Consider the following 47,394-nt stretch of genomic DNA (forward strand, 5'->3'; position numbering starts at 1 on the left):
CGTATGTTACCATTTTTTGAATATTATTTTTATACTGGAAATGATTTCAAATCCATCGCGATTTCTGTATTAGAAAATAACTTTCTTGCTTCTTTCAGCAATTCCTTATATGTATCTCCTTGATAACGAGAACTAATATGAGTCAATATTAATCGCTTTACATTTGCATTTAATGCAATACGCGCAGCTTGTTCTGTTGTTGAATGGAAATAGTCATGTGCTTGCTGTTCATCTTCTGCCGCAAAAGTCGCTTCATGAACAAGTACGTCAGCATCTTGCGCAAGCTCTCTACTCGCTTCGCAATATCGTGTATCGCCTAAAATTGTAATAACCCTTCCTTTTTGAGGCGGGCCGATAAAATCTTTTCCATTTAACACTGTGCCATTCTCTAATTCAACTACTTCACCATCTTTTAAACGTTTAAAAACTGGACCAGGTTTCACACCCATTCCCAGCAACTTATCCACTAAAAGAGCTCCCTGTATATCTTTCTCTACAATTCGATATCCGAAACATTCGATTCCGTGTGATAACCTTTTTGTTTCTACACAGAACTCATTATCCTCAAACACAATACCTTCTTCCGTAATCTCAACGATTTCAAGTGGATATTTAACATGTGTCGTACTTACTAATAATGCTACTTCAATAAATTGTTTAATTCCTTTTGGGCCGTACACTGTTAACGGCGTCGTTCCTCCTTGAAAAGAACGGCTCCCTAATAAACCAGGCAAACCAAAAATATGATCTCCATGTAAATGAGTAATAAATATTTTTTCAATGCGTCTTGGGCGTACAGATGTATGTAAAATTTGATGCTGAGTCGCTTCACCACAGTCAAATAGCCACGTTTGCCCTCGTTCTTCTAACAATTGTAAGGCGATTGCTGAAACGTTCCTTCCTTTTGAAGGAACACCTGCACCAGTTCCTAAAAATACAAATTCCACTTTCCTTCCTCCAGCTCTTTATATAATCTATCTTTCATCTTACGGAATGTTATTTCAAATGGCAAATTGAATTTACATAGACAATCATCTAGACAACTATATAACACGAATATTCAAATAAAAAACTTAACAATCGTTCGTGTTTTGTAGTAATATAACTATATCACATATAAAGGGAGCGTTTTATTATGAAAGAAGTATTTCGTTTACAAACTGATTTTTCATCTTCATTTGATCGCTGGGTAAGTTCTTTCGTTTCTGATCACCCAGCACAACTAGAGTGGACGACTTTAAAAGAATTAATTCATGAATATACAACATCACATACAAATGAGACGTTACCAACATATATTTCTTCAGCTTTAACATATTACGCACAACGCGTTTCAACAACAAATAGCTCAGAGATTGTTATTTTTGAAAATCCTACAATCTCATAATCTATAATAAAAAGCACTGTAATCAGTGCTTTTTATTTATATCCATACTCGTTTGCTCTCCTTGTTTTTCAACTTGGTACGGGGCTGAAAAAGGATTTGACCGCTTCTACACATGGCTAGATCCTCTCTTCCATCTAAAAAAGAAGGGTTTAAATCTCTAAAACTTTCTACATAAACTTATTTTTTAATTTTTGCTGAAACGACTTTTCTTGCTTACGTAATAGTTGACTACCTCGCTGTAAAAGAGCTGTTCCGTATTTATCATTAATTTGATTAATAACAGCAAGTAACGGCTCTTCTTTCGCATCTTCTTCAAACGAAAACAAATCTAACTGTTTCACCGATTCTGTCTTCCACTCTAATTCAGTAGCTGTAACACCTAACAGACGAACAGAATCACCATCCCAGTGTTGCTTCCATAAACGGGATGCCGCTTGAAAAATAACCCGTTCTTCCCATATTGCATTTTTCAATTGTTTACTCCGTGTTACTGTGCGGCGATCATGGTATTTAATCATAATTTGAATGTTATAACTAACGAGAGTTCGTTTTTGTAGCCTTTTGCTTACTGATTTCGATAATCTTTCTAACATATCAAGTAATTCTTTTTCTTCGTCCATATCCTTTGAGAAAGTCATCGAATTTCCAACGCTTTTATGTTGTCCCATTTGATTCGGGTCAACTTCCCTGTCATCCATACCTTTTGCACGTTTTTGTAAATCAACACCATGCTTTCCAATTTTAGCGCGAATGATATGCTCGTCTCCTTTTGCTAACTGTTCAATTGTATGTATATGAATGTCTTTTAATTTTTCAGCTGTTTTCTCTCCGATTCCATGCATCTCTGCAACTGATCGTGGCCAAATGATTTCTGGGATATCACGTTTTCGAAGTACTGTAATACCAAGAGGTTTTTTCATATCTGAAGCAGTCTTTGCTAGGAAAAGATTTGGAGCGATTCCAATGCTACATGGAAGCTGTAGCTCTGTTAGTAACGCTTGTTGAATCATCTTCGCTATTTCAGGAGGCGAACCGAGCGCATAGCAATCTGTAATATCTAAATACCCTTCATCTATAGAAACTGGTTGTATTTTTTCTGTAAAACGGGAAAGAATTTGAAACATTTGAAATGAAGCTTCTCGATATAATGTAAAATTAGGATGCCTCACAACTAATTGCGGACATAATCTCTTTGCTTCCCATAGAGGCATCGTCGTACGTATTCCATTTTCTCTCGCCTCATAACTACATGTTATGATAATCCCTTTTCTCTCTTTTTCATTCCCCGCAATCGCTAATGGCTTTCCTTGTAATGATGGGTCATGAGCAATTTCAACAGATGCGAAAAAACAATTCATATCTACATGTAAAATAACACGTCCATTTTTCGGATACATTTCTCGCATACTACTCACCCCTCAAAGAACATTTGTTCCTTCATTATATCAAATTTCTTTAAAAGTTATACTAATTATTGGCTTTTCTCTATCTATTTTTTGCTATACTGTACGTAACAAATGGATATTATTGTAAAGGAGATGAATCGTTATGAAACAACATAATAAACTCAATTATGTATTTATTATTATTATAGTAATCCTTGCGATTAATTATTTGTTACTTCCCCTTTTTAACATTAACATTTACGCTTTAGGAATCTTCTCTCATTTCATACGTTTTACAACAACTTATGTACTTCCATGGGTCTTCTTATATTGGCTTATCCGCCTTGTGAAAGCACTTGAATCAAAATAAAAAAAGACGTGTAAACCATAATTGGTTCACACGTCTTTTTTACTTTATTACTTACTTCGCTACTTCTTCGATAATAGCTACAACTAATTCTGCTGTTTTCGCTAATTCTTCAACAGGAATTTTTTCATTTGTTGTATGAATTTCTTCATAACCAACTGCTAAGTTAACTGTTGGGATACCATGTCCTGCGATTACGTTCGCATCACTTCCGCCACCACTTTGGTGAAGAGAAGGCGTACGACCGATGTTTTCAGCTGCACGTTTCGCAACTTCTACAACGTGATCGCCAGCAGCAAACTTAAATCCTGGATACATAACGTTTACTTCAACGTCTGCATGACCACCCATTTCTTTTGCAGTTGTTTCAAATGCTTCTTTCATTTTTGCAACTTGCACTTCCATTTTCTCATTTATTAAAGAGCGAGCTTCTGCAAAGATTTGAACATGATCGCAAACGATATTTGTTTGTGTACCACCTTCAAAACGTCCAATATTTGCAGTTGTTTCAGAATCGATACGACCAAGTGGCATCTTTGCGATTGCTTTTGCTGCGATAGTAATTGCAGATATACCTTTTTCTGGTGCTACGCCAGCGTGAGCTGTTTTCCCACGAATAATCGCATTCACTTTCGCTTGTGTTGGCGCTGCAACTACAATTTCACCAACTTTTCCATCACTATCTAATGCATAACCATATTTTGCTGTAATACGCTCACGGTCTAACGCTTTTGCACCAATAAGACCAGATTCTTCTCCAACTGTAATAATAAATTCAATTTTACCATGAGGAATGTTTTTCTCTTTTAAGACACGAATCGCTTCAAACATAGATGCTAATCCAGCTTTGTCATCGGCTCCTAAAATTGTAGTACCATCTGATACGATATATCCATCTTTAATAGAAGGCTTAATTCCATTACCAGGAACTACTGTATCCATATGAGAAGTGAAATAAATTGTATCAACACCGTCTTTTGTTGCTGGTAAAGTACAAATTAAGTTACCTGCACCATGACCAGTCACACCCATCGTGTCATCCTCAAATACTTCTACACCTAAAGCAGTAAATTTCTCTGTTAACACTTTGCAAATTTCTGCTTCAAATTTTGTTTCAGAATCTACTTGTACTAACTCCATAAATTCATTTACTAAACGTTCTTGATTAATCATAAGACTGCGCCTCCTGCACTACCATTATGTATGTAACAACATTAATTATAACAGAATTTCGCAAAAGTTTCGAAATACAAGACAAAAAACAGATGGTTAACACATCTAGATACCCATCTGCCTTCTATTACTCGTTTAACAATACCCAGCGCATATGATCTTCCCAGATGCCATTTACCATTAGCATTTTTCGAGATACACCTTCATATTGAAATCCTATCTTCGTCACTACTTGTATAGATGCTAAATTTCGTGGCATAACTGGTGCTTCTATACGATGTAAATGAAATTCTTCAAATGTAACTTGAATTGCTTTTCTAAGCGCTTCTGTTGTGTAACCTTTATTCAATTCTTCCTTATCTAATTTATAGCCAAGTACACAAGATTGATAAATTCCGCGAACAATTAGATTAAATGAAATACATCCAATAATTTTTGTATCATCACCCTTTTTAAAAATCCAAAGCCTGATTATCTTACCTTCCGCGAACTCTTTTCTATCCTTTTGTAACTTTTTCTTTTGATAATCTAACGTGAAAAAACCCTCCGGTCTATACTCTTCCCACGCTTTTAAAAATTCACGATTTTTGTCGTAATATTGAAGAACTTTTTCCGCATACGACTCATCAATTTCTCTTAAATGTAAACGATCTGTTTCGTATATTTTCATCATCGTATCTCCATTCTTCATGCTTGCATAACAAAAAACTAGTACTCTACCTTTTAATATATTCTCTACACACGCACAAATTTCCTGTTCTACTTTACACACACTTCTCGAAATTTGTCATTTCTCTCCCCTTGTCCACAAATCCATTTCTAGTTACAATAAATTTGTACTGATTTGCAAGGAGGTTTAACGATGCATAAAAAAGCTCAAAAAATTATGGTTTATATAATGCTAATTTCTATGCTTGTAACAACATTACTTACTGGCGCAAGTATGTTTTGGTAAAAAGGACGATTCACTCGTCCTTTTTTTACTGCTTACACATACAAAATAGACCATCTCGAAATCGAGATAGTCTATCTTGTATTAAACATTTATTATTTTATATATATTACAATTGCTACAATGCTAAAGGAAAAGGCCATTACAAGTGCTATTACAAAACTTGTATATTGTTTCTGCTGAAATGCCCCAATAACAAAAGTAAGATTGAGTAATGCCATAAATACAATCGCTACAACGTAAGAGCATATATTAAAAGTTGCCAATATGAATGTAATAACAAATAGAAAACCAACACAAAACTGCATGTAAGAAATTTTTGGATTTAAATACATATGAGCAACCCCTTTACTCAATTATCTTTATATATTCTCATTAACGCATGGTTATGTACACATGTCAAGACAACTTATAGAAAAGAAAAAAGCCAACCGTTTCGTTGACTTTTCCAAATGCTATGGCCCCTTTTTCCTTTGCCAATTGCTGAAATGATTTTTTCGATTTCACAATCGATACTTTCGTTCCAAGTGGAATACGATCAAACAAATATTCCACATCATGTTTCTTCATTCTTATACACCCTTGCGAAATATATTTTCCAATTGAACTAGGCTGGTTTGTCCCGTGTATCCCATACTTACTTCCATCCGTTCCTCTTGCATTAAATCCCATCCACCTCGATCCAAGTGGATTTTTTGGAGAGCCCCCAGGAATATCCTTCGCAATATAATATGGATCCTTCGCCTTCAATACAATGTCAAAGGTTCCTTCTGGGGTTAATTCATTTGTTTTCCCTGTCGCTACTGGAAAAACCTTTTGGATCTTTCCATCATCAATGTAAGCTAGTTTATTCGTTGCTTTATTTACAATTATAAAAGGATCTCCAGCACGTGGGTTATCACCAAGAGGCCAGATTGGTGATAAAGAAAGACATAATAATAAAGAAAGAAGATACGGCATACATAATTCCTACCTTCTAAATAAGTTCTTTTATATTATCCTTTCCCTTAAAACGACTTTTAATGAGTAAATATTGCTCCATTTCATACACAAGTTGAACAAGTTTCGCACGTATCTCAAATTCTTCTCGCGAGACTGGTAAAGGCATTTCTCTAAATACTTCTCGCATTTCTTGAAGTTGTCTTAACGAAATGACCCCTGTACTTTCAGGACGAATAGAATTCCCTATATTTTCAATTACGTCTGCAATCATATCCGCTTGTTCATACGTCCAAGATAGTGATGCAGCTAATGGTATCATTCGCTCCAAAATTTCAAATTGTTGCATACGCATATCAAAATACCGATAATAATAGTCATCTTCACGCATAAATTCATTCTCAAGTTTTTTAAATGATAAATCTTTTGCTTCTTTCAGCATCATTTCTGTTTCAATTAATTCGGCCCCACTCCAATTACTATCTCGATTTCGTAAATAAACGACCATTTCAAACAAAATCGTTCTGAAATGGTCTTCTATTTTCCCTTGATACTCTTTCAGTTTATTCTCACTGCTTGGCATGTACATGTTTACTAATAAAGCGACACTAATTCCAATCGTTAATATAGCAATTTCATTACCAACTATAGACCATGTAATTTGCTTTAATGAATACAGATGCATAACGATAACCGAACTCGTGACAATGCCTTCTTGAATTTTGCACATAACTGCAGTCGGAATAAAGGTAAGCAGTAATACGCTAATCGCAAGTGGTGTATAACCAATCGTTTCAAAAATACAAAACGCAAATACCATCGATAATACACAAGCTAAAAAACGGTGCAACGATACTTGAACGGATTTTCGTTTCGTATTTTGCACGCATAAAATGACTAAAATACCAGCTGAACTATAAAATTCTAATCCTAATAACTGAGCAATAAAAACTGCCGCTCCCGTTCCAAGCGCTGTTTTCACCGTTCTATATCCAATTTTAAACATATCATTACTCCTATATGTATAAATGTATTTAAAAATAGTATAAAAAAAGGATGACGCAATGTCATCCTTTTCTACCTATTATTCACGTACCCTTCACATATTACAATATCTTTTGCAAAAATTCTTTTGCACGGTCACTTTTTGGTGCTGTAAAAAACTCTTCCGGATTACTATCTTCTACGAGCTTTCCACCATCTAAAAAGAGAACACGGTCTGCTACTTCTTTTGCAAATCCCATTTCATGTGTAACGATTGCCATCGTCATTCCTGTCGTAACTAATGATTTCATAACTTCTAACACTTCTTTCACCATTTCTGGATCTAACGCAGAGGTCGGTTCATCAAACAACATAACTTCCGGTTCCATCGCTAACGCTCTTGCAATTGCTACACGCTGCTTTTGTCCACCTGAAAGGCGATTTGGATATGCATCTTTCTTATCTAATAACCCCACTTTTTCTAGAAGTTTCTCAGCTTTTTTTTCAGCCTCTTGCTTCGTTACTCCTTTTACATTGATAGGAGCATACGTAATATTTTCTAATACAGTCATATGAGGGAATAAGTGAAAATGTTGAAATACCATTCCGACATTTTCACGAACGTGCATAATATTTGTCTTCGGATTCGTTACTTCTTCCGTTCCAATCCAAATGTGACCAGCTGTCGCTGCTTCTAGTACATTCATACAGCGTAAAAATGTTGACTTTCCAGATCCAGACGGTCCGATAATTGCAACAACTTCTCCTTTTTCAATCGTTGTTGTAATTCCTTTTAATACTTCATTTTTTCCAAATGATTTATGAAGGTTGTCAATTTTAATCACTTTTCTTCATTCTCCCTTCAATTGCCTTCCCGATTAATGTAAGAATAATTACTAATATATAATAAATAAGTCCAACAAACAGTAATGGCTCAAGATATTTAAATGTTTCACCGCCTACAATATAAGCACGGCGCATTAAATCAGTCGCTCCTATTACAGTTACTACAGCCGACTCTTTCGTAAGTGTCGCAAACTCATTCACAAGCGCTGGTAATATATTTTTTAAAGCTTGAGGAAAAATAATATTTCTCATCATTTTACTGTACGGAATACCTAAAGCCATTGCTGCTTCTGTTTGCCCTTTATCGACTGCTTGAATGCCCGCACGAATCACTTCTGACATATATGCACCTGAGTTTAAGCTAAATGCAAGTACAGCTGCTAAAAAGGCTGGTATCTCATATCCAATCATTTGCGGAACACCGAAATAAATAATCATTAATTGCAATACAAGCGGTGTGCCACGAAATATTGACGTATAAATATCTGCTGCAATATTTAATACTCGTATTCTAGCAATTTTGCAAAGCGCTAATAGCGTTCCTAAAATAAATCCTACCACAGCTGATGCAGCTACAATTTTCAATGTAACTTCTAATCCCTTTAATATATATGGTATTGAAGGCGTAATTGCCGAAAAATCTAGATTCATCCTTTTCATTCCCCTCACAGAAAAGTGAAAGGCAGCTTATTTTCCGCTGCCAAACCATTTCTTCACTAATTTATCCATTTCTCCATTTTCTTGCATTTTCTTAATTACTTTATTAAATTCTTCTGTTTTATCACTGTTTTTCGGAAGAGCAATTGCTGCACCTACTTCTTCTGGTGCTTCTTGAATTTCAATTCCTTGTAGTTCTTTCATTTTTTCTAAATAATTTTTTGCAACTGTGTCTTCTATAATTGCAGCGTCAAAACGACCAGCTTTAATTTCTTGTACGATTTCTGGTATACGGTCACGTCCCTCAGTTTTGAAATCGACTTGTTTTTTAAATTCTTCTGCTTTTTCTTCTTGGATTGATCCTGTTTGTACTCCTACTTTTTTACCTTTTAAATCTTCTAATGATTTAATATTAGAGCCCTTTTTTGAAACAATCATATTTTTAGCAACAAAATAAATATCTGTGAAATCAGCATTATTTTTACGCTCTGCAGTTGGCGTCATACCTGCCATAACGAAATCAACTTTTCCTGAGCTAAGAGATGCTAATAATCCTCCAAAATCCATATCTTTCACTTTCACTTCATACCCAAGTTCTTTTCCGATATATTTTGCAATATCAACATCAAAGCCGATAATTTCATCACTTTTTGAAGCTTCCACGTATTCATACGGTTTATAGTCTGCTGAAGTCCCCATAACGAGTACTTTTTTATTCTCACTCTTCGTCTTTTCTTCCCCATTACTACAAGCACTGAACATACTTACAATTAAAATAAGTGCAAATGATATTGATAATAACTTCTTCATCTTTCTTCCCCCTAATGATGTATATTTAAAAGTTAAATAGAATATTTATTCGATGTTTGTATTGTATCAACACTTTCATTTTTATGCAACATTTAAAATAAAAATAAACACAAAAACATTATTAAGTTCGTTTCCGTTGCATAAAATCATGTATAAAATAACACATCTATGCATGTCCAATCATTATAAAAAATAAATAAAAAAGCGGTACGTCCACTTGTTCCTGAACGTACCGCTTTTTCTCTTCCTTATAGTTCTTCGCAATTATCTTCGAAGTAAGATTGTAGTTTTGCAATTACTTGCATTGGTTCATGACCTTCAATTTCATGACGTTCTACCATCGTTACAATTTTTCCATCTTTCAATAAAGCAAATGATGGAGATGAAGGTGGATATCCTTCAAAATATTCACGAGCTCTTGCTGTTGCTTCTTTATCTTGACCCGCAAATACCGTTACAAGGTGGTTAGGGCGTTTATCATAATGTACGGAATGTGCAGCAGCAGGGCGAGCAATACCGCCTGCACAGCCACATACAGAGTTTACCATTACAAGTGTTGTACCATTTCTTTTAAATGCTTCTTCGACTGCTTCTGGTGTCGTCAATTCTGTATATCCCGCAGAAACGATCTCTTCACGCGCTTGACGGACAACATCATTCATAAAAAAGTTAAAGTTAATCAATCTTTTCCCTCCTCTAATTCTACCTATTTGTATCTTACCAGTTAATGTTTAGAGAATACAAGTAAGTTTACTTGTATTTGAGCGTAGAAAAGGTGTTAGAGCTCTTGCTCTAACACCTTTTCTTAATGACCTCGATGTTTTTGCTTTGCCTTTTGTACTTTTATTAAACGTCTTCTTTGCTTTTCAGCTTCTCGTTTCTCTTTAGATTGCACTCGCTTTTCTTGTTTATGCAACTCGTAAGATAAACTAATTGCCTCTTGCGCTTTTGTATAACGTTTTTCATTTACTTCTTTGGCCGATTGCCGTATGATACGCTTACTATTTTTCGGGCGCTGTTTTTCTTTAATCTCCACACCAAATCTTGCAAAGTGCTGGAAATACGCTAACATTGGACCATTTACAAATATAAGTACTTCTTCATCTGATGGTTCCGTCCCAAAAATATACTTTGCTCCAAACAACTTCCCTTTTTCTTTGCGAGTAATAATTCCCACAAAAAATTGACCATCATGATATACTGTCAACTCCATTGACAGCCCCTCCTTAAAAAAATTAGAAATACTGGACATCCCGGAGGGGAAGGTTACTGACATAAAATCATGCGTCTGGACTACCAACCAGATCTGTGTTTTTGTATTTCTTCCACTACTATTATATCTTTTTTTCCATAATTTTCATATATTCCACAATCATTTTTTTATGCGATCCTACAATATAATCAGGTAGCTCTGTTACCGGGAAGAATTTAAGCTGAACCGCTTCTTCTTTATTCATAACAAACTTCCCTTCGTATTCATCGGTATAATAGGCTGTCGTTACGGATTGAAACTCATCACCGTTTGTTAATTTTGTAAAGTAGTTCGCTCCAGAAAATACATTGATTAATCGGAGGTTCTTTACTTCTATTCCTGTCTCTTCATATACTTCACGGTAAGCTGTTTCTTCTGGTGATTCACCAAGCTCCATTAGCCCGCCAGGCAACCCCCATTTTCCGTACGGCTCTGTTCGCTGTTGTAATAAAACATAACCATTTTCATTTATAACGAGTACAACAGCACCAACTAAAATTAAAGGGCGATGACCAACTACTTTTCGTAACTCCTCTACATATCCCATGGAAACACCTCCCATTTTTCCGTTGTTCACACTATTGTATCATATGTATGAAACGACAAAATGCGTATATTTTTCATTTTTTTAACAAAACATTTATTTTATGCGCTTCATCAACTGTAGCTAACATAATGGATTCGATTTCTGCACTCTTCTCTAAACACTCTTTCGCCCACTCTTCTGTTTTTCCTAATAAAGCGAGAACATCTTGCTGAATTCTTCCATCTTTCACTAATATAAAAGCAACTGGATATTTTTTCCCCGCCACTTTAAGATCAAGCCGAGAAACTGCTTCATATTCTGGATACTGAAATATAGAAACAACACCACTCGCTTCCCACAATGCTAATTTAATCGTTTTAATATCGCTCACATTTTGTACGCGAAGTTCCGAAAATAAATACTCCACCGTAATTCTCGCTTTTTTTAAGTTACTAAAATCAATGGAACCATTATGTATAAGAATAATAGGTGCAGGCTCTAAAAAACGTCTCCACCTATCCCATTTCAACATTAAAACAGAGCTTATTATATGAAGTACAACGAGTATGAACGTTGTAATCATCGAACCGAGTAATCCAACCTTTTCATCTGATAATGCGTTAGAAATATTCCCCCCTAATAATAACACTAGTACAACGTCTAAAAATCTTAGTTGCGCAATAGACCTTTGCCCCATCGCTTTCGCAACAAGAATTAAAAATATATAAGCTATAATCGCTCGGATAACCCATTCGCCATTAGAAAGATGCCGTGCTCCTTCAAAAATATGCATAACTTTGCACTCCTTAAACGTCGCAAACTACAATTCTGTCTTAGTTTGCAACGTTTAAGGGCATATATGTAAAAAAGCTGATTCGTTTAAAAACGAGTCAGCTTTTTTTTACTTAACTGAAAACATATATTTTTTATACGTTTTCCGTACCGATAATATGAGCCCCATCATAATCATATTCGAGAATAAGGAACTTCCCCCATATGATAAGAAAGGTAACGCGATACCTTTTACAGGCATTAATCCAACGATCATACCAATATTTTGGAATATTTGAACCGTTAGTATTCCTATTGATCCAGCACATAATAATGTACCAAATAAATTATCAGCAGAATAACCGATAATAATTGTTCGATAAAGTAGTAACAGGAACAAGAACACAACTAGTGCTGCTACTATAAATCCGCCTTCTTCAGCAATTGTAGCGAAAATAAAGTCCGTGTGTTTCTCCGGAATATAGACGCTCCCTTCACCGTACCCTTTACCTTCCATACCTCCACTACCTACAGCTAAAATCGATTGCTGCGTTTGATAGCCTTCATTTGCATTTTCAAATGGATCTAGCCAACCTATAATACGTGATTGTTGGTGAGGTTTTAACAGAGTAACTAATTTATTAAAGAAGAAATCTGGATATTTTACAAATATAAATATTAATGTAGACAATATGGTCACCGGAATGACTGTACATATCGCAATTAATTTCTTTTGAATTCCTGACATAAATAAAATACATGCGATAGCTGCTGCATATAAGAACACCATTCCTGTGTCTGGTTGGCTATATACAACGGCCATAGGTGGAAGAGATACTAACATAATTTTCCCGACTAATTTCAAATCAGTTTGGAATGTCCGGGCCATATACTGAGCATTATGTTTCACCGCTAAACTGGCTATTATGAGAAGCAATGAAATTTTGAAAAACTCCGATGGCTGAATTTGTCCAGCTACTGGAAAAACAAACCATCTTTTTGCACCTAATTTTTCAGGTGTAAAACTGGAAACCGGTAGTATTTTCAAAAGAATAAGTGAACCAAACCCAGCGATATAAAGTGGCCAAGACAATTTTTGCCATTGATCTAAGTCGATGCTTGCAACAAGAAGTAACAATACAACCCCAATTATGTAGTTAACTCCCTGCTTCATAGCAAAGTTTGCATCTCCATACTGTCCGGTTTGCTGACTGCTATATATAGCAGCTATACTCGTAACACATAGTGCACACAAAATTAAAATTAATTTTACATCTAAACTTTTTAGAAACTCGGTACTTCTTTTCATGACATCCTCCTGAAACATTGTTACAGCAAAATAAAAAACCAGGAGTCAACATTCTTCATGTTTTGACGACTGATTACACATTATCTATAAAACACTTATATAGAATAACTCTCTTTTTCATACAATACAATATATTATACTACAGTTTCATCAGTAAGATTTGCCAAAAAATTATTCTTTTTTTATTTTATATCTATATACCATATATCAGCAATGTATTTTCGCAAATTCCTAATACATGATCATTCATTGTAAGATTACTGGGAAAGGTTTGTACATATAGTAGGATACAAATGAAGAAATGAAATGATAAAAAGCTCGCAAACGCGAGCTTTTTATTAATATACAGATGTATTGTTCTCTGACGTATTTTCTAAAATTTCTTTTACACGTCCTAAGAATTTACCACAAATTAAACCATCAAGTACACGGTGATCAAGTGATAAACATAAGTTAACCATGTCACGAGCACCGAACATACCATTATCCATAATTACTGGGCGTTTTACAATTGATTCAACTTGTAAAATAGCCGCTTGTGGGTAATTAATAATACCCATAGATTGAACAGAACCGAATGATCCTGTGTTATTAATTGTAAATGTTCCGCCTTGCATTTCATCAGCTTTTAATGATTTCGTGCGTACTTTTCCTGCAAGTTCTGTAATTTCGCGAGCGATACCTTTAATTGTTTTCTCGTCCGCGTGCTTAATTACTGGTACAAATAGTTCTTCCTCTGTTGCAACAGCGATAGAAAGGTTAATGTCTTTCTTCTGAACGATTTTATCGCCAGCCCACATTGAGTTAATTTGAGGATATTCTTTTAGCGCTTGTGCTACTGCTTTTACGAAGAAAGCAAAGAACGTTAAGTTAAAGCCTTCACGCTTTTTGAAATCGCCTTTAATTGAGTTACGGTATGATACAAGGTTTGTCACATCTACTTCAATCATCATCCAAGCATGAGGTGCCTCGTGTTTACTGCGTAACATATTTGCTGCAATTGCTTTACGCACACCTGTTACCGGAATCTCGATATCTCCAGGCATTGTCGGCACAGAAACTGGTTTTGCAGCTTCTACTTTTTGCGCTACCGGTGCTACTGCCACTGATTTTGGTGCTTCTGGGCGCTCTGCTACTGCAACAACTGCCTCTTTCTTCGCACCTGCTTGCGGAATATTTCCAGATTCCACTAGCTTTAAAATATCTTTACGAGTAATACGGCCATTTGCCCCCGTACCTTCTACTAAATCTAAATCAACGTTATGCTCACCCGCAAGTTTTAACACAGCTGGTGAAAAACGTGGTTTTCCATCAGTTGGTTGTTTTGCTTTCGGTGCTTTTTCAGGCGTAGTTACTTCTGCCTTTGGTTCTTCTTTCGTTTTTTCCTCTACAGTTGTTGCTGCTACTTCATCTGCGCCTTCTACTTGAATGACACAAACAACTTCACCTACAGCTAACGTTTCACCTTCGCCAGCTATTAACTCTTTCACAATACCAGTGAAAGAAGATGGTACTTCGGCATTTACTTTATCAGTCATTACTTCTGCAAGTGGATCATACTTGTTTACGTGATCGCCAACATTAACGAGCCATTTACTAATTGTACCCTCTGTAACGCTCTCCCCGAGCTGAGGCATTGTGATATTTTCTACAGCCATGTATAGTCCCCCCGATTAAAATTCCGCAAGTTCACGCATTGCTTTTTCAACTTTATCTGGATTTACCATAAAGAATTTTTCCATTGTTGGTGCATATGGCATTGCCGGAACGTCTGGGCCTGCAAGACGTGCGATTGGCGCATCTAAATCAAACAGACAATTTTCAGCAATAATTGCTGCCACTTCACTTATGATACTTCCTTCTTTATTGTCTTCTGTTACAAGAAGAACTTTACCTGTTTTAGAAGCTGCTTCAATAATCGCTTCTTTATCTAACGGATACACAGTACGTAAATCAAGAATGTGTGCAGAAATGCCATCTTGTGCTAATTTCTCAGCTGCTTGAAGAGCAAAGTGAACACATAATCCGTAAGTAATAACAGTAATATCATCACCTTCACGTTTTACATCTGCTTTTCCGATTGGTAATACGTAATCATCTTCTGGCACTTCACCTTTAATTAAGCGATATGCACGTTTATGTTCTAAGAATAATACTGGATCTTCATCACGAATTGCTGCTTTTAATAAGCCTTTTGCATCATATGGTGTAGAAGGGATAACAATTTTTAAACCTGGTTGGTTTGCAAACATCGCTTCTACAGATTGTGAATGATACAATGCACCGTGAACACCCCCGCCAAATGGCGCACGAATTGTAACTGGACAAGTCCAATCGTTGTTAGAACGATAACGAATTTTTGCTGCCTCAGAAACAATTTGGTTTACTGCTGGCATGATGAAATCAGCAAACTGCATTTCAGCGATTGGGCGCATACCATACATTGCCGCACCAATTGCTACCCCAGCAATTGCAGATTCTGCAAGCGGTGCATCAAGTGCACGATCTTCACCAAATTGATCATATAAACCGTGTGTCGCTTTAAACACGCCACCTTTTTTACCAACATCTTCTCCTAAAACGAATACTTTCTCATCGCGTTCCATTTCTTCGCGCATTGCTAATGTAATAGCATCAATATAAGACATTACAGCCATGAAACGTTCCCCCCTATTCTGCGTATACGTGCTTCAATGCATCTTCAGGTGCTGCATACGGAGCATTTTCTGCATATTCTGTTGCTTCATTTACGATATGCATAATTTCATCTAACATTTGTTTTTCAAATTCCTCAGTTAACACGCCAACTTCTTTTAAATAAGCTGCAAATGTTATAATTGAATCTTTTTTCTTCGCTTCTTCTACTTCTTCTTTATCACGGTAAACACGATCATCGTCGTCACTAGAATGTGCTGTTAAACGATATGATACTGTTTCAATTAAAGTTGGGCCTTCACCACGACGACCGCGGTCTGCTGCTTCTTTAACAGCTTTATATACTGCAAGCGGATCGTTTCCGTCTATTGTATACCCAGGCATACCGTAACCAATTGCACGATCTGATACGTTTTTACATGCTAATTGTTTTTCAACCGGAATAGAGATTGCATATTTATTATTTTCACACATGAAAATAACAGGTAGTTTGTGTACACCAGCAAAGTTTGCACCTTCATGGAAATCACCTTGGTTTGAAGAGCCTTCTCCGAATGTAACGAACGTTACTAAATCTTTCTTCTCCATTTTTCCAGCTAGTGCAATACCAACTGCATGTGGTACTTGTGTTGTTACTGGAGATGAACCTGTCACAATACGATTTTTCTTTTGACCGAAGTGACCAGGCATTTGACGACCACCAGAGTTTGGATCTCCAGCTTTCGCGAAAGCAGATAACATAAGTTCTTTTGCTGTCATACCAAACGCTAATACAACACCCATATCACGGTAGTATGGTAATGCATAATCTTTCTCTCTATCAAGAGCGAACGCTGCTCCAACTTGCGCAGCCTCTTGTCCTTGACAAGAAATTACGAATGGAATTTTACCTGCACGGTTTAATAACCACATACGTTCGTCGATTTTACGTGCAAGTAACATCGTACGGAACATTTCTAATACTTGCTCATCACTTAAACCAAACTCTTCATGGCGCTTTTCTTTTACTTCTGCCATTTTTCATAACCTCCTAAATCCACATTTTTATGCGTGTAACGCTCTTCCATCTACAGCTAATGCAGCTTCACCAATCGCCTCAGATAATGATGGATGCGGATGAATTGTATGTGCTACTTCCCAAGGTGTTGCATCAAGTACTCTTGCAAGACCCGCTTCAGAAATCATATCTGTTACGTGTGGTCCGATCATATGAACACCAAGAATGTCATTTGTTTCTTCATCAACTACAAGTTTTACAAAACCGTCTGATTCTCCGTATACAAGTGCCTTTCCGATTGCACGGAATGAGAATTTACCTACTTTTAACTTATAGCCTTTTTCTTTCGCTTCTCGTTCTGTTAAACCAACAGAAGCAACTTCTGGACTGCTATATACGCATTTCGATACCATAGAATAATCAATTGGTGTAACTTCTTTACCAGCAATATGTTCTACAGCAACAATTCCTTCATGCGAAGCAACGTGAGCAAGTTGTAGGCCACCGATTACATCTCCAATTGCGTAAATATGAGATTCCTTCGTTTGATAAAACTCATTTGTTTGAATGTATCCTTTTTCCACAACAATATCTGTATTCTCTAAGCCCATATTTTGCGTATTCGCTTGTCTTCCTACAGATACAAGCATTTTTTCTGCTTTAAATGCTTTATTCTCACCGTTATGTTCAGCTTGAATTGTTACTCCATTATCTTTTACCAATGTTTCTGGTAATACTTTTGCACCAGTTACCACTTTAATACCTTTTTTCTTGAATAGACGCTGCATTTCTTTTGAAACGTCATTATCCTCTAGTGGTAATATGTTTTTCGCATACTCTAATACTGTAACTTCTACACCGAAGTCAGCAAGCATAGATGCCCACTCAATACCAATTACACCGCCACCAACAATAATGATCGAACTAGGAAGCGTTTCCATTTTTAGGGCATGATCCGAAGACATTACATACTCTCCGTCTAACTCTAATCCTGGTAATGAATTTGGACGAGAACCTGTTGCAACAAGTACATTTTTTGGAATTAACATTTCATTCTCTTCTCCACTTGCAAGTTCAACTGAAATTGTACCTGGCATTGGAGAGAAAATAGATGGGCCAAGAATACGGCCAATACCTTCAAACACATCAATTTTACCTTGTTTCATTAAATGCTGAACGCCTTTATGAAGCTGCGTTACAATCTTCTCTTTACGCTCTTGTACTTTAGCAAAGTTTAGTTCTACATTACTTGCAATAACTCCGAACTCTTCTCCTTTTTTAGCAGTTGCGTATACTTCCGCACTACGTAAAAGAGCTTTACTAGGAATACATCCTTTGTGTAAACAAGTACCACCAAGATTTTCTTTTTCAACAAGTGCAGTTTTTAACCCTAGTTGTGATGCACGAATAGCAGCAACATATCCACCAGTACCGCCGCCAACGATGACTAAATCATATTCTCTTGCCATTATCTCAACCCCTAGCTACTGTTTGTTTTTCTCGTACAACATATTCTTTTGGAGCTTCTTCTTCACGTAATACACGAAGTGCTCCTTCTGCTAACGCTTGTAATTCATCTTCTCCTGGATGTACGATAACATCTGCAATCCAGTGAACACGTTCTTTTATTTCATCGACAAGAATTTTACTGTACGCAAGTCCACCAGTTAATACGATTGCATCGATTTTCCCGTGAAGTACAGCACTAGCTCCGCCAATCTCTTTTGCAACTTGATATGCCATTGCTTTATAAATAAGAGTTGCTTCAGGATCACCTTTTTCAACCATTTGTTCTACTTTAATTGCATCGTTTGTACCGATAAGACTTACAAGTCCACCTTGTCCGACAAGTTTTTTGACCATTTCGTCTCGGTAATACTCACCAGAGAAACACATTTCAACTAATTGCCCTACTGGTACTGTACCAGCACGCTCTGGACTAAATGGTCCTTCTCCGTTTAAGCCATTATTAACATCGATAACTTTTCCTTTTTTATGAGCACCAACTGTAATACCGCCGCCCATATGTGTAACTAATAAATTTAAATCCTCATATTTGTGATTTAATTCATCTGCTACTTTACGAGCAACCGCTTTTTGGTTTAATGCATGGAAAATACTTTTACGTTCCATACCAGCAATACCGCTAATACGAGCAATCGGTTCCATTTCATCTACAACGACAGGATCCACAATGAATGCAGGAATATTTAATCCAGAAGCGATTTCATAAGCTAGAATGCCTCCGAGATTTGAAGCGTGATGACCGCTAAACCCATTTTTTAAATCTTCTAACATCGCATTGTTTACTGTATACGTACCGCCTTCGATTGGACGAAGTAATCCACCACGCCCACAAACAGCGTTTAATTTTGAAATGTTAATACCATGAGAATGTAGAACTTCTAAAATCGTTTCTTTTCGAAACTCATATTGGTCGATAATTCGCTTATATTTCCCAATCTGTTCTACGTCATGACGAATAGTTTCTTCTAGAACGGGTCTTTCATTATCAAAAACACCAATTTTTGTGGATGTACTACCTGGGTTAATAACAAGAATTCGATTTACAGACAATGTTGCTACCTCCACTAATAAATTCAAAAGGAAGTGGGAACCTCATAAGAGGTAACCACACCTTTTGTAAAAGTTATATATGAATGATTAGCGACGGCTAATAATATCGTGACCGTTGCGTAAGTATGTGCTACGAGTGTTTTTCAAGCTTGCAATGCGCTCTTCAGCTAGACGATCCGCTGCTACATAAGTTGCTATGCCATCGCGTTTTGAAATTTCGATTACTTTTGCAATTGTGTCATAAATTGACTCAACACGTTTTAGTGCACGTTCTCTATTGTATCCATATAATTCGTCTGCTACGTTAATTACGCCACCTGCATTAATTACATAGTCTGGTGCGTATACAATACCCATTTCATGAATGATGTCGCCGTGACGATCTTCTTTTAATTGGTTATTTGCAGAACCCGCAATTACTTTTGCTTTAAGTTGTGGAATAGTTTCATCATTAACTGTTGCGCCTAATGCACATGGTGCGTAAATATCACATTCAACACCGTAAATTTCATTTGGCTCAACTGCTGTTGCACCGAATTCTTCTACTGCACGTTGTACAGCTTCTTTATTAATATCTGTAACGATTAATTTCGCTCCTTCAGCGTGTAAATGTTTGCATAGGTGATATGCTACGTTACCAACGCCTTGAATAGAAATTACTTTTCCTTCTAGATTATCTGTACCAAATGCTTCTTTTGCAGCTGCTTTCATACCACGGTAAACACCGTATGCAGTTACTGGAGATGGGTTACCAGAAGAACCGAATGATGGTGAAATCCCTGTTACAAAATCAGTTTCTTCATGGATAATATCCATATCATCTACTGTTGTACCAACATCTTCAGCTGTAATGTAACGTCCGTTTAGTCCTTGAATGTAGCGTCCTAATGCACGGAACATCGCTTCGCTTTTATCTTTACGTGGATCACCGATAATTACTGTTTTTGCACCACCTAAGTTTAAACCAGCTGCTGCATTTTTGTATGTCATCCCTTTTGCAAGACGCAATGCATCTTCAATCGCCGCTTCTTCAGAATCATATGTCCACATTCTTGTTCCACCAAGAGCTGGTCCAAGTGTTGTATCATGGATTGCGATGATTGCTTTTAAACCAGATTCTTTATCTTGACAAAATACCACTTGCTCATAATTATATTTTTCTAAGTATTCGAAGATTTCTAATGTCATTGTCGTTTCCCCCTAATTGTTTTACCCTATTTGGTTTATTTTGAAGCAGTCGCAACTGCCAATGCTAATGAATATACTTTTGTTTCTGCTGAATCAGCACGTGATGTTAAAACAATCGGTGCTTTAGCGCCAGCAATCATCGCTCCTACCTTTGCATTTGCAAAATAGACGAGTGATTTATATAGCACATTTCCAGCTTCAATCGTTGGGACGAGTAAAATGTCTGCCTTACCTGCTACATCACTTACTATGCCTTTATGTTCTGCTGCAATTTGTGATACTGCATTATCTAAAGCAAGTGGTCCATCAACGACACAATTTTTAATTTGTCCGCGGCGATTCATTTGAGTTAACATCGCTGCATCAATTGTCGCTTGCATCGCAGGATTAACAACCTCTACCGCTGCAATTGGCGCTACCTTTGGCAAATCAATTCCTATTGCCTGGGCAACTTCTACAGTATTTTGTATAATAGCAGCTTTTTGTGTTACATCAGGTGCAATGTTCATCGCTGCGTCTGTAACAAAAATAAGACGATCGTAATTTGGAACTTCAAACGCTGCAACATGTGAAAGTACGCTGCCCTTACGAAGTCCCCACTCTTTATTTAATACAGCTTTCAAAATATTTGCTGTTGGGATGTTCCCCTTCATTAGTACATCTGCTTCGCCATTTCTTACAGATTTAACAGAAAGTTCTGCAGCCTCAGCACTTGACGCTGCTGCAATCACTTCAATATGTTCTGAAGTTTGTAACCCATGCTCTTGTAGCATCCCTATTATTTTCTCTTGATTTCCATATAGACGAAATTGAGCTAGCTGTAACTTGATTGCTTTCGCTACAGCTTCAATTACTTCATGATCTTCAGCTACTGCTACAGCCACAGTTTTTTTAGGTTGTCCTGCTGCTTGATCAATTAAGTGTTCTAACTTCATATTTTGTAATCAACCCTTTCCGTCGTCCCTCGTCTATTCATTAAGCAAATACCGTGCCAACTTTTAAAAGTGGTCTTACCAATAATGAAAACGCATTCAAAATGCAGTAAAATCAATACTTTGGAAAACAACGAAATATTCTGTCTCGTTTTGTCGCTTTTTGTATACCATGCAATAAATTGCACGGTACGCAATTTATTGCATGCTATTTTTTGCACAGTCGTACTTTTCTAGCTTGTAATATAAGTTTCGAACTGAAATTCCTAACGCTTTTGCAGTCTTCGTTTTGTTCCCCTCAAATTTCTCTAAATATTCACGGATAATATTCCCCTCAAATTCTGTCACTAGGTGTTCAAGGGCCTTCTCTTCTAATTCAGGTAATAAATTATTTTGTTTCGGCTCTACTTGTTCTTCTTTATGTAAAGGCGGTAAATGATGTACATCAATATATATCTCGTTATAATTCATAAAGATAATAGCTCGTCCTAAAATATTTTCAAGTTCCCTAACATTTCCTGGCCAATCATATGATTGTAAATACGAAACGGCTGAATCGGTGAGTCCTTCTACATTACGACCATAATCTTGATTAATTTTTTGAATTAACCTTTCTGCAATCGCTGGTATGTCTCCTTTACGCTGACGAAGGGAAGGAATTTGAATCGGAATTTTATTTAAACGATAATATAAGTCCTCTCTGAACTTCCCTTCTAAAATAGCTTTTTCTAAATTCACATGCGTCGCAGCGATCACTCGAACATTAATAGGTATCGCTTTTGTTCCCCCTACTTTCACAATTTCTTTTTCTTGTAGTACACGAAGGAGCTTCGCTTGCGTATTTGCAGATAACTCTCCGATTTCATCTAAAAAAACACTTCCATTATTCGCTTCTTCAAAGAATCCTCGTTTCCCGCCTCTTTTCGCTCCAGAAAACGCGCCTTCCTCATAACCGAATAATTCACTTTCTAATAAGCTCTCAGAAATAGCAGCACAGTTTACTCGTACAAACTTATTGTATTTTCGATTACTACCGTTATGAATAGCGTGTGCAAATAACTCTTTCCCCGTACCAGATTCCCCTCTAAGCAATACTGTTGCCGGTGTATTCGCTCCAAGTTTTGCTTGTTCAATAGCTGCCGTCGTTTCATCTGAATCACCAACAATATCATCAAATGAATATTTTGCTTCTAACGTTCGAATAATTTGTCTTGCCCTATTCAATTCATTTGTTAACTTTTGAATTTCTGATACATCGCGAATTACCCCGACGCTCCCTTTCAATATTCCATCAACAATAACCGGTGCTACGTTTACAATTACATCTCGCTTTTTTTGCCCAATCTTCATATGTATCCCTCGTACTGCTCGGCGCGTCCGAAGTACTTTCATATGCATACTTTCACCTTCTACAATATCAGTTGTAGCCGGCTTCCCAATAATTTCTTCTTCAGTCAAACCCGTTAACTTCGTATAAGCAGGGTTTATAACTAGCCCTCTTCCTTTCTCATCAACAACCGAAATCGCTTCCTCAGATGAGTTAATAATCGCCTCAAGTAGCGTTTGAATTTCTTTTAAGTCTGTAACTTCTTCTGCTAAATCTACAACTTCTGTAATGTCTTTAAAAATCGCAAATGCTCCTTGAACCTCTCCATCTTCTTTTAATATTGGAATACGCGTTGTAATGATCTTATTTTCATTCTCTAGCGTCAGTTCATGATTCACTTCTATTTGTTTCGTACGTATAATCCGAAGCAGCTTACTCGTTGGAATAACTTCTAAAATATATTTCCCTATTGCTTCCTCTTTTTTATATCCAGTAATACGCTCTGCGCTTTTATTAAACAAACGCACTTGTCCCTCTTGGTCTATAACAATCATACCGTCGTGCGTAGAATTTAAAATTAAATTCCCTTGTTGCGTCTGTTCTTCTAGCTTCCCAATTAAGCTTTCCTTCTCATGCGCTAGTCTCGTAACAATTTTTGCAATATCCCCCGGTATAAGAAGGGTGTCTTTATGCTTGCTGCCCAATAAAACTTTATGTAAATCATAATCACCTGTCATATCAAACATCACATCAATATGCATAGAAAGAAACGGAGTTACACTATCACCAATCGGAGTCCCATATTCCTTTGCGATTTGTAATCCTTTCGCAATTGGATTAATATCAATAACTCCTATAATTTGAAATATATTCGAATTTTGTAACAGACTCAGCAGTGTACTCCCACCTTCACCCGCTCCAACAATTAGCACCTTTTGTTTCATACATTACACTTCCTCTCGAAGTATCTCTGCAAAATTTTTCACATCCTTATCTTACTCGTTCAGCAATCTCTTGACAAACCCCCTTTTCATATAACATCATTAAAATAAACAAAATAATCTGAAAAGGGGCGTTATGTATGCAGCGTTACCTCGCTCTATCATTAGCACTCATCCCGATTTCATTAGCCGTGCTTGGTATTAAACTAATGCGAGATACTGTATTTGGGATTTTATTCTCCCCAATCCCTATATTATGGTTACAATTTTTAATCGGCGCTCTTTGCTTTGCACTCGGGTTTTATATTTTCGGCGGCTTCGTCTTACACAGAGATCGTAAGAGAAATAAAGTACAAGCCCGCTTCAGGAGATAGAACAGCGTTTTCACATACCGATAAAAAAATGAGACCATCATATTAGGTCTCATTTTTTATCGGTAATAAAGTTCTTGCTGTTTCAGGATAATCAGTAATAATCGCTGATATGTTCATATCAAAATATTTACGCATAAGCGTTTCTTCATTTATCGTGTAAGGACGAACCTCTACACCACTTTCCATCGTTAATTCAGCGATGGCATCTTGAAGATAACGATAATTCGGATGCACTGCAGTAGCCCCCATCTTTTTTGCATATGCCCACGGGCTATGCAAACCTTCACGATACAAAATAGCTGTTTGAATATCAGGAGCCATCATATGGCACCGTCTCATACTATAGTGGTTAAACGAAGAAAATATAACCCGATCCTCCAGACTAAACTTACGTACAAGTGTTATAACCTCTTCTTCTAAACCTCTGTATGGAATTTTATCATTTTTAAGTTCAATATTAAGTAGCAATTGCGTTTTTCCAAGCCACTCCAGTACCTCTTCTAAAAGAGGAATTTTACAAAAACCTACTTTTTCACTAAATTTATAACTTGCATCTAACTTACATAAATCCTCGTATAAATAATTTCGAACAGCACCTTTTCCATTCGTGGTCCGGTTCACAGTTTCATCATGAATAACGACAACTTTTCCATCTTTCGTTAATTGAACATCGAGTTCAATTCCGTCTGCCCCGAAAGCCTCTGCTGCTTCAAATGAAATCATTGTATTTTCCGGATACGTTCCCGCCGCACCACGATGCGCAAATATAAGAGTCATCCTCACTCCCCCAATCTTATGCTATACTATACGAAAAAGGAGGTACTTCTATGAGACCATTACAAATTTCTCCAGACACTGCAGTCCGCCTATCAAAAGCGTTAGGTGTTCCACTTGAACAACTTATGCATATGCCACAGCATATTTTAATCCAAAAGTTAGTTGAATTAGAAAAACAAAATAAAGACGAAGAATAATATAGTCCTGTTTTGCAGGGCTTTTTATTATCATCTATTATATCACGGATAACTTACCCACTAAAATTATGAATGCATGGAACAACAAAATAAAAAGCCTCTATAAAGAAGCTTTTTCTACAAATTGCAAATTTTAATTTCCTCCAACATATTGAAGGTCTCCAGATTTGTGTAATTCACCTGTTACTCCATCTCCAAAATTATTTAAAGAAAAAGTTTGCTCTTCTAGCGGATCCATAACTCCTGTAGCTTTTCCGATATTACCACCTTGCAGTTTCCAAAAGTAGTTATGATCGTCCACAACTTTACTAAAGTCTTTGTTTATCCATCTTTCAGCAATCGCTAAAAGTTCTTCTTTCGTTTCAAAATTACTCTCATTTAAGATACTTCTTACTTTTTCAGCATTCTCTTTAGACATCGGGATTGCTCCCCATTTTTGCTCAGCTATTACTTTTTGGTGAGTCATACTATGCATCGCTTTAACTAAGTCTTCTTCAGTAGAATCTTTTGTAATTTGAAGTTTCGCACTTGCGCCACCAATCTCACCAAACTGCGCTTCTTTTTCTTTTGGAACTGTTTTATATTCGCTTGTATCTATTTCAGCACTAGCTTGTTTGTCCGCCGGATTATCTGCAAGTTCTAACATTCCATAAGTTATACCAGCAGTAAGCCCAACTAAGCCTATTGCACATCCAATCCAAATTAAAATTTTCTTTTTCATATAAACCTCCCAATATTCCCCAGTAAATTCCCTAACAAATATCATATCAAGAAATATCCCTTTATAGATAATTTTACTAAATATATGTTTTATTTTCCATATAAATAAATGAATCACCTTTAAATGTGTCATAATCATATTTCTTATGAAATACTACTTCAATATTATCCTTATAACAAAATAAAAGATCAACGAGTGTTTTAAACTCATTGATCTTTTATAAAAAAATTTATTTTGAATATACTAATCTCAGCTAGCCTTATGTTCAAGTCTTAGCTTATCCGCAACCATTGCGATGAACTCGGAATTCGTAGGTTTTGCTTTTGACATCGATACAGTATAACCAAATAAGGACGAAATAGAATCAATATTCCCACGGCTCCAAGCTACTTCAATTGCGTGACGGATTGCGCGCTCGACACGACTTGCTGTTGTATTATATTTCTTTGCGATATCCGGATATAATACTTTCGTAATAGATCCTAGTAATTCGATATCATTGTACACCATAGAGATTGCTTCTCGTAAGTACATATATCCTTTAATATGAGCGGGTACACCAATTTCATGAATGATACTTGTAATACTCGCATCTAAGTTTTTCGGTTTGCCATCAATCGTTGTTGCTGATCGGAAAGATGGTAATGGACGTTTAATGGTAGCATTTTCCTTACCACTAACTTGACGAATATGACTTGTTAAATTCTCCATATCAAATGGTTTTAATATGAAATATGATGCCCCTAAATCAACCGCTTTTTTCGTCACATCTTCTTGTCCGAATGCTGTCAACATAATAACGTTAGGTTGTCTTAACCTTTCAATATGTCGCATTTTCTCTAGCACAGCTAGACCATCTAAATGTGGCATAATAATGTCTAAAACGAGTATATCAGGCTGCTTTTCTTTCAATAAGTTTAAACATTCTTGACCATTGTAAGCAATTCCAATAACTTCCATATCATCCTGAGCAGCAACATAGCTCTCTAGCATCGATACCAATTCTTTATTATCATCCACAAGACATACTTTAATTTTCTCCACAGTTTTTCCTCCCTTACCGAATCGATTCTTCCGACATGTGTAAGCTTCTAGGCTACATGAATTGTTCGACAATTGTGTGAAAATTCCCTTTAAAGTTTCTTACTTTCCGATAAAATCACAAAAAAATATGTTTATCGTTCATTTTTTTCCTTTCGCAACACATTCCATCATAGAATTACAGCGAAACGTTCAACCCTTTGCTTATATTTTACAACAAAAAACAGCTCTTGCGGAGCTTTTACAAAATTTCAACGAATTTTTCAAAAGAAAAGCGAGCTAATATGTATTAGCTCGCTTTTTTCTCTTGATCATAAATATTAATTCCAGCCTCATGTAACATCCATTCAATATGAACACCGTATCCTGACGTTGGATCATTTACAAATACATGTGTAACCGCACCAATTACTTTCCCATTTTGTACAATCGGACTTCCACTCATTCCTTGTACAATGCCACCCGTTTTTGCTAGTAAACGTTTATCTGTCACTTTTATAACCATACCTTTTGTAGCCGGGAACTTTTGTGGTACTGTACTAACAACTTCAATATCAAACGCTTCCACCTTATCTTGATCAATAACTGTTAATATTTTCGCTGGCCCTTCTTTTACTTGATTTGATAATGCGATAGGCATTGCTTTATCCATTATGCCGTTTGTCATATTTGTATTTAATTTCCCAAAAATACCATACGGGCTATTTATTGTAATATTACCAATCACTTCACGATCCGGTGAAAATCTTGCTAATTTTTCTCCAGGGTTCCCGTGACTTCCTCTTTCAATAGACGTTACTGTCGAACGCATAATTTGTCCATCTTCTACTTGAATTGGCTTTTTTGTATCATTATCGGAAATTACATGACCAAGCGCTCCGTATTTCATAGAATCTGGATGTACAAACGTCATCGTTCCGATACCAGCTGCTGAATCACGAATATACAATCCAATTCGGTAAGAAGATTCACCATTGTCTTTTTGTGGTGTTAGCTTAGCACGAATATATTTTCCATCTCTTAATAAAACAAGATTAAGCGGTTCACCTGTTTCTCCACTATTATGAATAAATGGTGCTACATCACTCATTCTTTCAATTGTTTTACCATTGATTTCAGTAATCATATCTCCAATCTGTACACCAGCTGTTTCACCAGGAGATACTTTACCCTTTTCAGTTTGAATTAAATGATGGCCTACAACAAGTACACCTTTTGTGTTCAATTTTACACCAATCGATTGTCCACCTGGAATAACTTTAAAATCTTTTAATACTTTCACATTTACTTTTTTCACTGGAAAACCAGCAAGTTGAAACACCATATCAGCTTCACCATTTTGGTGAGAATTTACCATAAGTTCTTGTTCATTTGAACTTACAGTAAATACATTACGATTTGTAGATGAAGCCTTAAAAACTGGTAATGATGCTATTTCTGATTGTTGTCCTTCAAAAACAACAAGTTGCTTCGGCGATGAAATAAACGTTCGAAGCGGTTTAAAACATCCAATAAAAACTAGAGAAACAAGGAGACAAAGACCTATTATTTTTCGAAATCTTTCTAATTTCAATTTGTTCACTCTCCTCGCTCCTACCCACATTCAGCCTCTTGGCTTCACTTTTTAATCTCTCCTTGCAGTGCTTTATTTATAACCGGAAGAATTAAGAAATCGTCATTTGAGAAAAAAAAGCTATCCATTACTGGATAGCCTCTGCTGTCTGTTTGAAATGATGCGCTTGCGTAAGTAACTCTTTCGCATGCTCTGTCGTTAAATCTGTAATTTCAACACCAGAAATCATTCGAGCAATTTCTGTTACTTTTTCATCCGTACTTAACACAGTAACCGATGTAATCGTCCGATCATTCGCCACTTGTTTTCTAATAAATAAATGCGAGTCCGCCATTGAAGCTACTTGAGGTAAGTGCGTAATACAAAGTACTTGCGAGTTTACTGATACACGATAAATTTTTTCCGCAATAGCCTGCGCAACCCGACCACTCACACCCGTATCCACTTCATCAAAAATAACAGATGCAACACCTTGATGCTTAGAAAAAATGCTTTTTAAAGCTAAAATAATACGAGATAACTCTCCGCCAGAAGCAACCTTTGAAAGTGGCTTTAACGGTTCACCCGGATTCGTTGAAATATAAAATTCCACATGATCGTAGCCATCCGCCGTAAGTTTTACCGGTGTTCCTTCCACGAGAGGTTCTTCTACATTTCCTACCCTCTTCATAATTCTCACTTCAAATTTCGTTTTTTCCATATATAGTTCTTTTAATTCTTGATGAATAGCGCTTGTAAGATGATCTGCAAGCTCATGACGCATATTACTTAACAACGTTGCTTCTTTTACAATAACACCTTCTAAATTCGTTAACTGCTTTCTCGTCGTTTCAATATGTACGTCTTTATTTTCAATCGTAAAAATTTCTTGTTCAATTTTATCAGCATACGCTAAAATCTCTTCTACAGTATTTCCATACTTTCTCTTTAACATACGGATTTCATTCAAACGTGTTTCAATTTCATCTAGACGTTTCGGATCATATTCCATCATATCTAACTTTTCTCTAAGCTGATATGCAACTTCTTCTAATAAGTAATAACTATTTGCAATGGAATCATGATTTTCTTGATACGCTTCATCTAAGTGCGTAATACTCTCCATTTGTCCCATTGCATTTCTTACGTGATCTAACCCCTGTCCGTCTCCACTTAACGAACGATATGCATCTCCTAATGCTTTATAAATCTTTTCAAAATTGGAGATTTTTAATCGTTCCTCAGTCAATTCATATTCTTCATCCATTTTTAAATCCGCATTGCGAATTTCTTCATGTTGGAATTGAATTAAATCTAGACGATGGGCCATTTGTTGTTCATTTTCACTTAAAGATTTCAGCTGTTTTTTTAACTTCTCATAGTCTGTATATACATTTTGATATATGTCCAATTGTTTAACAATGCGATTTCCATCAAAATGATCAAGCATAAACATATGACGCTCTTCATTCATTAAATCTTGTGTTTCATGCTGTCCATGAATATCAACTAGCGTTTTTCCAATCTCTTTTAATATGCTGAGTGTAACAAGTTTTCCATTTACACGACAGACACTTTTTCCGTTCGCAGCGATGTCACGCTTCAAAATAATCATGCCATCTTCTATTTCTATATCTAACTCTTCTGCTTTTGCGATACATGGATGCTTGTCATCTTCTACATAGAATAATCCTTCTATCTCAGCCTTTTCTGTTCCATATCGAACAAATTCTGCTGAACCACGGCCACCAACAAGCAAACTAATTGCATCAATAATAATGGATTTTCCAGCTCCTGTTTCACCACTTAAAACGGTTAAACCTTTTTGAAAAGAAATATTTAATGCCTCAATAATAGCAAAGTTTCTGATCGATAATTCCGATAACAATGCCCCATTCACCTCGTTATAAACTAATCCCCAATTAAGGGCTTTTCTCAGTATTCTTCATTCAAATAGTTATACTATATGTTTGTATGTATAAATTACTCTTCTAACCCGCTCCATTGTACCAAACATTCGTTTTACGGGTCAATCCACCTATTTTCTAACTTCATTCAAAAAAAATAATGTATTGTATTTGAAAATCCGTATTTTACGCCAATAAAAATATCTTGTTTACTTTCCACTTTACAGAGGAAAGTAAACAAGATTTTTCTGTTACAGCATATTTAAGAAACGATCAGAGACAACACCTGTATCTTCAGGTGTACGGCAAATAATTAAGCAAGTATCATCACCACAAATGGTTCCGACTATCTCATCCCACTCTAAATGATCAATAAGTGCCCCAAGTGAATGAGCGTTACCAGGCAATGTTTTTAACACAAGCATATGTCCTGCCGTGTCTAATTTTACAAATGAATCCACTAGATTTCGTTTTAATTTTTGCAACGGATTAAATCGTTGATCTGCTGGCAAGCTATATTTATAGCGACCATCATGTAATGGCACCTTCACTAAGTGCAGTTCTTTAATATCGCGCGATACTGTTGCTTGCGTTACATTAAACCCCACATTACGTAAAATATCAACTAGTTCATCTTGTGTTTCAATTTCTTTGTTCGCAATAATTTCCCTGATTTTAATATGGCGCTGACCTTTATTCATACATTTGCACCTCACACTATCTCTTACCATAGTTTAAACATTGGTATACTTCATTTATTTATGTTAACGTATAATCCGTTACTTGTACACAATTGTTTTTACAATAATTATACGATTACAACAAAAAGAGGAACAACATATGTTATTCCCCTTTCCCTTTTTGTTTTAGAACATTATGCGCTTCTGTAACAACTTGTTCAATAGAAACCGGAGAATGATTTTCGCCATTCTCACGCTCACCGTGCCACTTTAGATGAATTAAAAATTCAATATTTCCATCCCCACCTGTAATTGGTGAGAATGTTAAACCTTCGACATTATAGCCTTCCTTAAGAGCAAAATCGACAATCATTTCCACGACAGCTTCATGTACTTTTCTATCACGAACAATGCCTTTTTTCCCGACTTGTTCTCGTCCAGCTTCAAACTGAGGTTTAATCAATGCAGCTACATCACCATTTGGCGTAAGCATTGTTTTTAAAACCGGCAATATAAGCCTTAATGATATAAATGACACGTCAATACTTGCAAACTGCGGTAAACCACGTTCTAAATCTGTCGGTGTCACGTAACGGAAGTTCGTTCGTTCCATCACAACAACACGCTCATCTTGACGCAATTTCCACGCAAGTTGATTATATCCTACATCTAATGCATAAGATAACTTCGCCCCATTTTGAAGCGCACAGTCTGTAAAACCACCAGTTGATGAACCAATATCTATCATAACTTTATCTTGTAAATCAAGTTGAAATGCTTCTAATGCCTTTTCAAGCTTATAACCACCACGGCTTACATACGGCATAACTTGCCCTTTCACCGTAATCTCCGTATCTTGCGAGATTTTCTCCCCTGGCTTATCGAGTCTCATTTCATTCGCATATACAAGACCTGCCATAACAGCACGTTTAGCCTTCTCACGCGTTTCTATAAGTCCTCGCTCTACTAATAGTACATCTACTCTTTCTTTTTTTACGCTCATTTGTTACGCCCTTTTTTGTTTTGATGGAATCATTGTATGAATACGGTCTACAACAGCATCTGTCGTTAAACCAATTTCTTCTAACAGTTTTGTTACACTACCATGCTCTATGAAGCGATCAGGAATACCCATTCGTTCAATTAAAGCACTATGGTATCCGTTCTCAGAAGCAAATTCAACTACTCCCGTTCCAAAGCCACCGATTAAACAAGCCTCTTCAATCGTTAAAATCGGTATATTTTTCCCTAAAAGCTCATGTAAATATGCCTCATCCATCGGCTTAATAAAGCGAGCATTCACTACTTTCACTGATATTCCAGCTTTTTCAAGACGCTCTGCTGCTTCCATTGCCATCGGGATTGTCGTACCAAACGTTAAAATTGCTGCTTGTGTGCCTTCTTTTAACGTTTCCCATGTACCGATTGGAATCGCCTTTAATTCTTCATCCATTTGAACGCCAAGTCCATTGCCGCGTGCATAACGTAAAGCAATCGGTCCATCTTCGTATTGCATCGCTGTATATACTAAATGTTGTCCTTCATTTTCATCTTTCGGCATCATAAGTACCATATTCGGCAAATGACGTAAAAACGAGATGTCAAATACACCTTGATGCGTTTCACCGTCTGCTCCAACTAATCCAGAACGATCTATTCCAATGAAAACATTTAAATTTTGGCGACAAATATCATGAACAACTTGGTCATATGCTCTTTGTAAAAACGTTGAATAAATTGCTAAGAATGGCTTCATTCCTTGCGTTGCCATACCAGCCGCCATTGTTGTAGCATGCTGCTCTGCAATACCTACATCAATCATGCGATTTGGAAATTCTTTTTGGAATTTCTCAAGTTTCGATCCAACAGGCATTGCAGGCGTAATTGCAACGATACGTTCATCCGTTCTCGCTAGCTTAAGCACTGTTTCACTAACAACAGCACTCCATGCTGGTGCAACTTCCTTCGGTTTAACGAAGTCACCTGACTCAATTTTATACGGTCCTGTTCCATGCCAAGTTCCAATAACGTCACTCTCAGCTGGTTTATAACCTTTTCCTTTTTTCGTAATAACATGAACAAGTACTGGGCCTTTTGTTTTCTTTGCATATTGCAACGTTTCGAATAACTTTTCATAATCATGCCCATCGACCGGACCTAAATATGTAAAGCCTAATTCTTCAAAAAAGACGCCTGATACTAGTAAATATTTTAGACTATCTTTTATTTTCTCTGCTGTCGCAGCAACTTTCCCGCCAACTGCTGGGATTTTCTTCAATATATACTCTAATTCATCTTTTACCCAATGGTACTTCCCTGCGGTACGTAAACGACCAAGTACATTATGAAGCGCGCCGACGTTTGGTGCAATTGACATTTCATTGTCATTCAAAATAACAATCATGTCCGTTTTTTCATGACCAATATGGTTTAATGCCTCTAAAGCCATTCCGCCTGTTAATGCACCATCGCCAATGATTGGTATAACGTATTCTTCCGTTTTCTTCAAATCACGCGCTAGAGCCATTCCCATTGCAGCAGATAGTGACGTCGAACTATGACCAGTTTCCCAAACATCATGCTCACTCTCGCAGCGTTTTGGGAAACCACATAGACCTTGGTATTGCCTTAATGTGCCGAATTCTTTCGCACGCCCTGTTAAAATTTTATGTACATAGGATTGATGTCCTACATCCCATAAAAACTTATCTTTCGGACTATCAAATAATTTATGCAGAGCAATTGTGAGTTCTACTACACCTAAATTAGGTGCAATATGTCCACCTGTTTGAGAGAGCTCTTCAATTAAAAACTTACGAATATCCTCACTCAATCCCTCTAGTTCACTAATAGACATATCTTTCAAAAAACTAGGGTTTTGAATTTGCGTTAGATCCACACGGATCACTCACTTTCATTTCATAATCTGTCAACATGTCAAATATTATAAGAAACATTTACACAACACAAGAAATTCTCTTTCTATTCTTCTTATCTTGTCCTGCTTTCAAAAAACACTTCCATTTTTTTCACTTATCATATTATACATCATATTTCTTTACGCGATGAAAAAAATAGCCGCTAACACGAAGTGATAACGGCAATGTAATCTACATATATTTTTGCCAATAACAAGAAAAGAAAAACCTTTTCCTACAGTTATATCATAAAATGATGAATGACTCAACAAATGAAAACGCTGTTATATTAGTTATTACGTTTTGCGATTAAATCACAAATAGATAGTAAATATTCATCTTGTAATTGCAAGGAGCTAATAGAATCTTTTGCTTTTGCAATTGTCTCCTCTAAAATAGATTTTGCTCTATCTACAGTAAATAACGTCGTATATGTGCTCTTTTCGTTGGAAGCATCACTACCAATCGGTTTTCCAATCTCTTCTTCTGTTCCTTCTACATCCAAAATATCATCTCTAATTTGGAAAGCTAGACCGATATATTTCGCAAATGCAAGTAACTTCTCTTCTTGCTCTTCTGTAGCATCAGAAAGTATCGCTCCTGCAAGTACAGCAAACTCAAGCAGTTTACCTGTCTTATGCTTATGGATGTACTCTAATTCATTAATTGTAAGTCGTTTTCCTTCAGCTTCCATATCTGCCACTTGTCCAGCAACCATTCCTTCAGGTCCTGCTGCTTTCGCAAGCTCAAGTACAAGTCTTACTTTTTTTTCAGCAGAGATTTCTTTTTGCCCATATGCCATAATAACTTGAAAAGCATATGTCAACAAACCATCTCCTGCTAAAACTGCCATTGCTTCACCAAATACTTTATGATTGGTAGGCTTTCCTCGTCTTAGATCATCATCATCCATACAAGGTAAATCATCATGAATTAACGAATATGTATGAATCATTTCAAGGGCACAAGCTGCACCCACTCCAAGATTTTTTTCTTTCCCAAACGCTTGTAACGTTGCAAATAAAAGTAATGGGCGGAGACGTTTCCCACCCGCTTCCAAAGAATATGCCATCGCTTCACGAAGCACATTTGGACATTGTAATTCATTTGCATAGCTTACAAGCTTTTCTTCTACGAAAGTTTTACTCTCTTTCAAAAAAGCATCAAAAGCTATATGTGTCACTATGCTTCATCTCCTAAAGCAGTAAACGGTTTAAGCTCTCCATCTTCTCCAAGGATAACTGCCATTTGTTCTTGTACATCTTTCAATTTCTCATCACAAAGCTTAGATAATTCCATGCCTTCTTTAAAATAAGAAATCGCTTCCTCTAAAGGTACATCACCTTGTTCAAGCTTAGAAACGAGATGCTCAAGCTGCGAAATTGCTTCTTCAAAGCTTAACTTATTTTCCATTATTCAATTCACGCTCCTCTATGCTTGATACGCTACAATCTAGTATTCCATCTTGTAATTGAACCGAAACAGCATCCCCAAGGCTAACATCTTTCACGCTTTTTAATACTTGTTTCTCTTCATCGTATACAAGTCCATACCCTCTCATCATTACTTTAAGCGGGCTTAATACTTCAAGCTTTTGAGCCGCTCTTACAAATACGAACTCCTTCGTTTGAAGTAACGTTTGCATTTCACGTTGCAACTGCTTTTGCAACGTTTCAATTGCCGTTTTCGTTTGTATAATTTTTTGAGATGGGTGGTGCTTTTCTAAATAAAATGAAAGTTGCTTTAATTGATTTACTTTTTTATCTATATAACGCTCTTTCGCTAAAACAAGTTGTTCAAGAGCTCTGTCTAACTGCTCTTCTTTTTGCTCGTACACTTGCCTTGGATAACGGAACGCATAAGATTTTTGTAACACTTGCAGTTTTTCTTCTTTTTTATGTACTCTCTCTCTCATTGCTCGTTGCAATCTCAGAGTTCTTTGTAATACCTTTTCTTGTAACTCTATAATGTTAGGTACCGCCAGCTCAGCTGCTGCAGTCGGTGTTGGTGCACGTAAATCCGCAACAAAATCTGCGATTGTAAAATCCGTTTCATGACCTACAGCTGAAATAATCGGAATCTCACTTGTAAAAATTGCTCTTGCAACTACTTCCTCATTAAAGGCCCATAATTCTTCAATAGAGCCTCCACCACGTCCAACAATTAAAACATCAATATCTCCCATTTCATTCGCTGTACGAATTGCTTGTACAATTGAGGGAGCCGCTGACTCCCCTTGTACAAGTACAGGAAACACAATAACATTTCCAATTGGATAACGACGTTTAATTGTTGTTATAATATCGCGAATTGCTGCTCCTGTTGGCGACGTTATAACACCGATTGTTTTTGCATACGCAGGGATTGGACGCTTATAAACTTGAGAAAACAGCCCTTCTTCTTCTAATCGGACTTTTAATTGTTCATAAGCTAAATGAAGATTTCCAACTCCATCAGGCTGCATGTCTTGAATATAAATTTGATAAGAACCACTCGCCTCGTAAACAGAAATCTTTCCTTTTACAAGTACTTTCATTCCATTTTCCGGTCTGAATTTAATGTTACGATTATGACCCGCAAACATAACCGCTGCAATTCTTGCATTTTCATCTTTCAATGTAAAATACATATGACCACGACTATGATATTTAAAGTTGGAAATTTCTCCTTTTAACCAAACAGACTGTAAATGCGGATCATACTCTATTTTTGTTTTAATATAGCGTGTTAATGCTGTAACGGTTAAATATTGTTTCTCCATTGCTCTCTCCTCATAGCCGATTCAAATTATTGACAAACAACACCTGCACGCCTTGCAGACTCCACAGTGTTGTGAAGAAGCATTGTAATAGTCATTGGGCCGACTCCTTTTGGCACAGGCGTAATGTAACCTGCAACGTCTAATACATTGTCAAAATCAACATCACCACAAAGTTTGCCTGTTTCTAAACGGTTAACACCAACATCAATTACAACCGCACCTTCTTTAATATAGTCAGCTGTTACCATTTTCGGTCGTCCAACGGCTACGATTAAAATATCAGCTAACTTCGATAATTCTTCTATATTTCGCGTCTTAGAATGACAATATGTGACAGTTGCATTTTCATTTAAAAACAGTTGCCCCACTGGTTTACCAACAATATTACTTCTTCCAATTACAACAACATGCTTTCCAGAAATATCAAGATTCGTTTCTTTTACTAATTCTAAAATGCCATGCGGTGTACATGGAAGGAATGTGTCTTGTCCCGTCATCATACGTCCTACGCTGATTGGGTGAAATCCATCTACATCCTTTTCCGGTGAAATTCTTTCAATGATAGCTTTTTCTTCAATATGTTTTGGTAAAGGCAATTGTACCAATATGCCATTAATGCGGTCGTCTCCATTTAAGCGATCGATTTCAGCAAGCAAACGCTCCTCAGTAATCGTTTCAGGAAGTTCAATTAGCTCTGAATAGATTCCTACTTGCTCACAGCCTTTTTCTTTTCCTTTTACATAAGAACGAGATGCTGGATCTTCTCCAACTAAAATAACTGCTAATCCTGGTACAATCCCTTGCTCTTTTAACTTCACAACTTCTTCTTTTAATTGTGCTCGTTTTTTCTCCGCAACTTCATTTCCTTTGATGATTACTGCTACCATTTTAAGTTTCCCCCTTAAAGAAATTACAGTGTATCTTTTATATTAGATAAAACGCCGTTAATAAAACGACGAGATTCCTCATCCCCAAATGTTTTTGCGATTTCAATTGCTTCGTTAATTGTTACATTGTGTGGAATTTCTTCCATGTATTTCATCTCACACACAGCTACACGTAAAATACTGCGATCAACAATACTAATACGCTCAAGCTTCCACTTTTTTAAATTTTGACGAATTGCTGCGTCAATCTCTTCTTTGTTGTCTACAAATCCTACAACAAGTGATTCTAGAAACTCATTTGTTTCTTCACCTTCATCTAGCGTATTTTCTACCGCTACTTTCGGTTCTAATTCACCGGTAATATCCATTTGGTATAATGCTTGCATTGCTCTTTCTCTAGCCGTCCTACGTTTCATTGTAACTCTCCTTTATACTTCAAGTCTTTCCTTATGTTTTGTTATATTATTATAATTTATAAGCCGTCAATTCACTTACTCTTGCAGTTTTCATTGATTTTCCAACCTTATAATACAATGATAATAACACAATTTATCGTTTCACACACGGGGTACAAGGCTGAAAAATAATAAAAAGATTAACTTCAAGTTCCATATCTTATCACAATGTACGTTTTTTGGAAAAATGAAACATCCTATTTTATATTTCTTATTTTTTGAAATAGTATAATAATTAGAGGGTTTTAATTTGTGAAGAAATGCAACGATAAAAAAGATGCCTATTTTACTAGGCACCTTTTTCCACTCTTACACTGGTTCGATTTCTGTTTTTTGTGTTTCGAATGTTACGCCAACGATGTGAACGTTCACTTCTTTTGGCTCAAGTCCTGTCATTGTAAAGAGTGCTTGGCGAATATTGTCTTGAATTTTTTGTGCAACAACCGGAATTGCTACACCAAAATACATCACAACATAAAGGTCAACAATAATATCTTCGTTTGCTAATTCAACCTTTACACCTTTACCATGATTTTTCTTACCTAACTTCTCAACAACATCTGTAGCAAAATTACCACGCATTGCCGCTACACCTTCTACTTCAGCAGCTGCAATACCTGCAATTACTTCGATTACTTCTGGTGCAATTTCTACTTTTCCAAGAGTTGTATCTTGACCCATATCTAACATATGTTCAGCCATGAAAAAAACCTCCTTTAATGTATCACTGCGTCACAAGTTCATGCTCTTCCAAAAATTTCGTGTTAAACTCACCTTTTACAAAATCAGGATGATCTAACAATTGCAAATGGAACGGGATTGTTGTATGTACGCCTTCAATGACAAACTCACTGAGCGCTCGCTTCATTTTTGCAATTGCCTCTTCACGTGTTTTTCCGTGAACAATTAATTTAGCAACCATCGAATCATAGAAAGGTGGTATTGAATATCCCGGATATACAGCTGAATCGACGCGAATACCAAATCCGCCTGGTGGTAAGTACATTTCTACTTTACCTGGAGATGGCATAAATTTTTTGGCAGGGTTTTCCGCATTAATTCGACATTCCATTGCCCAACCATTAAATTGTACTTCTTCTTGCTGTAACGATAACTTTTCTCCAGAAGCAACAAGAATTTGTTCTTTAATTAAATCCATCCCTGTTACCATTTCAGTAACTGGATGTTCAACTTGGATTCTCGTATTCATCTCCATGAAATAAAAGCTTTTCGTTTTATATTCATAAATAAACTCAACCGTACCAGCACCTGTATAATCAACCGCTACCGCCGCTTTAACTGCTGCGTCACCCATTTGCTTGCGAATATCCTCATCAAGTGCAGGTGATGGACTTTCTTCTAATAGTTTTTGCAGACGGCGCTGAATTGTACAATCACGCTCTCCTAAATGAATGGCATTTCCATGTGTATCTGCCATTATTTGAATCTCAACATGGCGGAAATCTTCAACGTACTTCTCTAAGTATACACCAGGGTTCCCAAAAGCGGTACTAGCTTCTTGCTGTGTAATTTGAATTCCTTTTACAAGCTCTTCTTCATGGCGCGCAACACGAATACCTTTTCCGCCGCCACCTGCAGTCGCTTTAATAATAACTGGATATCCAATTTGATTAGCAAGCTCGATCGCTTCTTCGGTATTTTTAATAATCCCTTGTGAACCTGGTACAATCGGAACCCCTGCTTCTTTCATTGTATCACGTGCAACGTCTTTTGTGCCCATCTTTGAAATGGCTTCTGGGCTTGGGCCGATAAAAATCAAGTTACACTCACGGCATAATTCTGCAAAATCTGCATTCTCTGCTAAAAATCCATATCCCGGATGAATTGCATCACAACCTGTTAATTTCGCAACACTAATAATGTTCGTCAAATTTAAATAACTTTCTTTTGAAATCGTTGGTCCAACACAATACGCTTCATCTGCAATTTGCACATGAAGTGACTCTTTGTCTGCTTCTGAATAAATTGCAACTGTTTCAATATCCATTTCTTTACAAGCACGAATAATTCGTACAGCAATTTCCCCACGATTGGCTATTAATACTTTTTTTATCATCACAAAGACTCCCTTATTACGCTTTTACAAGAAATAGCGGTTGTCCATACTCAACAAGCTGTCCGTTATTAACAAGAATTTCAACAATTTCGCCCTCTACATCTGCGTCAATTTCGTTAAATAATTTCATAGCTTCAACAATACATACGATAGAATCTTTCGATACTCTGTCCCCAACACTTACATATTGAGGTGTATCAGGCGAAGAAGAGGAATAAAATGTCCCTACCATCGGTGATGTGATTTTATGTAGGTTTTCATTTTGAACAGCTTTCTTCTCTTCTTGTTTTTGCACTTCTACTTGTGCTGCCGCTACTGTCGTTTCTACTTCAACAGATGCTGCTGGTTGTACTACCTGTTTCGTTACCGGTGCTTGCACAGTAACAACTTCATTACCACGTTTTTTCATTTTGATTGTTGTACCGTCTTTTTTGTATTCAAATTCATCAATATTAGAGCTATCAATTAATTTAATTAATTCACGAACTTCTTGAATTTTAAACATGTAAAATCCACTCCCATACTCTTGTTTGTCCCGTTTTTACAGATTGGCATCAAATTGATTTACTGTAAAAATACGATGTATTCTATTAGAAAATTTATTCCTATGACATTTACTAATAGAAATATTTACTATTCCCATCTTACGCTAAATTTTTTAAACATTCCAATTTATATTTCTTTATTATAAATCGAAATTCCTGTAAAAATATTATTCCACCAAAAAATTATTACCTAGTAATAATACCAAGTTTCACACGAAATTGGCAAGACCACTTCCTAAAAAACATTCTTTACTTTTTCAAAACTGTACAGTATAAAAACGTAATTCCCTCAGCATTCTTCATTTTATCTACGGCAAAAAAACATATTTTTACCAAATATTATTTTTTTGTTTACGTGCCGTTCATTCTTCCTTCATAAAAGAATAGTATGTTCAAAGTGTAGAAAATTTATTGTAGTGAGGTGCGGACATATGATATGGCTCATCCTGTTCTTGCCTGCCGTAGTGATTTGGGCATTGGTCCTCTTCATCCACGTCAAATCCGGAAAAAGTAATCACCATCATCATGAACCATTAATCTTTTACTCACAGCGTATTTCCCCGTTTCCAATTGAAAATACTAAATACAACTGCAAAGATGAAATAGAAAAAGGCTATCGAAAACGATAGCTTTTTTCTATTATTCTTTTATCTAATTTGAAGAAAAAACACCCATTATAATGAATATGCCACTTTATTTTACTGATGGATCAAATTTCACACCTACATCTTTTGAACCACCCTCACTTCTTACGAGCTGAATAATTTTATTCGCTTCTTTTTGTGAATGCTTTGCCGATTTAACTGTTACTTTAATGTCCGTTCCATCAGCTCTTACAAGAGCATCCTTATATCCACCTTGAGATTTAATCACTGTCTCAAGTAATTGTTGCTTCGTTTCCATTGTAGTGATTGCATCAAGATTATCTTTCGCTTTACTCTTTTCTTCTGCTGAAGATTTTGATGACTTCATTACATTTTGTAACTTTTCTTTCTCTACACTACGCTGATCTTCCATTTGCATACGTAACGCTGTGAAATTCTCATCGCTTGATTGAACTGTTACGCTAGCCTCTTTTTTACTTGTTTCTTTTTTATCATTCTCTTTTTTGTCTGTTTCTTTATTTGTAGTTTCCTTGCTTGTACTTTCTTTTGTTGTCTCTTTATTTGTAGTTTCTTTCGTTGTTTCTTTTGTAACTGCTTTATCAGCACCTTGCTTTTCTTGTCCCATCTTTTCACCCGTTGCCGGTGCTGCAGTATTCATTTTATCAGGAGTTGTTACGTAATAAACAGATAGTACAACCACTAAACTTAACATCGTTAATAACCAAACCGTTTGTTTTTTTAACACTTTATTTCCTCCCTATCAATTTTTCGGTGATACTGAAACGCGATGAGCTGGTACATCTAATAATCGCGTCACAGCTTCTTTTACCATTGCTTTTATTTGTATATTATCCACTCCCTTTGCTACGACCAGAACACCTCGTACTTTCGGTTTCTCTGTTCGCAAAACAATTGGAGTTTCTTTATCACCTTCACGTATAATGACGGTCTTTTCATCAAGAGACTCGTCTTCTACTTCCCTTTTACCGCCTGCTTTATCAGTTTCACCTGTCGTTTGTGAACGTTTTACTGTATTTTTCTCGAGTATTTTTTCTTCAGATGAATCTAAGTTCACTTTAATAGTTACGTCTTTTACTCCGGCTATCTCTTCTAAAGAAGCTTTCAATTCTTGTTCATACGCTTTTTCGTATTTTTCTACATTTGACATATTATCATTGTTTTTTTGTCCGAAAGTTGGTACATCTTTATCTTGGCTTTGACTTGTCTTTTCTTTAAACACAGGCACTTCTTCTTTTTTAGGTGATAAGAAATTACTAGAAAACATAAGCGCAATCCCAAGTATGAGTAGGACAAGCAAAAACTTAGGTGTTACCTTTTTCCCCTTCTCATTACTTTCTTTTCCATCCCCATTTAATAGGTTTCGAAAAAATGAGAACCTCGAATTTTTATCTTTATTGTCCATTTACGCTACCTGTCCTCCCTTCCATCTGAACTTGGATTTGTTTATCCTCTAGTTGCCACCTGCTTGAAAAGAAATCTTTCATTTCTACATTCGTTTCTTCTATTTTTTTTGGAGGTTCTTTCATATTAATTTCAATTGGCTTTACTGTTTCGATTGCATCATTTTTACTACGTTCTTTTTCTTTCAACGTCACAACAACAGATTGAATATCTTTCGCTGACTTTACTTCTTCTGCACTTTCCACTGCGACTATTTGTATTTCAGAGACTGTCATACCATACTTTTTCTCAAACTCTTTTCCTACGTCTTTTTTCATTTTGGTAGCCATCTCTTCTAAACTATATGCACGTGTTAGAGCTTGTATTTCTTTTTTCTTCGAATCTATCGAATTTTTTACAGATCCATCTGCTACGTACTTTTCTTCATTGAAATTTGCGATAACTTCATTTACATCTGTTTGTAACAACTTAAATAGAGGCGTTAAAATTAATACGACTAACAATAGACTTACAACGAATTTAACGTACTTTTGCAAATTTGAATTTGGAAGAATAAGATGAAGCATTGTCGCTAAGAGTAAAAAAACGATAATATTTCTAATCCACTCTGTAACAAATTGCACACTCTTCACCTCCTACCGCATCATGAGAGTGATGTTCCCGGCAGCAATAATAATTGTGATACTTAAAAAGAACATAAATGATACGATAGCTAAGCAAGCAAATACGTAAATGATACTTCGTCCAATGATATCTAAACATTGAATAATTGCTCCTCCGCCTACTGGTTGCAATACTGCTGCTGCGAATTTATAAATAAACGCGATACAAAAAATTTGAATCGCTGGGAAAGCGACAATTAAGCATAAAATAACGAGCCCGATAATTCCGACTGTGTTTTTTAATAATCCAGATGCACTAATAACAGTATCCGCCGCCTCAGTAAACATCCTTCCTACTACAGGAATGAAGTTTCCTGTTACAAATTTAGCCGTTTTCACAGCTATACCATCAGCAACGGCTGACGCTGTTCCCTGTACAGATAATACGCCTAAAAAAACCGTCAAAAAGATACCAATAATCCCAACACTAACGTTTTGCAAAAGCTTGGACAATTTCGTAACTTTATATTGATCACTCATCGTACTTACAATACTTAATATAGTTGCAAGTAATAAAAGTGGTAGAACGATATAGTTCATAAGAAGCCCACTCGTATTCATTAAGAAGATGATGATTGGATGAAAAAATGCTACAGAAACAACACCGCCGCCTGTTGCTATGAGTGCAAGTAAAATTGGTAATAACGCTAGTATGAAATCTACCATTGTTTGTATCGTCTCTCTTGCATATGTCATGACGACATAAAAACTATTTAAAGCGAAAATAATAAGTACCATGTATACGACTGCATCAGCGATTTTACTTACACTACTCTTTGAAAAAGCAGATTGCAACGATTGCAACAATGCACTGAAAATCGTGAGCATAATGAGCGTTCCAAGTAACTTTCCATTTGCAACAAGCTCGTGAAATAAATATTTTAGTAGACCTATCATCCACTCTTTTATGGAGAACTCTTTTTCTCCCTTTACAAACTCCATAAAGCTTCCTTTTTGACTCTCTGGTAAATAGCCTCCATACTTTGTAACAAGCCCGTCCCAAAATTGCTTCACATCTTCAATTCCCAGCTTATCCAATTGTTGATCAACGACGTTTGTTTCTATAGGAGAAGCTTGTACAACAATCGGTAAAGAAAAGAAAAGGAAGCAAGTAAATAGTAGCTTAGCTCCAAACTTCCTCAACATTCACTCCCCCTTATCCCGTAGGTAAAAAACCGAGAATTGTTTCAATTACAACCGTCAAAATAGGAATTGCCATGACGAGAATTAAGATTTTCCCAGCTAATTCAATTTTCGAAGCGATTGCACCTTGACCAGCATCCTTTGTAATTTGCGCACCAAACTCAGCGATATAAGCAATCCCTATAATTTTCAATAACGTTTCTACATATACGTTGCTAACCTTCGCTTCACTCGCCACTCTCTCAATCATTTGTAAAATAGAATGAATTTGATCGATTAAGAGAAGAAACATCATGCTACCAATGAACACAATAAATAACGATGTAATACTAGACTTATGCTGATTCAAAACAGCAGCTAAAAATGTAGCAACGAGGCCTAATCCGACAATTTGTATAATTTCGATTCGAACCGCCTCCTTTACTGGAAGAGAAAGACACTTTTAATCTTGTCGAATAGAGTATTAATTAAAAATGCAACATGAAACAAAATAACGACAAAACCGACAAGGATAACCCAATTCGCAATATCCTCTCGCTTTAATTCTTTTAGTACAGTATGAATGAAAGCTAAAACAATGCCGATTCCGGCGATTTGAAATATTAATCCAACATCAATGGACATCGCCTTTCTCCCCCCTATAGCAGTAAGATTACGATAAGTAGCCCTGCCAGTACCCCTAAACTCTTTATCATTTTTTCATATTGTAGTTGTAATGCTTTCGCTTCTCCTTCTTCTCTCTCCAAATGTGTAATACATAAGCGAATATGTTTTTGTTGTGATTCACGATCATGTTGTCCAAGTGTTTCACCAAATTGTTGCAGTATTTCATACTCGGTTTGTTTAAACGCCGTTAACGTCCAGTTCTCCTTCAAACTATCAATCCAAGCTTCTCTAACTGTTTGCTCCCCGCCCTCTAGCCGTTTCGAAAAGCTTTGAAATATCCAATTTAATGGCTTCGGCATTTGTTTGACTAAACGCTCTGCAGCCTCAGATAACGGCGTGTGTCCATACATAATTTCAGCTTCTAATGATTGCAATGCTGCCTTCAATAACCTAAGTTGCCGCGGTCTCTCACTGTACCTTTTAGCGTATGAAAATCCGAAAAAGGTGCTAACAGCAACTATTAATACCGCACCAAATATTTTCACCATACGCCTTGAGCCTTTCTATGAGGTAATACTGATTTTCCATATTTATCTTTCACTTGCATAACCGTTCCTGGCCCTCTCGCTTTTGACAATTCCACAAACCGATCAAATACACCCAGTTCCAGCACCGCCTGTAACGATGGACGTTTCACAACATCATCATAAGAAAATCCGTGTGCACTTATAAAAAGCTGAACGCCGGCATGCACCGCCTCCATAATTGCTTCACTATCTTCTTTACGTCCAATTTCATCTACGATTAATACGTCTGGGCTCATAGAACGGATCATCATCATCATTCCTTCAGCTTTTGGACAAGCGTCTAATACATCTACTCGCGTGCCAAAGTCATATTGCGGGATTCCTTTCACACAGCCCGCAATTTCTGATCGTTCATCAACAATTCCCACTTTACATGAAGGGATTTTCGAAGCACTTACACCTTGACTCATACAGCGTGCTACATCTCTTAAAAGTGTTGTTTTCCCCGTTTGCGGTGGGCCTATTACCATCGTGTTTAACCATCGTGATTCATAAAGATATGGCAGAAGCGGCTCAGCAATCCCTATTTTTTGACGGGCAATCCGAATATTAAAAGAAGAGACATCCCGAATCATTTTCACTGCACTTTTTTCTGTAATGACTTTTCCAGCTAGACCAATTCTATGTCCTCCTCGTAGTGTCACATATCCACGTTTCAATTCCTCTTCCATCGTATAAATTGAGAATTGACTTAATTTATTCAATAAATGGATTGCATCTTCCGCTGTAGCGATATAGTCATAGAAAAACACTTCTCCATGTGCGATACACTCTAGTGGTCTTCCAATTCGAACACGAATTTCCTCTAGAGCATCGTATTGTTTACAGCCTTCAACTAACTGTCTCATCGTTTTCGGTAAAACTTCTAATACTTCTTTCATAAGCTTCTCCCCGCTATACTCGACTTACTATTTCAACAACGCGATAAAAATGCAGCCAATTCCAAGCGCTAGAAAAAAGAGTTTCAAGAAAGAAATCTCACTTGCTACACTCGCTATGCCAATTGTCATTGTTAAAATTAATACGGTCGGTCCAACAAACGCCAACATACCATTTATAAACAATGCTTTCTTCGCATCATTCACGTAAAGCATAAGCAAAGCGGCGAATATTTCCGCGCTACCTGAAAACAACCGAAGTAACCCCATAACAAGCACGGATGTTTCCATTGCCGCTAGCCACTGTTTCATTCTCCCACCTTCTCCCATAACAGTTACTACTTCCTTATTCTGAAAAAAATATATTTGTACAACCATATGCAGAGGTTGTCTATTTCAGAAGTAAAAACATAATTTTTCTCTATCGATTTTATTAAAACCTGAATATTCTAATTAATTTATGGTATATTTAATAGAAAAGGAGCATAGATGATGAAGGCAGTTACTTTATTACCACTCGATTTACGATATGCAAATGTGATTTTTGAGCTATCAAGCAATCCACATGTAAAAAATGCATTAGGGATAAAGTAAAACTTTAATCAGTGGGGGTTTTGTTCATCC

At 36.5% G+C, this 47,394-nt stretch carries 54 protein-coding genes and 1 pseudogene; 7 read left to right on the forward strand and 48 right to left on the reverse strand.

All coding sequences use genetic code 11. From position 1 onward, the window contains the following. Positions 1 to 29: 29 nt before the first annotated feature. Positions 30 to 947: a ribonuclease Z gene (gene rnz / locus V7038_RS05090; RefSeq protein ID WP_002111701.1), complete on the reverse strand. Its 918-nt coding sequence runs from the start codon at positions 945 to 947 to the stop codon at positions 30 to 32. Between the two features lie 188 nt (positions 948 to 1,135). Between rnz and V7038_RS05095 the strand changes: the two genes are divergently transcribed. After that, a complete protein-coding gene (locus tag V7038_RS05095) occupies positions 1,136 to 1,387 on the forward strand; it encodes a DUF3932 family protein (RefSeq protein ID WP_002111702.1) in 252 nt (83 codons plus the stop codon). Positions 1,388 to 1,554: 167 nt separating this feature from the next. On the opposite strand, the gene V7038_RS05100 is transcribed toward V7038_RS05095, so the two are convergent. Continuing rightward, on the reverse strand, positions 1,555 to 2,793 hold the full coding sequence (locus V7038_RS05100) for a DNA polymerase IV (RefSeq protein ID WP_002111703.1): 1,239 nt from the start codon (positions 2,791 to 2,793) through the stop codon (positions 1,555 to 1,557). A gap of 142 nt (positions 2,794 to 2,935) precedes the next feature. Between V7038_RS05100 and V7038_RS05105 the strand changes: the two genes are divergently transcribed. Next, positions 2,936 to 3,142 (forward strand): hypothetical protein, encoded by a 207-nt coding sequence (locus tag V7038_RS05105; RefSeq protein ID WP_002111704.1) that lies wholly within the window; start codon positions 2,936 to 2,938, stop codon positions 3,140 to 3,142. Between the two features lie 51 nt (positions 3,143 to 3,193). Here the strand turns inward: V7038_RS05105 and V7038_RS05110 are convergent, their stop codons facing one another. Then, positions 3,194 to 4,312, reverse strand: a complete 1,119-nt coding sequence (locus V7038_RS05110; protein WP_335469375.1) for a tripeptidase T — start codon at positions 4,310 to 4,312, stop codon at positions 3,194 to 3,196. Positions 4,313 to 4,439: 127 nt separating this feature from the next. Further along, on the reverse strand, positions 4,440 to 4,985 hold the full coding sequence (locus tag V7038_RS05115; RefSeq protein ID WP_033711020.1) for a GNAT family N-acetyltransferase: 546 nt from the start codon (positions 4,983 to 4,985) through the stop codon (positions 4,440 to 4,442). Between the two features lie 189 nt (positions 4,986 to 5,174). Here V7038_RS05115 and prli42 point away from each other — a divergent pair, with 189 nt between their 5' ends. Then, a complete protein-coding gene (gene prli42, locus V7038_RS05120) occupies positions 5,175 to 5,267 on the forward strand; it encodes a stressosome-associated protein Prli42 (RefSeq protein ID WP_000549036.1) in 93 nt (30 codons plus the stop codon). A 92-nt stretch (positions 5,268 to 5,359) separates the two neighbouring features. Here prli42 and V7038_RS05125 read toward each other — a convergent pair whose 3' ends face one another. The 19 genes from V7038_RS05125 to V7038_RS05215 all read right to left on the reverse strand — a co-directional run bounded on the left by V7038_RS05125 (position 5,360) and on the right by V7038_RS05215 (position 23,978). Next, complete coding sequence (locus V7038_RS05125) at positions 5,360 to 5,599, reverse strand: DUF3894 domain-containing protein (RefSeq protein ID WP_002088543.1); 240 nt, start codon at positions 5,597 to 5,599, stop codon at positions 5,360 to 5,362. A gap of 64 nt (positions 5,600 to 5,663) precedes the next feature. Further along, complete coding sequence (locus tag V7038_RS05130) at positions 5,664 to 6,224, reverse strand: L,D-transpeptidase (RefSeq protein ID WP_016106120.1); 561 nt, start codon at positions 6,222 to 6,224, stop codon at positions 5,664 to 5,666. A gap of 16 nt (positions 6,225 to 6,240) precedes the next feature. Beyond that, positions 6,241 to 7,209 carry an aromatic acid exporter family protein gene (locus V7038_RS05135; RefSeq protein WP_002111713.1) on the reverse strand — a complete coding sequence of 323 codons (969 nt, stop codon included), beginning with the start codon at positions 7,207 to 7,209 and terminating at the stop codon, positions 6,241 to 6,243. A 100-nt stretch (positions 7,210 to 7,309) separates the two neighbouring features. After that, positions 7,310 to 8,032, reverse strand: coding sequence for an amino acid ABC transporter ATP-binding protein (locus V7038_RS05140; RefSeq protein WP_002111715.1), 723 nt, complete (start codon positions 8,030 to 8,032; stop codon positions 7,310 to 7,312). Continuing rightward, positions 8,025 to 8,684, reverse strand: coding sequence for an amino acid ABC transporter permease (locus V7038_RS05145; protein ID WP_002111716.1), 660 nt, complete (start codon positions 8,682 to 8,684; stop codon positions 8,025 to 8,027). Before V7038_RS05145 ends, V7038_RS05140 begins: the two co-directional genes overlap by 8 nt. 36 nt (positions 8,685 to 8,720) lie before the next feature. Next, positions 8,721 to 9,500: a transporter substrate-binding domain-containing protein gene (locus V7038_RS05150; protein ID WP_002111717.1), complete on the reverse strand. Its 780-nt coding sequence runs from the start codon at positions 9,498 to 9,500 to the stop codon at positions 8,721 to 8,723. A gap of 248 nt (positions 9,501 to 9,748) precedes the next feature. Then, on the reverse strand, positions 9,749 to 10,162 hold the full coding sequence (locus tag V7038_RS05155; RefSeq protein WP_002015097.1) for a BrxA/BrxB family bacilliredoxin: 414 nt from the start codon (positions 10,160 to 10,162) through the stop codon (positions 9,749 to 9,751). Positions 10,163 to 10,305: 143 nt separating this feature from the next. Continuing rightward, a complete protein-coding gene (locus tag V7038_RS05160) occupies positions 10,306 to 10,713 on the reverse strand; it encodes a YjdF family protein (protein ID WP_199692605.1) in 408 nt (135 codons plus the stop codon). Positions 10,714 to 10,834: 121 nt separating this feature from the next. Then, positions 10,835 to 11,299 carry an NUDIX hydrolase gene (locus V7038_RS05165; protein WP_335469378.1) on the reverse strand — a complete coding sequence of 155 codons (465 nt, stop codon included), beginning with the start codon at positions 11,297 to 11,299 and terminating at the stop codon, positions 10,835 to 10,837. Positions 11,300 to 11,372: 73 nt separating this feature from the next. Beyond that, a complete protein-coding gene (locus tag V7038_RS05170) occupies positions 11,373 to 12,071 on the reverse strand; it encodes a DUF421 domain-containing protein (RefSeq protein WP_199692607.1) in 699 nt (232 codons plus the stop codon). A 108-nt stretch (positions 12,072 to 12,179) separates the two neighbouring features. Continuing rightward, positions 12,180 to 13,358: an FtsW/RodA/SpoVE family cell cycle protein gene (locus tag V7038_RS05175; RefSeq protein ID WP_002111722.1), complete on the reverse strand. Its 1,179-nt coding sequence runs from the start codon at positions 13,356 to 13,358 to the stop codon at positions 12,180 to 12,182. Between the two features lie 338 nt (positions 13,359 to 13,696). Then, positions 13,697 to 15,016 carry a dihydrolipoamide acetyltransferase family protein gene (locus V7038_RS05180; RefSeq protein ID WP_002111724.1) on the reverse strand — a complete coding sequence of 440 codons (1,320 nt, stop codon included), beginning with the start codon at positions 15,014 to 15,016 and terminating at the stop codon, positions 13,697 to 13,699. A 15-nt stretch (positions 15,017 to 15,031) separates the two neighbouring features. Then, positions 15,032 to 16,015, reverse strand: a complete 984-nt coding sequence (bfmBAB, locus tag V7038_RS05185; RefSeq protein WP_335469380.1) for a 3-methyl-2-oxobutanoate dehydrogenase subunit beta — start codon at positions 16,013 to 16,015, stop codon at positions 15,032 to 15,034. A gap of 13 nt (positions 16,016 to 16,028) precedes the next feature. Beyond that, the gene (gene bfmBAA / locus V7038_RS05190; protein WP_002111726.1) at positions 16,029 to 17,030 is read right to left on the reverse strand and encodes a 3-methyl-2-oxobutanoate dehydrogenase subunit alpha; all 1,002 of its coding nucleotides are present in this window, start codon (positions 17,028 to 17,030) and stop codon (positions 16,029 to 16,031) included. 27 nt (positions 17,031 to 17,057) lie between these two features. Next, complete coding sequence (lpdA, locus tag V7038_RS05195) at positions 17,058 to 18,479, reverse strand: dihydrolipoyl dehydrogenase (protein ID WP_002111728.1); 1,422 nt, start codon at positions 18,477 to 18,479, stop codon at positions 17,058 to 17,060. A 4-nt stretch (positions 18,480 to 18,483) separates the two neighbouring features. Continuing rightward, the gene (buk, locus tag V7038_RS05200) at positions 18,484 to 19,587 is read right to left on the reverse strand and encodes a butyrate kinase (RefSeq protein ID WP_002111730.1); all 1,104 of its coding nucleotides are present in this window, start codon (positions 19,585 to 19,587) and stop codon (positions 18,484 to 18,486) included. An 87-nt stretch (positions 19,588 to 19,674) separates the two neighbouring features. Beyond that, on the reverse strand, positions 19,675 to 20,775 hold the full coding sequence (locus V7038_RS05205) for a leucine dehydrogenase (protein ID WP_335469382.1): 1,101 nt from the start codon (positions 20,773 to 20,775) through the stop codon (positions 19,675 to 19,677). A 35-nt stretch (positions 20,776 to 20,810) separates the two neighbouring features. Further along, the gene (gene yqiS, locus V7038_RS05210) at positions 20,811 to 21,710 is read right to left on the reverse strand and encodes a phosphate butyryltransferase (RefSeq protein ID WP_070128984.1); all 900 of its coding nucleotides are present in this window, start codon (positions 21,708 to 21,710) and stop codon (positions 20,811 to 20,813) included. Between the two features lie 195 nt (positions 21,711 to 21,905). Further along, positions 21,906 to 23,978 carry a sigma-54 interaction domain-containing protein gene (locus V7038_RS05215; protein ID WP_002111734.1) on the reverse strand — a complete coding sequence of 691 codons (2,073 nt, stop codon included), beginning with the start codon at positions 23,976 to 23,978 and terminating at the stop codon, positions 21,906 to 21,908. 137 nt (positions 23,979 to 24,115) lie between these two features. Between V7038_RS05215 and V7038_RS05220 the strand changes: the two genes are divergently transcribed. Continuing rightward, the gene (locus V7038_RS05220; RefSeq protein ID WP_002111735.1) at positions 24,116 to 24,349 is read left to right on the forward strand and encodes a DUF2627 domain-containing protein; all 234 of its coding nucleotides are present in this window, start codon (positions 24,116 to 24,118) and stop codon (positions 24,347 to 24,349) included. 42 nt (positions 24,350 to 24,391) lie between these two features. On the opposite strand, the gene V7038_RS05225 is transcribed toward V7038_RS05220, so the two are convergent. Continuing rightward, a complete protein-coding gene (locus V7038_RS05225) occupies positions 24,392 to 25,126 on the reverse strand; it encodes a glycerophosphodiester phosphodiesterase (protein WP_335469384.1) in 735 nt (244 codons plus the stop codon). A 50-nt stretch (positions 25,127 to 25,176) separates the two neighbouring features. On the opposite strand from V7038_RS05225, the gene V7038_RS05230 reads away from it, so the two are divergent. Then, entirely contained in the window at positions 25,177 to 25,323 is a 147-nt protein-coding gene (locus tag V7038_RS05230; protein WP_001247671.1) for a YycC family protein, read from the forward strand. Positions 25,324 to 25,456: 133 nt separating this feature from the next. Here the strand turns inward: V7038_RS05230 and V7038_RS05235 are convergent, their stop codons facing one another. The 15 genes from V7038_RS05235 to accB form a co-directional block, all read right to left on the reverse strand. Further along, positions 25,457 to 26,044, reverse strand: coding sequence for a PRK06770 family protein (locus V7038_RS05235; RefSeq protein ID WP_033714025.1), 588 nt, complete (start codon positions 26,042 to 26,044; stop codon positions 25,457 to 25,459). Positions 26,045 to 26,293: 249 nt separating this feature from the next. Beyond that, entirely contained in the window at positions 26,294 to 27,088 is a 795-nt protein-coding gene (gene spo0A, locus V7038_RS05240; RefSeq protein ID WP_002111741.1) for a sporulation transcription factor Spo0A, read from the reverse strand. Between the two features lie 286 nt (positions 27,089 to 27,374). Next, complete coding sequence (gene spoIVB / locus V7038_RS05245; protein ID WP_033711018.1) at positions 27,375 to 28,667, reverse strand: SpoIVB peptidase; 1,293 nt, start codon at positions 28,665 to 28,667, stop codon at positions 27,375 to 27,377. Positions 28,668 to 28,785: 118 nt separating this feature from the next. After that, positions 28,786 to 30,525, reverse strand: a complete 1,740-nt coding sequence (gene recN, locus V7038_RS05250) for a DNA repair protein RecN (protein WP_002111746.1) — start codon at positions 30,523 to 30,525, stop codon at positions 28,786 to 28,788. Between the two features lie 270 nt (positions 30,526 to 30,795). Continuing rightward, positions 30,796 to 31,245: an arginine repressor ArgR gene (gene argR / locus V7038_RS05255; protein ID WP_002015076.1), complete on the reverse strand. Its 450-nt coding sequence runs from the start codon at positions 31,243 to 31,245 to the stop codon at positions 30,796 to 30,798. 142 nt (positions 31,246 to 31,387) lie between these two features. After that, positions 31,388 to 32,227 carry a TlyA family RNA methyltransferase gene (locus tag V7038_RS05260; RefSeq protein ID WP_335469387.1) on the reverse strand — a complete coding sequence of 280 codons (840 nt, stop codon included), beginning with the start codon at positions 32,225 to 32,227 and terminating at the stop codon, positions 31,388 to 31,390. 3 nt (positions 32,228 to 32,230) lie between these two features. Further along, positions 32,231 to 34,123 (reverse strand): 1-deoxy-D-xylulose-5-phosphate synthase, encoded by a 1,893-nt coding sequence (dxs, locus tag V7038_RS05265; protein ID WP_002111749.1) that lies wholly within the window; start codon positions 34,121 to 34,123, stop codon positions 32,231 to 32,233. A 308-nt stretch (positions 34,124 to 34,431) separates the two neighbouring features. Next, positions 34,432 to 35,325 carry a (2E,6E)-farnesyl diphosphate synthase gene (gene ispA, locus V7038_RS05270; RefSeq protein WP_002111751.1) on the reverse strand — a complete coding sequence of 298 codons (894 nt, stop codon included), beginning with the start codon at positions 35,323 to 35,325 and terminating at the stop codon, positions 34,432 to 34,434. Then, on the reverse strand, positions 35,325 to 35,555 hold the full coding sequence (gene xseB, locus V7038_RS05275) for an exodeoxyribonuclease VII small subunit (RefSeq protein WP_000428422.1): 231 nt from the start codon (positions 35,553 to 35,555) through the stop codon (positions 35,325 to 35,327). The genes ispA and xseB overlap by 1 nt, the downstream gene beginning before the upstream one ends. Beyond that, positions 35,545 to 36,903 (reverse strand): exodeoxyribonuclease VII large subunit, encoded by a 1,359-nt coding sequence (gene xseA / locus V7038_RS05280; protein WP_002111752.1) that lies wholly within the window; start codon positions 36,901 to 36,903, stop codon positions 35,545 to 35,547. Before xseA ends, xseB begins: the two co-directional genes overlap by 11 nt. Before the next feature lie 26 nt (positions 36,904 to 36,929). Next, positions 36,930 to 37,790 (reverse strand): bifunctional methylenetetrahydrofolate dehydrogenase/methenyltetrahydrofolate cyclohydrolase FolD, encoded by an 861-nt coding sequence (folD, locus tag V7038_RS05285; protein ID WP_002111753.1) that lies wholly within the window; start codon positions 37,788 to 37,790, stop codon positions 36,930 to 36,932. Between the two features lie 23 nt (positions 37,791 to 37,813). Next, the gene (gene nusB, locus V7038_RS05290) at positions 37,814 to 38,206 is read right to left on the reverse strand and encodes a N utilization substance protein NusB (protein WP_002067080.1); all 393 of its coding nucleotides are present in this window, start codon (positions 38,204 to 38,206) and stop codon (positions 37,814 to 37,816) included. Between the two features lie 348 nt (positions 38,207 to 38,554). Further along, a complete protein-coding gene (locus tag V7038_RS05295; RefSeq protein WP_000807630.1) occupies positions 38,555 to 38,947 on the reverse strand; it encodes an Asp23/Gls24 family envelope stress response protein in 393 nt (130 codons plus the stop codon). Positions 38,948 to 38,969: 22 nt separating this feature from the next. Next, complete coding sequence (accC, locus tag V7038_RS05300; RefSeq protein WP_002111754.1) at positions 38,970 to 40,322, reverse strand: acetyl-CoA carboxylase biotin carboxylase subunit; 1,353 nt, start codon at positions 40,320 to 40,322, stop codon at positions 38,970 to 38,972. A gap of 16 nt (positions 40,323 to 40,338) precedes the next feature. Next, positions 40,339 to 40,827 carry an acetyl-CoA carboxylase biotin carboxyl carrier protein gene (gene accB / locus V7038_RS05305; RefSeq protein ID WP_002111755.1) on the reverse strand — a complete coding sequence of 163 codons (489 nt, stop codon included), beginning with the start codon at positions 40,825 to 40,827 and terminating at the stop codon, positions 40,339 to 40,341. A 471-nt stretch (positions 40,828 to 41,298) separates the two neighbouring features. Between accB and V7038_RS05310 the strand changes: the two genes are divergently transcribed. Continuing rightward, positions 41,299 to 41,496: a DNA recombination protein RecO gene (locus tag V7038_RS05310; RefSeq protein ID WP_078172836.1), complete on the forward strand. Its 198-nt coding sequence runs from the start codon at positions 41,299 to 41,301 to the stop codon at positions 41,494 to 41,496. 64 nt (positions 41,497 to 41,560) lie between these two features. On the opposite strand, the gene V7038_RS05315 is transcribed toward V7038_RS05310, so the two are convergent. Genes V7038_RS05315 through V7038_RS05355 form a run of 9 tightly spaced genes read right to left on the reverse strand, consistent with a single transcriptional unit; the run spans position 41,561 to position 47,082 of the window. Continuing rightward, a complete protein-coding gene (locus tag V7038_RS05315) occupies positions 41,561 to 42,217 on the reverse strand; it encodes a SpoIIIAH-like family protein (protein ID WP_002111756.1) in 657 nt (218 codons plus the stop codon). Between the two features lie 15 nt (positions 42,218 to 42,232). Further along, positions 42,233 to 42,895 (reverse strand): stage III sporulation protein AG, encoded by a 663-nt coding sequence (gene spoIIIAG / locus V7038_RS05320; RefSeq protein WP_002088572.1) that lies wholly within the window; start codon positions 42,893 to 42,895, stop codon positions 42,233 to 42,235. Then, on the reverse strand, positions 42,885 to 43,517 hold the full coding sequence (gene spoIIIAF, locus V7038_RS05325; RefSeq protein ID WP_002111758.1) for a stage III sporulation protein AF: 633 nt from the start codon (positions 43,515 to 43,517) through the stop codon (positions 42,885 to 42,887). Before spoIIIAF ends, spoIIIAG begins: the two co-directional genes overlap by 11 nt. A 12-nt stretch (positions 43,518 to 43,529) precedes the next feature. Beyond that, positions 43,530 to 44,702, reverse strand: a complete 1,173-nt coding sequence (spoIIIAE, locus tag V7038_RS05330; RefSeq protein WP_335469392.1) for a stage III sporulation protein AE — start codon at positions 44,700 to 44,702, stop codon at positions 43,530 to 43,532. 10 nt (positions 44,703 to 44,712) lie between these two features. Then, on the reverse strand, positions 44,713 to 45,096 hold the full coding sequence (gene spoIIIAD, locus V7038_RS05335) for a stage III sporulation protein AD (protein WP_078172833.1): 384 nt from the start codon (positions 45,094 to 45,096) through the stop codon (positions 44,713 to 44,715). Between the two features lie 23 nt (positions 45,097 to 45,119). Then, entirely contained in the window at positions 45,120 to 45,323 is a 204-nt protein-coding gene (gene spoIIIAC, locus V7038_RS05340; RefSeq protein ID WP_000020914.1) for a stage III sporulation protein AC, read from the reverse strand. A gap of 14 nt (positions 45,324 to 45,337) precedes the next feature. Further along, entirely contained in the window at positions 45,338 to 45,853 is a 516-nt protein-coding gene (spoIIIAB, locus tag V7038_RS05345) for a stage III sporulation protein SpoIIIAB (protein ID WP_002111763.1), read from the reverse strand. Then, positions 45,847 to 46,773 (reverse strand): stage III sporulation protein AA, encoded by a 927-nt coding sequence (gene spoIIIAA, locus V7038_RS05350; RefSeq protein WP_002111764.1) that lies wholly within the window; start codon positions 46,771 to 46,773, stop codon positions 45,847 to 45,849. Before spoIIIAA ends, spoIIIAB begins: the two co-directional genes overlap by 7 nt. 27 nt (positions 46,774 to 46,800) lie before the next feature. Further along, positions 46,801 to 47,082: a YqhV family protein gene (locus V7038_RS05355; protein WP_000816054.1), complete on the reverse strand. Its 282-nt coding sequence runs from the start codon at positions 47,080 to 47,082 to the stop codon at positions 46,801 to 46,803. Between the two features lie 177 nt (positions 47,083 to 47,259). On the opposite strand from V7038_RS05355, the pseudogene V7038_RS05360 reads away from it, so the two are divergent. Beyond that, positions 47,260 to 47,352, forward strand: a pseudogene (locus V7038_RS05360) (GNAT family N-acetyltransferase); the annotation flags it as partial. Positions 47,353 to 47,394 lie beyond the last annotated feature (42 nt).

The sequence above is a fragment of the Bacillus sp. JJ783 genome (assembly GCF_036963225.1).
GTDB lineage: Bacteria > Bacillota > Bacilli > Bacillales > Bacillaceae_G > Bacillus_A > Bacillus_A cereus_U.

Excerpts from the sequence above, each read along its gene's own strand:
- V7038_RS05130 (WP_016106120.1), bottom strand. The coding sequence starts at position 6,224 with ATGCCGTATCTTCTTTCTTTATTATTATGTCTTTCTTTATCACCAATC.
- V7038_RS05235 (WP_033714025.1), bottom strand. The coding sequence starts at position 26,044 with ATGAAAAAGAAAATTTTAATTTGGATTGGATGTGCAATAGGCTTAGTT.
- nusB (WP_002067080.1), bottom strand. The coding sequence starts at position 38,206 with ATGAAACGTAGGACGGCTAGAGAAAGAGCAATGCAAGCATTATACCAA.
- V7038_RS05125 (WP_002088543.1), bottom strand. The coding sequence starts at position 5,599 with ATGTATTTAAATCCAAAAATTTCTTACATGCAGTTTTGTGTTGGTTTT.
- spoIIIAG (WP_002088572.1), bottom strand. The coding sequence starts at position 42,895 with ATGGACAATAAAGATAAAAATTCGAGGTTCTCATTTTTTCGAAACCTA.
- argR (WP_002015076.1), bottom strand. The coding sequence starts at position 31,245 with ATGAATAAAGGTCAGCGCCATATTAAAATCAGGGAAATTATTGCGAAC.
- V7038_RS05115 (WP_033711020.1), bottom strand. The coding sequence starts at position 4,985 with ATGATGAAAATATACGAAACAGATCGTTTACATTTAAGAGAAATTGAT.
- V7038_RS05160 (WP_199692605.1), bottom strand. The coding sequence starts at position 10,713 with ATGGAGTTGACAGTATATCATGATGGTCAATTTTTTGTGGGAATTATT.
- xseA (WP_002111752.1), bottom strand. The coding sequence starts at position 36,903 with ATGGAGAAACAATATTTAACCGTTACAGCATTAACACGCTATATTAAA.
- spoIIIAC (WP_000020914.1), bottom strand. The coding sequence starts at position 45,323 with ATGTCCATTGATGTTGGATTAATATTTCAAATCGCCGGAATCGGCATT.
- V7038_RS05355 (WP_000816054.1), bottom strand. The coding sequence starts at position 47,082 with ATGAAACAGTGGCTAGCGGCAATGGAAACATCCGTGCTTGTTATGGGG.
- V7038_RS05110 (WP_335469375.1), bottom strand. The coding sequence starts at position 4,312 with ATGATTAATCAAGAACGTTTAGTAAATGAATTTATGGAGTTAGTACAA.
- accB (WP_002111755.1), bottom strand. The coding sequence starts at position 40,827 with ATGTTTAAAATTCAAGAAGTTCGTGAATTAATTAAATTAATTGATAGC.
- V7038_RS05230 (WP_001247671.1), top strand. The coding sequence starts at position 25,177 with ATGAGACCATTACAAATTTCTCCAGACACTGCAGTCCGCCTATCAAAA.
- V7038_RS05310 (WP_078172836.1), top strand. The coding sequence starts at position 41,299 with ATGATATGGCTCATCCTGTTCTTGCCTGCCGTAGTGATTTGGGCATTG.
- V7038_RS05150 (WP_002111717.1), bottom strand. The coding sequence starts at position 9,500 with ATGAAGAAGTTATTATCAATATCATTTGCACTTATTTTAATTGTAAGT.
- V7038_RS05165 (WP_335469378.1), bottom strand. The coding sequence starts at position 11,299 with ATGGGATATGTAGAGGAGTTACGAAAAGTAGTTGGTCATCGCCCTTTA.
- prli42 (WP_000549036.1), top strand. The coding sequence starts at position 5,175 with ATGCATAAAAAAGCTCAAAAAATTATGGTTTATATAATGCTAATTTCT.
- V7038_RS05145 (WP_002111716.1), bottom strand. The coding sequence starts at position 8,684 with ATGAATCTAGATTTTTCGGCAATTACGCCTTCAATACCATATATATTA.
- V7038_RS05215 (WP_002111734.1), bottom strand. The coding sequence starts at position 23,978 with ATGAAACAAAAGGTGCTAATTGTTGGAGCGGGTGAAGGTGGGAGTACA.
- spoIIIAA (WP_002111764.1), bottom strand. The coding sequence starts at position 46,773 with ATGAAAGAAGTATTAGAAGTTTTACCGAAAACGATGAGACAGTTAGTT.
- xseB (WP_000428422.1), bottom strand. The coding sequence starts at position 35,555 with ATGGAAAATAAGTTAAGCTTTGAAGAAGCAATTTCGCAGCTTGAGCAT.
- V7038_RS05100 (WP_002111703.1), bottom strand. The coding sequence starts at position 2,793 with ATGCGAGAAATGTATCCGAAAAATGGACGTGTTATTTTACATGTAGAT.
- V7038_RS05170 (WP_199692607.1), bottom strand. The coding sequence starts at position 12,071 with ATGCATATTTTTGAAGGAGCACGGCATCTTTCTAATGGCGAATGGGTT.
- V7038_RS05095 (WP_002111702.1), top strand. The coding sequence starts at position 1,136 with ATGAAAGAAGTATTTCGTTTACAAACTGATTTTTCATCTTCATTTGAT.
- bfmBAB (WP_335469380.1), bottom strand. The coding sequence starts at position 16,015 with ATGGCTGTAATGTCTTATATTGATGCTATTACATTAGCAATGCGCGAA.
- V7038_RS05260 (WP_335469387.1), bottom strand. The coding sequence starts at position 32,227 with ATGAGCGTAAAAAAAGAAAGAGTAGATGTACTATTAGTAGAGCGAGGA.
- V7038_RS05180 (WP_002111724.1), bottom strand. The coding sequence starts at position 15,016 with ATGGCTGTAGAAAATATCACAATGCCTCAGCTCGGGGAGAGCGTTACA.
- V7038_RS05155 (WP_002015097.1), bottom strand. The coding sequence starts at position 10,162 with ATGAATGATGTTGTCCGTCAAGCGCGTGAAGAGATCGTTTCTGCGGGA.
- lpdA (WP_002111728.1), bottom strand. The coding sequence starts at position 18,479 with ATGGCAAGAGAATATGATTTAGTCATCGTTGGCGGCGGTACTGGTGGA.
- V7038_RS05175 (WP_002111722.1), bottom strand. The coding sequence starts at position 13,358 with ATGAAAAGAAGTACCGAGTTTCTAAAAAGTTTAGATGTAAAATTAATT.
- V7038_RS05205 (WP_335469382.1), bottom strand. The coding sequence starts at position 20,775 with ATGACATTAGAAATCTTCGAATACTTAGAAAAATATAATTATGAGCAA.
- V7038_RS05220 (WP_002111735.1), top strand. The coding sequence starts at position 24,116 with ATGCAGCGTTACCTCGCTCTATCATTAGCACTCATCCCGATTTCATTA.
- yqiS (WP_070128984.1), bottom strand. The coding sequence starts at position 21,710 with ATGAAGTTAGAACACTTAATTGATCAAGCAGCAGGACAACCTAAAAAA.
- V7038_RS05135 (WP_002111713.1), bottom strand. The coding sequence starts at position 7,209 with ATGTTTAAAATTGGATATAGAACGGTGAAAACAGCGCTTGGAACGGGA.
- V7038_RS05225 (WP_335469384.1), bottom strand. The coding sequence starts at position 25,126 with ATGACTCTTATATTTGCGCATCGTGGTGCGGCGGGAACGTATCCGGAA.
- V7038_RS05295 (WP_000807630.1), bottom strand. The coding sequence starts at position 38,947 with ATGGCTGAACATATGTTAGATATGGGTCAAGATACAACTCTTGGAAAA.
- spoIIIAE (WP_335469392.1), bottom strand. The coding sequence starts at position 44,702 with ATGTTGAGGAAGTTTGGAGCTAAGCTACTATTTACTTGCTTCCTTTTC.
- accC (WP_002111754.1), bottom strand. The coding sequence starts at position 40,322 with ATGATAAAAAAAGTATTAATAGCCAATCGTGGGGAAATTGCTGTACGA.
- spoIIIAB (WP_002111763.1), bottom strand. The coding sequence starts at position 45,853 with ATGGTGAAAATATTTGGTGCGGTATTAATAGTTGCTGTTAGCACCTTT.
- bfmBAA (WP_002111726.1), bottom strand. The coding sequence starts at position 17,030 with ATGGCAGAAGTAAAAGAAAAGCGCCATGAAGAGTTTGGTTTAAGTGAT.
- folD (WP_002111753.1), bottom strand. The coding sequence starts at position 37,790 with ATGGTAGCAGTAATCATCAAAGGAAATGAAGTTGCGGAGAAAAAACGA.
- V7038_RS05105 (WP_002111704.1), top strand. The coding sequence starts at position 2,936 with ATGAAACAACATAATAAACTCAATTATGTATTTATTATTATTATAGTA.